At 64.2% G+C, this 57,671-nt stretch carries 40 protein-coding genes and 2 pseudogenes (1 of these 42 running past the window's edge); 27 read left to right on the top strand and 15 right to left on the bottom strand.

Annotation, left to right across the window (positions count from 1 at the left end):
• The 8 genes from treZ to QT386_RS18620 all read right to left on the bottom strand — a co-directional run.
• On the bottom strand, positions 1–111 hold the 5' end (the start) of the coding sequence (treZ, locus tag QT386_RS18655) for a malto-oligosyltrehalose trehalohydrolase (protein WP_289275257.1). Its footprint begins 1,668 nt before the window's first position; 111 of the gene's 1,779 nt are visible here — the first part of the coding sequence; the start codon lies at positions 109–111; the stop codon falls past the left edge of the window.
• The gene (gene glgX, locus QT386_RS18650; RefSeq protein WP_289275256.1) at positions 108–2,219 is read right to left on the bottom strand and encodes a glycogen debranching protein GlgX; all 2,112 of its coding nucleotides are present in this window, start codon (positions 2,217–2,219) and stop codon (positions 108–110) included. The genes treZ and glgX overlap by 4 nt, the downstream gene beginning before the upstream one ends.
• A complete protein-coding gene (gene glgB / locus QT386_RS18645; RefSeq protein WP_289275255.1) occupies positions 2,212–4,416 on the bottom strand; it encodes a 1,4-alpha-glucan branching protein GlgB in 2,205 nt (734 codons plus the stop codon). The genes glgX and glgB overlap by 8 nt, the downstream gene beginning before the upstream one ends.
• Positions 4,413–7,688, bottom strand: a complete 3,276-nt coding sequence (treS, locus tag QT386_RS18640; protein ID WP_289275254.1) for a maltose alpha-D-glucosyltransferase — start codon at positions 7,686–7,688, stop codon at positions 4,413–4,415. The genes glgB and treS overlap by 4 nt, the downstream gene beginning before the upstream one ends.
• Before the next feature lie 11 nt (positions 7,689–7,699).
• Positions 7,700–9,646 carry an alpha-1,4-glucan--maltose-1-phosphate maltosyltransferase gene (locus QT386_RS18635; RefSeq protein ID WP_289275253.1) on the bottom strand — a complete coding sequence of 649 codons (1,947 nt, stop codon included), beginning with the start codon at positions 9,644–9,646 and terminating at the stop codon, positions 7,700–7,702.
• Positions 9,647–9,859: 213 nt separating this feature from the next.
• Entirely contained in the window at positions 9,860–10,150 is a 291-nt protein-coding gene (locus tag QT386_RS18630) for a hypothetical protein (RefSeq protein WP_289275252.1), read from the bottom strand.
• Positions 10,147–10,320: a hypothetical protein gene (locus QT386_RS18625; RefSeq protein ID WP_289275251.1), complete on the bottom strand. Its 174-nt coding sequence runs from the start codon at positions 10,318–10,320 to the stop codon at positions 10,147–10,149. Before QT386_RS18625 ends, QT386_RS18630 begins: the two co-directional genes overlap by 4 nt.
• 50 nt (positions 10,321–10,370) lie before the next feature.
• Entirely contained in the window at positions 10,371–11,054 is a 684-nt protein-coding gene (locus QT386_RS18620) for a TetR/AcrR family transcriptional regulator (RefSeq protein WP_289275250.1), read from the bottom strand.
• Positions 11,055–11,219: 165 nt separating this feature from the next.
• Between QT386_RS18620 and QT386_RS18615 the strand changes: the two genes are divergently transcribed.
• The 13 genes from QT386_RS18615 (at position 11,220) to QT386_RS18555 (ending at position 29,856) form a co-directional block, all read left to right on the top strand.
• Entirely contained in the window at positions 11,220–12,362 is a 1,143-nt protein-coding gene (locus QT386_RS18615) for an acyl-CoA dehydrogenase family protein (protein ID WP_289275249.1), read from the top strand.
• Positions 12,363–12,450: 88 nt separating this feature from the next.
• Positions 12,451–15,459 (top strand): peroxisomal multifunctional enzyme type 2, encoded by a 3,009-nt coding sequence (locus tag QT386_RS18610; protein ID WP_289275248.1) that lies wholly within the window; start codon positions 12,451–12,453, stop codon positions 15,457–15,459.
• Positions 15,460–15,488: 29 nt separating this feature from the next.
• Entirely contained in the window at positions 15,489–16,670 is a 1,182-nt protein-coding gene (locus QT386_RS18605) for a lipid-transfer protein (RefSeq protein WP_289275247.1), read from the top strand.
• A gap of 69 nt (positions 16,671–16,739) precedes the next feature.
• Positions 16,740–17,057 carry an SCP2 sterol-binding domain-containing protein gene (locus QT386_RS18600; protein ID WP_289275246.1) on the top strand — a complete coding sequence of 106 codons (318 nt, stop codon included), beginning with the start codon at positions 16,740–16,742 and terminating at the stop codon, positions 17,055–17,057.
• Positions 17,057–18,235, top strand: coding sequence for a S9 family peptidase (locus tag QT386_RS18595; protein ID WP_289275245.1), 1,179 nt, complete (start codon positions 17,057–17,059; stop codon positions 18,233–18,235). The genes QT386_RS18600 and QT386_RS18595 overlap by 1 nt, the downstream gene beginning before the upstream one ends.
• 13 nt (positions 18,236–18,248) lie before the next feature.
• Positions 18,249–18,569, top strand: a complete 321-nt coding sequence (locus QT386_RS18590; RefSeq protein WP_289275244.1) for a DUF1330 domain-containing protein — start codon at positions 18,249–18,251, stop codon at positions 18,567–18,569.
• 66 nt (positions 18,570–18,635) lie between these two features.
• On the top strand, positions 18,636–19,730 hold the full coding sequence (locus tag QT386_RS18585; RefSeq protein ID WP_289275243.1) for a CaiB/BaiF CoA-transferase family protein: 1,095 nt from the start codon (positions 18,636–18,638) through the stop codon (positions 19,728–19,730).
• A 194-nt stretch (positions 19,731–19,924) separates the two neighbouring features.
• Positions 19,925–23,392, top strand: a complete 3,468-nt coding sequence (locus QT386_RS18580; protein WP_289275242.1) for a pyruvate carboxylase — start codon at positions 19,925–19,927, stop codon at positions 23,390–23,392.
• 21 nt (positions 23,393–23,413) lie between these two features.
• A complete protein-coding gene (locus QT386_RS18575) occupies positions 23,414–24,481 on the top strand; it encodes a DUF72 domain-containing protein (protein ID WP_289275241.1) in 1,068 nt (355 codons plus the stop codon).
• A gap of 71 nt (positions 24,482–24,552) precedes the next feature.
• Complete coding sequence (locus tag QT386_RS18570; RefSeq protein ID WP_289275240.1) at positions 24,553–26,736, top strand: hypothetical protein; 2,184 nt, start codon at positions 24,553–24,555, stop codon at positions 26,734–26,736.
• Positions 26,737–26,743: 7 nt separating this feature from the next.
• Positions 26,744–28,210: a hypothetical protein gene (locus QT386_RS18565; RefSeq protein WP_289275239.1), complete on the top strand. Its 1,467-nt coding sequence runs from the start codon at positions 26,744–26,746 to the stop codon at positions 28,208–28,210.
• A gap of 103 nt (positions 28,211–28,313) precedes the next feature.
• Positions 28,314–29,444: an aminotransferase class V-fold PLP-dependent enzyme gene (locus tag QT386_RS18560; protein WP_289275238.1), complete on the top strand. Its 1,131-nt coding sequence runs from the start codon at positions 28,314–28,316 to the stop codon at positions 29,442–29,444.
• 91 nt (positions 29,445–29,535) lie between these two features.
• Entirely contained in the window at positions 29,536–29,856 is a 321-nt protein-coding gene (locus QT386_RS18555; protein WP_289275237.1) for a putative quinol monooxygenase, read from the top strand.
• Here QT386_RS18555 and QT386_RS18550 read toward each other — a convergent pair.
• Positions 29,841–30,863 (bottom strand): AraC family transcriptional regulator, encoded by a 1,023-nt coding sequence (locus tag QT386_RS18550; protein ID WP_289275236.1) that lies wholly within the window; start codon positions 30,861–30,863, stop codon positions 29,841–29,843. The genes QT386_RS18555 and QT386_RS18550 overlap by 16 nt on opposite strands.
• A gap of 127 nt (positions 30,864–30,990) precedes the next feature.
• Between QT386_RS18550 and QT386_RS18545 the strand changes: the two genes are divergently transcribed.
• Positions 30,991–32,676, top strand: a complete 1,686-nt coding sequence (locus QT386_RS18545) for a GMC family oxidoreductase (RefSeq protein ID WP_289275235.1) — start codon at positions 30,991–30,993, stop codon at positions 32,674–32,676.
• Between the two features lie 10 nt (positions 32,677–32,686).
• Entirely contained in the window at positions 32,687–33,358 is a 672-nt protein-coding gene (locus QT386_RS18540; RefSeq protein ID WP_289275293.1) for a nitroreductase, read from the top strand.
• Positions 33,359–33,419: 61 nt separating this feature from the next.
• On the opposite strand, the gene QT386_RS18535 is transcribed toward QT386_RS18540, so the two are convergent.
• Positions 33,420–35,117, bottom strand: coding sequence for a bifunctional diguanylate cyclase/phosphodiesterase (locus QT386_RS18535; RefSeq protein WP_289275234.1), 1,698 nt, complete (start codon positions 35,115–35,117; stop codon positions 33,420–33,422).
• 432 nt (positions 35,118–35,549) lie between these two features.
• Between QT386_RS18535 and QT386_RS18530 the strand changes: the two genes are divergently transcribed.
• The 4 genes from QT386_RS18530 to QT386_RS18515 all read left to right on the top strand — a co-directional run bounded on the left by QT386_RS18530 (position 35,550) and on the right by QT386_RS18515 (position 41,057).
• Positions 35,550–36,275 carry a hypothetical protein gene (locus QT386_RS18530; protein ID WP_289275233.1) on the top strand — a complete coding sequence of 242 codons (726 nt, stop codon included), beginning with the start codon at positions 35,550–35,552 and terminating at the stop codon, positions 36,273–36,275.
• A gap of 117 nt (positions 36,276–36,392) precedes the next feature.
• Positions 36,393–38,948, top strand: coding sequence for an RND family transporter (locus QT386_RS18525; protein ID WP_289275232.1), 2,556 nt, complete (start codon positions 36,393–36,395; stop codon positions 38,946–38,948).
• Positions 38,949–39,066: 118 nt separating this feature from the next.
• Positions 39,067–39,774, top strand: coding sequence for a c-type cytochrome (locus QT386_RS18520; RefSeq protein WP_289275231.1), 708 nt, complete (start codon positions 39,067–39,069; stop codon positions 39,772–39,774).
• Complete coding sequence (locus tag QT386_RS18515; protein WP_289275230.1) at positions 39,771–41,057, top strand: cytochrome c; 1,287 nt, start codon at positions 39,771–39,773, stop codon at positions 41,055–41,057. Before QT386_RS18520 ends, QT386_RS18515 begins: the two co-directional genes overlap by 4 nt.
• Positions 41,058–41,069: 12 nt before the next feature.
• On the opposite strand, the gene QT386_RS18510 is transcribed toward QT386_RS18515, so the two are convergent.
• From QT386_RS18510 to QT386_RS18500, 3 genes are all read right to left on the bottom strand, one after another.
• Positions 41,070–41,315: a hypothetical protein gene (locus QT386_RS18510; RefSeq protein WP_289275229.1), complete on the bottom strand. Its 246-nt coding sequence runs from the start codon at positions 41,313–41,315 to the stop codon at positions 41,070–41,072.
• A gap of 153 nt (positions 41,316–41,468) precedes the next feature.
• Positions 41,469–42,017 (bottom strand): hypothetical protein, encoded by a 549-nt coding sequence (locus QT386_RS18505; protein ID WP_289275228.1) that lies wholly within the window; start codon positions 42,015–42,017, stop codon positions 41,469–41,471.
• A 32-nt stretch (positions 42,018–42,049) separates the two neighbouring features.
• On the bottom strand, positions 42,050–42,241 hold the full coding sequence (locus QT386_RS18500; protein ID WP_289275227.1) for a hypothetical protein: 192 nt from the start codon (positions 42,239–42,241) through the stop codon (positions 42,050–42,052).
• Between the two features lie 1,326 nt (positions 42,242–43,567).
• Between QT386_RS18500 and QT386_RS18495 the strand changes: the two genes are divergently transcribed.
• The 8 genes and pseudogenes from QT386_RS18495 (at position 43,568) to QT386_RS18455 (ending at position 55,928) form a co-directional block, all read left to right on the top strand.
• A complete protein-coding gene (locus QT386_RS18495; RefSeq protein ID WP_289275226.1) occupies positions 43,568–44,473 on the top strand; it encodes a YafY family protein in 906 nt (301 codons plus the stop codon).
• A 1-nt stretch (position 44,474) separates the two neighbouring features.
• Positions 44,475–46,553, top strand: a complete 2,079-nt coding sequence (locus tag QT386_RS18490) for a RecQ family ATP-dependent DNA helicase (RefSeq protein WP_289275225.1) — start codon at positions 44,475–44,477, stop codon at positions 46,551–46,553.
• Positions 46,550–47,959, top strand: coding sequence for a DNA-processing protein DprA (locus QT386_RS18485; protein ID WP_289275224.1), 1,410 nt, complete (start codon positions 46,550–46,552; stop codon positions 47,957–47,959). The genes QT386_RS18490 and QT386_RS18485 overlap by 4 nt, the downstream gene beginning before the upstream one ends.
• Before the next feature lie 71 nt (positions 47,960–48,030).
• Positions 48,031–48,210: pseudogene (locus QT386_RS18480) on the top strand (DUF262 domain-containing protein); the annotation flags it as partial.
• A gap of 51 nt (positions 48,211–48,261) precedes the next feature.
• Positions 48,262–50,656 (top strand): annotated as a pseudogene (locus QT386_RS18475) (N-6 DNA methylase).
• Positions 50,656–51,975, top strand: coding sequence for a restriction endonuclease subunit S (locus QT386_RS18465; RefSeq protein WP_289275220.1), 1,320 nt, complete (start codon positions 50,656–50,658; stop codon positions 51,973–51,975). The pseudogene QT386_RS18475 and the gene QT386_RS18465 overlap by 1 nt, the downstream one beginning before the upstream one ends.
• Positions 51,962–54,958, top strand: coding sequence for a type I restriction endonuclease subunit R (locus QT386_RS18460; RefSeq protein ID WP_289275219.1), 2,997 nt, complete (start codon positions 51,962–51,964; stop codon positions 54,956–54,958). Before QT386_RS18465 ends, QT386_RS18460 begins: the two co-directional genes overlap by 14 nt.
• A 28-nt stretch (positions 54,959–54,986) precedes the next feature.
• Positions 54,987–55,928: a COG2958 family protein gene (locus QT386_RS18455; protein WP_289275218.1), complete on the top strand. Its 942-nt coding sequence runs from the start codon at positions 54,987–54,989 to the stop codon at positions 55,926–55,928.
• A gap of 251 nt (positions 55,929–56,179) precedes the next feature.
• Here the strand turns inward: QT386_RS18455 and QT386_RS23515 are convergent, their stop codons facing one another.
• On the bottom strand, positions 56,180–57,088 hold the full coding sequence (locus QT386_RS23515) for a TniQ family protein (RefSeq protein ID WP_367401462.1): 909 nt from the start codon (positions 57,086–57,088) through the stop codon (positions 56,180–56,182).
• A 136-nt stretch (positions 57,089–57,224) separates the two neighbouring features.
• Positions 57,225–57,425, bottom strand: a complete 201-nt coding sequence (locus tag QT386_RS23510; RefSeq protein WP_367401461.1) for an antitoxin Xre/MbcA/ParS toxin-binding domain-containing protein — start codon at positions 57,423–57,425, stop codon at positions 57,225–57,227.
• Positions 57,426–57,671: the final 246 nt, after the last annotated feature.

Raw genomic sequence — 57,671 nt, 5'->3', positions numbered from 1 at the left:
GACCAGCAGGTCTACGGCATCCACGCCCGGTGCCCACAGGCGGAAGGAGGTGAGGCCGTCGGCCAACAGGCTGGCACCGAAGGGCAGGCGGTGCCCGTGGCGCGCCGTCATGGGCCGGCTTCCGGCTGGAATTGGGCGAGCAACAGGACCAGGCTGCGGCGGTAGACGTCGTAATGCTGATCGCTCAAGGGGTCTTCCGGCTTGGAGGGTTCGCGGGTATCGACTACCAAGCGCCAGGACAGGGCGGGCTGCGGCAGGTGGAACCGGTGCTCGGCGATATCGGCGTTGCTCAGCAGCAGCATCGCTTCGACGCTGCCGTCCTCGCAGCGTCGCGCCCGGCGTACCATCAGTAGCCTGGCCATGCCGTTCTGCCAGTCCTCGCCCTGCAGTTCATTGCCGCTTTCGTCGAACCAGCCCACGTCGCGCAGGCCCGGCACCACCTCGATCTGGGCGTGCTGGTAATAGTCCGCACGCAACAGCGGATACTGCCGCCGCAGGCGGATCAGGCGAGCGACGAAATCGTGCAGGGCACGGCCGTCGTCCTGCTGCAGCAGCGACCAGTCGAGCCAGGCTGTTTCGTTGTCCTGGCAGTAGGTGTTGTTGTTGCCGCCCTGGGTCTGGCCGAACTCGTCACCGGCCAGCAGCATCGGCGTGCCGTGGGCGAACAGCAGCGTGGCGAGCATGCTGCGCCGCAGGCGCTCGCGGCGCAGCAGGATGCGCGGCTCCTCGGTGGGACCCTCGGCGCCCCAGTTGTGGCTGTCGTTATGGTCGGCGCCGTCACGGTTGTCTTCGCCGTTGGCCTCGTTGTGCTTCTGCGCGTAGCTCACCAGGTCGTTCAGCGTGAAGCCGTCGTGGGCGGTGATGAAGTTGATGCTGGCCCAGGGGCGGCGGCGGTGATGGTCGAACAGGTCGGCCGAACCCTGCAGTCTTGCGGCCAGCGCCGCCCGCTGGTTGGGGTCGCCGCGCCAGTAGCGGCGCAGGTCATCGCGGAACATGCCGTTCCACTCGCTGAAGCCCGGGGGATGCTGGCCGATCTGGTAACCGCCGGGGCCGACGTCCCAGGGTTCGGAGATCAGCTTGACGCGCGACAGCACGGGATCCTGCATCAGGGCGTCGAAGAAGCCGGCGCCCGGATCGAAGCCTGAGGGCTCGCGTCCCAGGCTGACGCCCAGGTCGAAGCGGAAACCATCGACGTGGAATTCCTGCACCCAGTAGCGCAGCGAATCCATCACCATCTGGATAACGCGCCGCTGCGAGAAGTCCAGGGTGTTGCCGCAGCCGGTGTCGTTGATGTGGTAGCGCGGTTCGTCCGGCATCAGCCGGTAGTACACCGCATTGTCGAAGCCGCGCAGGGACAAGGTGGGTCCCAGCTCGCTGCCTTCGCAGCTGTGGTTGTAGACCACGTCGAGCAGCACCTCGATGCCGGCTGCGTGCAGTTGCTTCACCGCCCACTTGATCTGGCCGAGGGTGCCGTCGGAGAGATAGGCCTCTTCCGGTGCGAACCAGGACAGTGTGTTGTAGCCCCAGTAATTGGTCAGGCCGTTCTCCAGCAGGTGACGGTCCTTGGCGAAGGCGTGTATCGGCAGCAGCTCGACGGCGGTAATGCCGAGCTGCTTGAGATAGTCGATCGTGGCGGGATGCCCCAGAGCGCCGAAGCTGCCGCGGTCATGCTCGGGCAGGTCTTCGCGCCGCTTGCTGAAGCCGCGCAGGTGCATCTCGTAGATCACGGTTTCGGACCACGGAATGCGCGGCGGGTGATCGTTGCCCCAGTCGAAGTGCTCCTCCCAGACCACACCCTTGGGCATGTAGGCGGCGCTGTCACGGCGGTCGAAGGACAGGTCGGCCCTGGGCGAGCCGATGTGATAGCCGTAGAGCGCATCGTGCCACTGCAGTGAACCGTGCAGGCGGCGCGCGTAGGGATCCAGCAGCAGCTTGTTCGGATTGAAGCGATGGCCCTGTTTCGGCTCGTAGGGGCCGCTGGCGCGGTAGCCATAAAGCTGGCCGGGCCGTGCATGGGGCAGGTAGCCGTACCAGATGCCATCCGTGCAATCCGGCATCGCCAGCCGGGAGATCTCGTGGCGGCCATTGCCGTCGAACAGGCAGAGCTCGACCTTTTCGGCATGCTCGGAGAACACCGAGAAGCAGGTGCCGCGGCCGTCGAACTGGGCGCCTAGCGGGCTGGAGGAGCAGCGCAACAGGCGGTCGGGCAGATCAGACATGCGGCGATGCCTCCTGCGGCTCCCAGGCCAGCAGCAGCGTGGCTAGCGGTGGCAGCGTGAGGGTCAGCGAGTAAGGTTGGCCATGGCTCGGCTGCGGGTCGGCCTGGCACTCGCCGCCGCTGCCGACACCGGAGCCGCCATAGATCGCGGCATCGCTGTTGAGGATTTCGCGCCAGCGTCCCGCGCGCGGCGCGCCCAGGCGGTAGCCATGGCGCGGCACCGGCGTGAAGTTGCTGATGGCGATCACCGGCGGTGCGGCCAGGTGCCCGGCGCGGTACCAGGCGAAGACGCTGTTCTGGCGATCGTCGCTGACGATCCAGTGGAAGCCCGAGCCCTCGCAGTCGCATTCGTGCAATGCCGGCTGTTCGCGATAGATGCGGTTGAGATCGCGCAGCAGGTCGTGGACGCCGCGATGCAGCGGGTCTTCCAGCAAGGCCCAGTCCAGGCTGGCATCGTGGTTCCACTCCCGAGGCTGTGCCAGTTCGCCGCCCATGAACAGCAACTTCTTGCCGGGGTGCGACCACATGAAACCGTAGTAGGCGCGTAGGTTGGCGAACTGCTGCCAGCGGTCACCCGGCATCTTGCCGATCATGGAACCCTTGCCGTGCACCACTTCGTCGTGGGACAGCGGCAGCATGAAGCGCTCGGAGAAGGCATAGACCAGGCCGAAGCCAATGCCATCATGATGATGGGCGCGATGCAGTGGATCGCGCTGGATGTACTGCAGGGTGTCGTGCATCCAGCCCATGTTCCACTTGTAGGAGAAGCCGAGACCGCCGTCCTGGATCGCATGCGTCACGCCGGGCCAGGCGGTGGACTCCTCGGCGACGACGATGGCGCCGGGACAGCGCGCCGCGACCACCTCGTTGAGATGCCGCAGGAACTCGACGGCCTCCAGGTTCTCGCGCCCGCCATAGCGGTTGGGTACCCACTCGCCGGGCTTGCGCGAGTAGTCGCGGTAGAGCATCGACGCCACCGCGTCGACGCGCAGCCCGTCGAGGTGGAACTCCTGCAGCCAGTGCAGTGCGCTGGCGATCAGGAAGCCCTGTACCTCGCGCCGGCCGAAGTTGTAGATCAGCGTGTTCCAGTCCTGGTGATAGCCCTCGCGAGGATCCTCATGTTCGTACAGCGCGGTGCCGTCGAAGCGCGCCAGCCCATGCGGATCGCTGGGAAAGTGCGCCGGCACCCAGTCCGCCAGCACGCCGAGACCGGCAGAGTGGGCGCGGTCGATGAAACGCTTGAGGGCCTCCGGTTCGCCCATGTCCGCCTGCGGGGCGAACATGCCCAGGGGCTGGTATCCCCAGGAGCCGCCGAAGGGATGGGCGGTGATCGGCAACAGTTCGATATGCGTGAAGCCGAGGTCCTGCACATAGGGGATCAGGCGTTCGGCCAGGGCGTCCCAGTCCGGCGTCTCACCCTTGCGCCAGGAGCTAGCATGCAGCTCGTACACGGCGATCGGCGCCTGCGGCGACTGGCACGCTTCCCGTCCGGCCATCCAGGCATCGTCGGTCCAGTCGTAGGGGCGCTCCGCGGCCACGATGGAGGCGGTCTGCGGTGGGCGCTCGGTCTGCAGCGCAACGGGGTCGGCCTTCTGCACGACCTGTCCGAGCGCATCCAGCAATTCATACTTGTACAGGCTTCCGGTGGCGAGGCGCGGCAGGAACAGTTCCCAGATGCCGCTACCCCGGCGCAGGCGCATCGGGTGCCGCCGGCCGTCCCAGTGGTTGAAGTCGCCGATCACCGATACGCGCTGCGCGTTGGGCGCCCATACCGCGAAGCGGATGCCCGGCACGCCGCCGACGATGGCGTGCTGCGCGCCCAGGCAGCTTCCGAGGCGGTAATGACGGCCTTCGCCGATCAGGTGCAGGTCCAGTTCGCCCAGCAGAAGGCCGAAGGCATAGGGGTCCTCGGTCTCCTGCACGCCACCGCCTGGCCAGTGGATGCGCAGCCGGTAGCGGTGAGCCGGCGGGATGCGGCCGGCGAACAGCCCCGGCACCTGCAAGGGCTTGAGCACCGCGAGCACGCCGCTCTCGTCCACCGCGGCCACCTCCTCGGCGCCGGGCAGGAAGCAGCGCAGCACCACGTTATTCCCATCCTCATGGGGCCCCAGCGCGGCGAAAGGATCGCCGAGTCGGCCTTCGGCCAATGCCTGGGCCTGCTCCGCGGGGAGGAACAGGCTGGAGTCGCGCGCCCTCATCGAGGCACCCCCACGCGTTGGATCAGCGTGGCGAGACCGCGCAGGGGCACCGGCAGCCAGTCCGGACGATTAGCCGCTTCGTAGCAGAGCTCGTACGCAGCCTTTTCCAGCGTGAAGAGATCGATCAGCGCGCTCTCGGCGCCCTCGGACTGCCAGCGATGCGGGATCGCTGAGGAGGCGCTGCGGTAAGCCTGCAGGAATACCTCCGGTACTTCGCGGCGGAAGCGCTGCAGCACCGCGTCGCGTGCCTCTGGGTGTTCCACTCGGGCACCGGCCACGGCGGCGGCGTAGTCGAAGGAGCGCAGCATGCCGGCGACGTCGCGCAGTGGGCTGGTGCGGCGGCGACGCTCGGCCAGCGGCCGCGCGGGCTCGCCCTCGAAGTCGATGAAAAAGGCGTCCCCCTGGGCGACTAGCACCTGTCCCAGGTGCAGGTCGCCGTGGGTGCGCGTCAGCAGCGAGCCCAAGCCCTGCACGGCCAGGGCCGGTACGGCGGCCTGCAGGGCCGGGCGCGCCGACTGCAGTTGCTGTGCCAGCGCCCGGTCGGCCTCGGACAGGCCGGCGGCGGTGCGCAACTGGTCCAGCGCGGCCTCGGTGGAGGCCAGCACGGCGGCGGTCCATTCGCGGCGGTCCTGCTCGTCGGCGCTGCGCGGGGCAAAGGCCGGGTCGTCGCTGTCCTGCGCCAGCACGGCATGCAGCTCGCCGAGGCGGCGGCCGAGCAGCGCGGCGAAGGGCAGGTACTCACCCAGCGTGTCCACCGGTGGATCGCGGGGCGTGGCGGCATCGGCGAAGGCGCGCTCCAGCAGGTTCAGCGTCCAGCCCCAGGCATCGCCCTGGTTGTGCATGAAGCTCTGCAGCACGGCTAGCACCCGCGGCGTGCCCTCGCGGTCGATGTGCGTAACCTCGCCCAGCAAAGGAGCGATGTTGGGATAGCCGCGCTCCGTCAGCACGCGGCCCATCTCGGCTTCGGGGTGCAGGCCGGGCAGCAGGCGCCGGATCAGCTTCAGCATCACCGCCTCGCCCAGGATCAGCGAGCTGTTGGATTGCTCGGACGACAGGCGCCGCACTTCGGCGTCAGGGGCAAGGATGACGGCATCCAACCGGGAGGTAGGCCGGAAGTGCAGCTCGCCATCGTCGGTGGGCAGCGCTGCGCCGCTGCGCAGGTAGTCCAGCAGCCCGCGCGCCAGGGCATCCAGCGTAAAGGCATCGGTCAGATACCCCAGCTTGGCGCCGCGGCGCACACGGGCCAGGGCCAGCTGGTGCGGCAGGGCGGTGACCGCTTCCTCCTCCGGCAGGAAGCCCAGCGGCAGTTGCCAGCGCTCAGAGGATTCACCGGCGGTTTCCACCTGTGTCATCAGGATCGGGCGCGCCGTGCCGGGCAACATGGTGGCCGAGACGATGCGGCAGCCGTCGAAACGGCGGTCCTTGGCCGAGAACCAGCGACGCTTCGGCAGGTAGGCCGGCAGCACCTCCTGCTCCAGCAGCTGCCGCGACGGCGGCTGCAGCAGTTCACCGACCTCGCGTCGCAGCACGAAGGTGCGGAAGTCCGGCATCGGCTCCGGCGAGGGCTGGTGCCAGGCCGGCATCTGTGCCTCGCGGGCCAGCAGGAACCAGTAGAAGCCATGCGACGGCAGCGTCAGCAGGTAGGGCAACTGGCCGATCGGCGGGAAGGCCGAGCCGCCCACCATCTCCACTGGCACGCGGCCGGCGAAGACCGCCAGGTCCAGTTCCACCGCCTGGGCATTGCGGCCGACGTTGGCGACGCACAGGATCGTCTCGCTGCTGCCGTCCTCCGCGGTGTACTCGCGCAGGTAGGCCAGCACGCGGCGGTTGCGCGGGTATAGCAGCTTGAGACTGCCGCGGCCGAAGGCCTTGTGCTGACCGCGGATGCGCAGCATGCGGCGCGTCCAGTTGAGCAGGGAGTGCGGATCGCGATCCTGGGTCTCGACGTTGACAGCCTGGTAGCCGTAGACAGGGTCCATGACCGGCGGCAGCACCAGCGCTGCCGGATCCACGCGCGAGAAGCCGCCATTGCGGTCCACCGACCATTGCATCGGCGTGCGCACGCCGTCGCGGTCACCGAGGTAGATGTTGTCGCCCATGCCGATCTCGTCGCCGTAGTACAGCACCGGCGTCCCGGGCATCGAGAGCAGCAGGGAATTCAGCAGCTCGATGCGGCGGCGGTCACGCTCGACCAGCGGCGCCAGACGGCGGCGGATGCCTAGGTTGATGCGCGCACGGCGGTCGGCGGCGTAGGTGGTCCAGAGATAGTCGCGCTCCTTGTCCGTCACCATTTCCAGCGTCAGCTCGTCGTGGTTGCGCAGGAACACTGCCCACTGGCAACTGGCGGGGATGTCCGGCGTCTGACGCAGGATGTCGGTGATGGGAAAGCGGTCTTCCTGGGCGATGGCCATGTACATGCGGGGCATCAGCGGGAAGTGGAAGGCCATGTGGCATTCGTCGCCGTCGCCGAAGTAGAGGTTGGTGTCCTCCGGCCACTGGTTGGCCTCGGCCAGCAGCATGCGGTCCGGGTAGGAGGCGTCGATCTCCGCGCGGATGCGCTTGAGGATGCCGTGCGTCTCCGGCAGGTTTTCGTTGTTGGTGCCCTCGCGCTCGATCAGGTAGGGCACGGCGTCCAGGCGCAGTCCGTCCACGCCCAGGTCCAGCCACCAGCGCATCGTCGCCAGGACCTCCTCCATGACCTGCGGATTGTCGAAATTGAGGTCCGGCTGGTGCGAATAGAAGCGGTGCCAAAAGTAGGCGCCGGCCACCGGGTCCCAGGTCCAGTTGGACTTTTCGGTGTCCAGGAAGATGATGCGCGTGCCGTCGTACTTCTGGTCGCTATCGGACCAGACGTAGAAATCGCGCGCGGCGCTGCCGGGCTTGGCACGGCGCGCACGCTGGAACCAGGGATGCTGGTCGGAGGTGTGGTTGATCACCAGCTCGGTGATCACGCGCAGGCCGCGCTCATGGGCTTCGGCGATGAAGCGCCTGGCATCCGCGAGCCGGCCGTAATCGGGGTGCACGGCACAATACTCTGCGATGTCGTAGCCGTCGTCGCGGCGCGGGCTGGGGTAGAAGGGCAGCAGCCAGATCGCGGTGACGCCGAGGCCGGCGATGTAGTCCAGCTTGTCGATCAGGCCGGCGAAGTCGCCAATGCCGTCGTTGTTGGCGTCGAAGTAGGACTTCACGTGCAACTGGTAGACCACCGCGTCCTTGTACCAGAGCGGGTCCCGTGGAAATGCGCTGATGTTGTTTTTCGGCTTCCTTGCCATGAATGCCTTCCCTATGAGCGTGGCCGTATGCGCCAGATGGCGAACGGCAGTTCCTGCGGGATGAAACGCCAGTGCTGCATCTTCCCGAACCAGCTGAAGCGGCTGCCGCGCATCAGCTCCTCCACGTCCAGCACGCCATGGTCGGGCAGGCCGAACTCCCAGAGCGGCGCCTCGAACTGCGTCTCCTGGATACGATGCGGGTCGAGGCTTATGGCGCAGAGGATGAAGTTGCTGCGATCTGGCGTGGCCTTGCCGAAGTACAGCACCTGGTCGTTGAAGGCGTTGTAGAACTTCACGCCGAGGTGCGTCTGCAGCGCTGGATTCTCGCGGCGGATGCGGTTGAGCCGGGTGATCTCGGCAACGATATTGCCCGGCGCCTGCCAGTCGCGAGGACGGATCTCGTACTTCTCCGAGTCCAGGTATTCCTCCTTGCCATGGAGTGCCGCCGATTCACAGAGCTCGAAGCCGCTGTACATGCCCCAAAGGCCGGACAGCGTCGTGGCCAGCGCAGCGCGGATCATGAAGCCGGGTCGGCCCGAGGTCTGCAGGAAATAGGGATTGATGTCCGGCGTGTTGACGAAGAAATGCGGCCGGTAGAAGTCCTTGGGCGGCCCCTGCGTCAGCTCGGTAAGGTACTGGGTCAGCTCGCGCTTGTCGTTGCGCCAGGTGAAGTAGGTATAACTTTGCTGGAAGCCGATCTTGGCTAGGCGATACATCATCGCGGGGCGGGTGAAGGCCTCCGAAAGGAAGATGGCTTCTGGATGCCGCGAGCGGATGTCGGCGATCAGCCATTGCCAGAAGGGCAGTGGCTTGGTGTGGGGATTGTCGACACGGAAGATCTTCACGCCCTCGTCGATCCAACCCTGGATCACATCGCGCAAGGCCAGCCACAGCGAAGGCGTGGCGCCTTCGGCATAGAAGTCGACGTTGACGATGTCCTCGTACTTCTTGGGCGGATTCTCGGCGTAGCGGATGCTGCCGTCGGGGCGCCAGGAGAACCATTCGGGATGCTGCGTCAGCCAGGGATGATCCGGCGAGCATTGCACCGCGAAGTCCAGCGCCAGTTCCAGACCTTGCGCCTCAGCGGCCTCGCTCAGGCGGCGGAAGCCGGCGATTCCACCCAGTTGAGGGTGGACTGCTTCATGTCCGCCGTCGACGCTGCCGATGGCGTAGGGGCTGCCAGGTTCGCCGGGGCCCGCGTGCAGGGCATTGTTACGGCCCTTGCGATGCTTGAGTCCGATAGGATGGATCGGCGGGAAATACAGCACGTCGAAGCCCATCGCTTTGATCGCCGGCAAGCGCGCGATGACATCGTCGAAGCTCCCGTGGTGATGCGCATCCGATGCAAGCGAACGAGGAAACAGCTCGTACCAGCTGGCAAAGCCGGCGCGCTCGCGCTCCACGTCCATCACGAATTCTGCGTTGACCAGGAAGGGGCGGGAATCGACGGCCGCGACCTGCTGCGCCAACTCTTCGTCGAGCAGCAGCGCGACTGCATCCTGGGCGCCTTGCAGCTTGGCCAGCCAGGGCGCAAGTGCCTTGGCGGACGATTCCTTGGCGATCTGCTGCAGCAAGGCGATGCCTTCCTGGGTCTCGAGTTGCAAGCCCAGTCGGGCATCGCGCTTCTTCGACAGTTCGCTGCGAAAACCCTGCCAACGATCCAGCCAGGCTTCGATGCACCAACGCTGCGGGCCGAGGCCCAGCGGCACGATCACGGCACGCCAGCGGTCGTTACCCAGGATGCGCATAGGCACCCGTGCCTGCGGCGTCACCAGGCTGACGGCAAGTTGCGCATGTCCGTCGATGAAGATATCGGCCTCTACGGTCACCGCCTGGCGCAGGGTGGCCTTCGCCGGCCAGCGCCCTTCATCTACCTGGGGCGAGATGCGCTCGATGGCAATGCGCGGAGCGCATACCGCTTCCACGACCGATGCGCCGCCATTCCTGTTTTTTGTCATTCGTTCTCCTGCGGCAGTGGGCATGCAGACACCCCGCTTGCCGCGCCAGGTCTGGGACCTTGTCAGGCAAGGGGCGGGCCAAGGAAAAAGATCAACGCTTACATATGGATGCAATCATGGTCGGCCGATGAGCTTCGATTGGCCGGTGCAACTTGCATGGGCGTTCATGCAGCCTGCATGGCGCTGCGAGCACGATTTCAACGCAAGGACGACTCAGCGAATGGACGCGGAGGGCATCCAGTTCCAGATATCCGGTTGCGATTCCAGCCAGGCGTGCGCGGCGAGCTTGTCGGCATGGCTACTCTCATCTATCGAGAATATCGGGCCGAAATCCTGCTGGTCTGCGGTCACCGCATGGCCGGCACGTTGCGCCTGGTCCTTGAGGAACTGCATGTAGCCAACGATATTCTGGTCGTAGGCCGCGGCCGCATCAGGTTCTTGCGGCTGCAGTTTCAATGCCATGGCGCGATGTGCCGGCAGATGCACGACGATGGTGGTCGTCATCGTCTCGCCTCAGGTTCCTGTGCCACGGCATCGTCGGGCAGCGGTGGCGTGCTGTCGACTTCAATGGGCGGATTCAGTGGGGGCTCCTGTGGATGCACAGGAGGATCCTTCACCGGCGCAGGCTTGCGTGAATCCTTGATGCTCGGGTGACGTTCCTTGTCGCGTGCCATGAGGGCTCCATACCGAGATGCCCATTTGGACCGCCCGCAGCGGCCAGGGTTCAGCCTACGGTTTCCAGCACACGATCCCAGGATGCCGGTCGCGGCGGTGGGCTGGTGATGCCCTTTCGGGCGCGCAGGATCGGCGATGCCTGGCGCACCCAGCCGTCGAGTTGCGAGCGGATCACCGGCTTGCTCAATAGCGTGGCCTGCAGACCGAGCCCGCTGAGCAGGCAGCTGAGCTGCAGGAACATGTCGGCCGGCCGCAGTTTGGTGCCGCTGGTTTCGAAGTAGTAGTTGGCGGCCGGCTCGAACAGCGCCATCACGCGCCGCAGCATCGCGCCCAGCGCCTGCGCCAGTTCCTCGTCGCGCTGGCTGGCGGCCACCAGCTCGCAGTAGGCGCGGTAGAGCGGGGTGGCGAACATCTGCTCCCAGCAGGCATCCACCAGGGCCTGCAGGCGATTGTCTTCCTCCGAGATGGACAGCAGCAGTGTGCCCAGGCGGCGGTAGGTGCGCTTGAGCAGGTCTTCCGAGGCATCCAGCAGCAGGGCCTGCTTGCTGGGGTAGTGGTGCACCTGTGCGCCACGCGACACGCCGGCGCGGCGCACGATGGAGCTCAGCGTGCTGCCGGCATAGCCGTCTTCCGCCAAGCTTTCCAGCGTGGCGGCGAGCAGGCGCTTGCGCATGGCCTCGCTGCGCTCTTCCTGCGTGCGCCGGCGCGGCTTCTCGGTAATGGCGGTTTTCATGGCGGGCGCGATTCTGGACATCCCGGACCCTCTCGGCAAGAACTTTAATGCCATTAAAGGCTTGGCCCGCGGCCCTCGCGCCACGGTTGACAGCCCTTCCGGCTGGACCACTATGATACAGTCCAGACTGTATGTAAATGATCCATTTCCTTCCGGAGCCCCCTGATGATCCCGCGTAGCCTTTTCACGGCCGAGCACGAAGATTTCCGCAAGACTGTCCGCCGCTTCTTCGCCGAAGAAGTCGTCCCGCACCGCGAGGCCTGGGAGGCCCAGCAGCATGTGGACCGCCAGCTCTGGAACAAGGCCGGCGAAATGGGCCTGCTCTGCGTGACCATGCCGGAGGAGTTCGGCGGCCTGGGCGTGGACCGCACCTACAGCACGATCCTGATGGAAGAGCAGTCCTATGCCGGCGATTCCGGCGTCGGCTTCTCGCTGCATTCGGACATCGTGGCGCCGTACATCAACAACTTCGGCACCAAGGAGCAGAAGGCCCAGTACCTGCCGCGCATGGCCACCGGCGAGCTGGTCGGCGCCATCGCCATGACCGAACCCGGCACCGGCTCCGACCTGCAGGCGGTCAAGACCACCGCCGTGCTCGACGGCGACGAGTACGTGCTGAACGGCTCCAAGATCTTCATCACCAACGGCTATCTCTGCGACCTGGCCATCGTCGTCGCCAAGACCGGCAACTCGGGCGAGGGCGCCAAGGACATCTCGCTGCTGCTGGTGGAAGCCAACACCCCGGGCTTCAGCAAGGGCAAGCCGCTGCGCAAGATCGGCATGCATGCGCAGGACACCTGCGAGCTGTTCTTCAAGGACGTGCGCGTGCCCAAGGCAAACCTGCTGGGCGGCAAGGAAGGCATGGGCTTCATCATGCTGATGCAGGAGCTGGCCTGGGAGCGCCTGATGATCGCGATCACCTCGATCGCCGGCGCCGAAGCGGCCATGAAGCACACCCTGGAATACACCCGCAACCGCAAGGTCTTCGGCAAGCCGGTGGCTTCCTACCAGAACACCCGCTTCAAGCTGGCCGAGATGAAGGCCGAACTGGCCATTGGCCGCGTCTACGTGGACCGCTGCGTCGAGCTGGTGGTGAAGAAGAAGCTGGGCGTGGACGACGCCGCCACGGCCAAGATGTGGACGTCCGACCTGATGTGCAAGGTGATCGACCAGTGCCTGCAGCTGCACGGCGGCTACGGCTACATGCTGGAGTACCCGATCGCCCGCGCCTGGGTGGATTCGCGCGCGCAGCGCATCTACGGCGGCACCAACGAGATCATGAAGGAGTTGATCGCCAGAACGCTGTAAGCGTTCCGGCTCACACATCCCTGCGCAAGACCGGGCTATCCGTGGCCCGGGTTTTCAAAACAAGACAGAGAGTTCTGGAGACGCTTCAATGGCAGATCAGCTTCGCTATGACGGCAAGGTCGTCATCGTCACCGGTGCCGGCAATGGCTTGGGCCGGCAGCATGCGCTGATGTTCGGCGCGCGCGGCGCGCACGTGGTGGTCAATGACCTCGGCGGCAACATCCACGGCGGCGGCAAGTCCTCCGCGGCGGCCGACAAGGTGGTCGAGGAGATCAAGGCGCTCGGCGGCCAGGCTGTGGCGAACTACGACTCCGTCGAGGACGGCGCCAGCATCGTGAAGACCGCCGTCGATGCCTTCGGCACGGTGGATATCGTCATCAACAACGCCGGCATCCTGCGCGATACCAGCTTCCACAAGATGACCGTGGACGACTGGAACCTGATCGTGCGCGTACACCTGAACGGTTCCTTCGCGGTGTCGCATGCGGCCTGGCCGATCATGCGCGACAAGGGCTACGGCCGCATCGTGATGACCACCTCGGCGGCGGGCATCTACGGCAACTTCGGCCAGGCCAACTACTCGGCGGCCAAGCTGGCGCTGGTGGGCCTGTCCAATACCCTGGCGCAGGAAGGCCGCAGCAAGAACGTCCACGTCAACACCATTGCCCCGATCGCAGGCAGCCGCCTGACCGAGACGGTGCTACCGCCGGAACTGATCGACGCGCTAAAGCCGGAGTACGTCAGCCCGCTGGTCGGGTGGCTCTGCCACGAGGACTGCAAGGAGACCGGCGGCCTGTTCGAAGTGGGCGCCGGCTACCACGCCAAGCTGCGCTGGGAGCGCACTCGCGGGCACTCCTTCAAGATCGGCCGTGGCTTCGGCCCGGAAGAGGTGGCCAAGAACTGGGCCAAGGTCACCGACTTCAAGGACGGCGAGTACCCGACCAACATCAACGAGTCGATGGCGCCGCTGCTGTCCAACATGAGCGCGAAGTCGCTCGGCGGCAACGAGTTCATCGACCTGGACGAGGCCTCCAAGTCGGAGGTGACGCTGGATTCCACCTACGACCAGCGCGACCTGGCCCTGTATGCCCTCGGCGTCGGCGCGGCCAATAATCCGCTCGACGATAAGGAACTGGCCTACGTCAACGAGCTGAAGGGCGACAAGTTCTACGCGCTGCCGACCTACGCCGTGATGCCTCCGATGAACGCCATGCTGGCGCTGGCCAAGGAAGGCAAGCAGCCGGTCAAGGGCTTCAACTTCGGCTTCGAGCGCGTGCTGCACGGCGAGCAGTACACCGAACTCAAGTATCCGCTGGCGCCTAAGGGCAAGCTCAAGAGTACCTTCCGCATGAAGGCCGCCTACGACAAGGCGCCGCATGCCGTGGTGATCATGGCGGTGTCCACCACCGACGAGACCGGCGAGGAAGTGGCCTACAACGAGATCACTACCTTCGTCCGCGGTGCGGGCGGCTGGGGCGGTGACCGCGGCCCCTCGCAGGACGTCAACGTGCCGCCGGCGCGTGAGCCCGACGCGGTGGTCGAGGAAAAGACCGACCCCAACCAGGCCCTGCTGTACCGCCTGTCCGGTGACTGGAACCCGCTACACGTGGATCCGGCGTTTGCCAAGGCCTTCGGCTTCGACAAGCCGATCCTGCATGGCCTGTGCACCTATGGCCATGTCGGCCGCCACGTGATCAAGAGCTTTCTCAACAACGATCCGCGCCGCTTCAAGAGCATCAAGGTGCGCTTCGCCGACAGCGTGTTCCCCGGCGAGACCCTGGTGACGCGCATGTGGAAGGAGTCCGAAACCCGCATTGTCTTCGAGACCAAGGTCAAGGAGCGCGACAAGGTCGTCATCAAGGGCGCGGCGGTGGAGCTCTACGAGCAGATCCCTCAGCGCAAGGTGGCCGCCAAGGCCGTTGCCGCCACGGCGGCACCGGCCGCCGCCAGCGGCCCGGTATCGGCCGACGTGTTCGCCGCGATCGGCAAGCACCTGGTCGCGACCAAGGGCCTGGGTGACCAGATCAAGACGGTGTTCCAGTTCCAGCTGAAGTCACCGGATTCCAGCTGGTACCTGGACCTCAAGTCCGGCAATGGCGAGGTCAAGCAGGGCAACGCAGCCACGGCCGACGTCACGCTGGAACTGAGCGAGGATGACTTCATCGCCATGTCCACCGGCAAGGCGGATCCGAACAAGCTGTACTTCGGCGGCAAGATGAAGGTCAGCGGTAACGTCATGGCCTCGCAGAAGCTCGGCTTCCTGCAGAAGCTCGATCCGAAACTGCTGGCGGAGGCCATCGCAGCCCGCGCCGGTGCCGCACCTGCCGCCGCTCCGGCGGCAGCGTCCAGCGGCCCCAACTCGTCCGACATCTTCGCGGCCATCGGTAAGCACCTGGCGGCCAACAAGGGCCTGGGTGACCAGATCAAGACCCTGTTCCAGTTCAAGCTGACCGGCCCGGACAGCGCCTGGCACCTGGACCTGAAGTCCGGCGACGGCAGCGTGAAGCAGGGCGATGCCGCCAGCCCTGACGTGACGCTGGAGCTGAGCGAGGATGACTTCATCGCCATGTCCACCGGCAAGGCCGACCCGAACAAGCTGTACTTCGGCGGCAAGATGAAGGTCAGCGGCAACGTCATGGCCTCGCAGAAGCTCGGCTTCCTGCAGAAGCTCGATCCCAAGCTGCTGGAGGAAGTGGTGAAGGCACGGGGCGCCGGCGGCGCAGCGGCGCCCAAGGCGGCGGCAGCCGCGGCACCGGCGGCGGCAAAACCCGGCCGTGGCGGCGAGATCTTCGCCGCCTTGCAGCAGCGCCTGGGCAGCGACCCGAAGGCAGTCAACGGCCTTAAGGGCCAAGTGATCCGCTTCAACCTGAAGAGCCCCGAGGCCAGCTGGCTGGTGGACCTCTCCGGCCCGGCTCCGAAAGTGGAGCAGGGCGCGGCAGGCGAGGCGAGTGCCGTGTTCGGTATCGCCGACGAGGACCTGGTGGCCCTGGTCAAGGGCGAGGTCCAGGTACGTGACCTGTACCAGCGCGGCAAGCTGCGCGTGGACGGCGACGTCCGCCTGGCGCAGGAGCTGTCGGTGCTGAACAAGCTGATCTGAACCCACCCGAACGAGAACCGGAGAAACAAATGAAACGTCGCGTCAATGTCATCGGCGTGGGCATGACCAAGTTCGCCAAGCCCGGCGCCAGCCCCGAGTACTACGAGATGGCGAAGGAGGCCGGCACCAAGGCGCTGGCGGATGCCGGCATCGCCTACAAGGACGTGCAGCAGGCCTACGTCGGCTACGTCTACGGCGACTCCACCTGCGGCCAGCGCGCGGTCTACGAGCTGGGCCTCACGGGCATCCCCGTGGTCAACGTCAACAACAACTGCTCCACCGGCTCCACCGCGTTGTGGCTGGCGCGCCAAGCCATCGAAAGCGGCGCCGCCGAGTGCGTGCTGGCGCTGGGCTTCGAGAAGATGGAGAAGGGCGCGCTGGGCAACAAGTTCGACGACCGTGAACCGCCGATGGGTCGCCATGCCCAGGTGATGATCGACGTGCAGGGCATGAGCGCCGCACCACCGGCCGCCCAGATGTTCGGTGGCGCCGGCCGCGAGTACCGCTTCACGCACGGCACCCGGAAGGAGACCTTCGGCAAGATTTCCGAGAAGGCCCGCGATCACGCCAGCCGCAATCCCTATGCGCTGTTCGGCCAGAAGCTGACCCTGGCGGAGATCATGGCCTCGGAAGAGGTCTTCGATCCACTGACCCGCTTCCAGTGCTGCCCGCCAACCTGCGGCGCCGGTGCCGCGATCCTGTGCTCCGACGAGTTCGCCAAGAAGCATGGCATCTCCAAGCCGGTGTACATCGCCGCGCAGGCCATGACCACCGACTATGCCAGCAGCTTCGACGAGCGCAGCCTGATCAAGATGGTGGGCTACGACATGACCAAGGAAGCTGCCCGCCAGGTCTACGAGGCCAGCGGCATCGGCCCCGAAGACGTGCAGGTGGTGGAACTGCACGACTGCTTCACGGCAAACGAGTTGCTGACCTATGAAGGCCTGGGTCTCTGCCCGGAGGGTGGCGCCGAGAAGTTCATCTGGGACGGCGACAACACCTACGGCGGCAAGGTGGTGACCAATCCTTCGGGCGGCCTGCTGTCCAAGGGACATCCGCTGGGCGCCACGGGCCTGGCCCAATGCACCGAACTGGTCTGGCAGCTGCGCGGCACCGCCGATGCACGTCAGGTGCAGGGCGCCAACATTGCCCTGCAGCACAACCTCGGCCTGGGCGGCGCCTGCGTCGTCACGTTATACCGCAGGGACTAGCTCACTTTCATGGGAGCGACGCGAGCCGCTCCCACATCAACACTTTGCTTACCAACCTGGAGTATCCCCATGAGCGCCTCCGCGTTCCTCAAGAAGCTGCCCGCCGCCTTCAATGCCGATGCCGCTTCCGGCACCGACTGCACCATCCAGTTCAACATCTCTACGCCAGCCCATGTCGTCATCAAGGGCGGCAGCTGCAGCGTGGTCGAAGGCACCGCCACGGCCTCGGACCTCGCCGTAACGATGGAAGACGACGACCTGGTCGCGCTGCTGAAGGGCGAGTTGAACGGCATGACCGCCTTCATGACCGGCAAGCTGCAGGTCGACGGCGACCTGATGCTGGCCCAGCGCATGGGTAACTTCTTCGACGCCTCGAAGCTGGCCTGATGCCGGCTTCTGCCACCGCGGCAGAGGTCTGGTGGCAACGCCTGCCGGAGGACTTCTTCCGGCAGGCGGACGGCACCGAACTCGACGCCGACCATCGCTTCAAGGTCGGCGCGAGCGCTGCGCTGGACCGGGCCCTGCGCTCGGTGCTCGGGGTGGCTGTCACCGCGGCCCTGGGGCGCAGCTTCCTGACGCCCGAACGCATCCACGAGCAGATGCGGCTGATGCAGCCGCACCAGCTGCTGGCGGATACGCATGACAGCGAGGCGGTCTTCGGCCGCTCACGACAGGGCGTCCACGTGGAGCAATTGAAGCCCCGTGTGATGTCCTACCGACCCTTCGGGGTGAATTACCGACTGCTGCGCTTCGACAGCGGCCATCAGCCACTGAATCCGGAGCTGGCCCAGCGCTACGCGCGCAGCTTCCGCAACCGCAGCGGCTATGCCCAGTACTGGTTCCACCGCGGCAAGCCGCGGCCGACGCTGGTCATGGTCCATGGCTTCGGCGTGGACGCCTACTGGTTCAACGCGCAGATGTTCTCGCTGCGCTGGTTCTACAAGCAGGGCTACGACGTCCTGCTCTACACCATGCCCTTCCATGGCTACCGGGTGGAGCGGGGCGACTGGTTCAGCGGCTACGGCCTGTTCGCCAATGGCTTGCCCTGCTTCAACGAGGCCATCGTCCACGCCGTTCGCGACCTGCGCGTGCTGCTGGACTTCCTGGAGCGCCGCGGTGCGTCGAAGATGGGCGTGTCCGGGCTGTCGCTGGGCGGCTACACCTCGGCGCTGCTGGCGACGGTGGATCCGCGCTTGGCGTTCTGCATCCCCAACTCCCCGGTGGCGAGCATCGTGGACATCGCGCGCGAGTGGCAGCCGACCGGCTCGCTGATGGGCGCCACGCTGGAACGGGCCGGCGTCAGCCTGGTCGAACTGCGCCATGCTCTGGCGGTGCACAATCCGCTGACCTATGCGCCGAAGATCGATGGCGACAAGGTGCTGGTGATCGGCGGGGCGGGCGACCGGTTCACGCCGCCGCGTCACGTGCGCCTGCTGCACGAGCATTTCCCCGACAGCCACCTGCACTGGTTCCCGGGCAATCACCTGTTGCACCTGCATCAGGGCAAGTACCTGCGTCGCATGAAGGTGTTCATGGACCGGCATTGCGGTCTCGATGGTTTCTGAGAAGGAGCGCCTCATGAAGTGCTATGCCGTGGCCGAGATCGTCGTTACCGACCGTGCCTGGGTGAAGGACTACATCCAGAAGGTCACGCCCATGGTGGAAGCCCATGGCGGGCGCTACTTGGCACGCACGTCCATGCTCGAGAAGCTCGAGGGCGAGCGCCCGCTGCCGCATACCTTCCTCATCGTCGAATTCCCCTCGCGCGAGGCGGCCCACCGCTTCTACCAGAGCCCCGAGTACAAGCCGTTCCGCGAGCGGCGCCTGGCCGGCTCCACCGGTGACTTCGTGCTGGTGGAAGGTGAGGACGCCAGCCGGGTAGCACGCATCGCCGACTAACGATGCGATCATGCCGCCTGCTTTCCTAAAATCCACTGTTCTGAGCCCCATCCCATTGGAGTCCCCATGTCGCTGAACCCCCTCCTGGCCGGCATCCGCGTGCTGGACCTGTCGCGCCTGCTGCCCGGCCCCTTCGCCACGCTCTATCTGGCCCAGCTCGGCGCCGAGGTGATCAAGATCGAGGAGCCCAATGGCGGCGACTACGCGCGCCTGACGCCGGAGATGTTCGAGGTGGTCAACGGCGGCAAGAAGTCCGTGACCCTGGACCTGCGCAAGGTCGAGGACGTGGCGGCGTTCAAGGAGTTGGTGAAGAGCGCCGACGTGGTGATCGAGTCCTTCCGCCCCGACGTGATGGGCAAGCTGGGCTGCGACTACGAGACCCTGCGCGCCATCAACCCGAAGCTGGTGTTCGCCTCGCTGACCGGCTACGGCCATACCGGCCCGTACCGCAACCGCCCGGGCCATGACATGAACTACCGCGGCTACGCCGGCGAGCTGAGCCAGACCGGCGCGGCGGGCGATGCCCCTTCCGCCGGTAACTTCCAGGTGGCCGACCTGGCCGGCGGCGCGCTGACCTGCGTGGTCGGCATCCTGGCGGCCGTGATCGGCGCCCGGGCCTCGGGGCAGGGCAGCTTCGTGGACGTAGCCATGATGGATGGCACCCTGGCCCTACAGGTCCTGACCCTGGCCGGCATGCGCAGCACCGGCAAGCCGGCGCCGCGCGGTGGCGACATCCTGTCCGGCGCCACGCCCAACTACCGCATCTACGAAACCGCCGACGGCAAGCACATCGCCTGCGGCGCGCTGGAGTACAAGTTCTTCGCCAACGTTTGCCAGATGGTCGGACGTCCGGACCTGCTGAAGATGCCCTTCGCCGTGGGCCCCAAGGGTGAGCCGCTGCGCCAGGGCCTGGCCGAGCTGTTCAAGTCCAAGACCCGCGACGAGTGGGAAGCCCTGCTGGCCGACGGTGATTCCTGCGTCTCCGCGATCCTGGACATGGACGAGGTGCTGGCCAACCCGCAGGTGCAGGCCCGCGGCATCGTGCAGCAACAGAACGGCAAACCGGTATTCGCCAACCCGATCCAGTTCAGCCACGCCAAGACCCTCAACGGTCCCAGCCCCAAGCTGGGCGAGCACAACCGGGAAATCCTGGGGCGTTAGGTGTGAAAGGCCGGGGTGACGCCGTCCATGGCGGAGCCCCGTCAGCCTGAGGAAGTCATGCCCGGGCCGCTCGTAGTCCGGCGCTCATGGAACGGATGTACACCGGGTATCCGTTCCACCTCTCCCAATGGGTGGTGCGACTGGCACGGAAGCTGTTTATCCTTCCAAGGCTCATCAGAAGGAAAAGCCTCACCATGCCGAACTCCCGCCCGTTCAAGCGCCTGCTCGTCGCCAATCGCGGCGAGATTGCCATCCGCGTGATGCGGGCGTCCGCTGAGCTCGGCATCGAGACCGTGGCGATTTACTCGGAAGAGGATCGCTTCGCACTGCACCGTTTCAAGGCGGACCAGAGCTATAAGGTGGGGCAGGCGGGCAAGCCGCTGGCGGCCTACCTGGATATCGAGGGCATCCTCGCCGTGGCGCGCGAAGCTGGCGTGGACGCGATCCACCCGGGCTACGGCTTCCTCTCCGAGAACCCCGACTTCGCCGAGGCCTGCGCCCGCGACGGCATCGTCTTCGTCGGCCCTTCGCCGGAGGCCATGCGCCGCCTCGGTAACAAGGTGGCGGCCAAGCAGCTGGCCGACAGCGCCAACGTACCCACGATCCCAGCCACCGGCCCCCTGCCCAAGGACGACGCGGCCATCATCAAGCTGGCGGCCGGTGTCGGCTATCCGCTGATGTGCAAAGCCAGTTGGGGCGGCGGCGGCCGCGGCATGCGCGCGATCGAGTCCGAGGCCGATCTGATCACCTCGGTGACGGCCGCACGGCGCGAAGCCGGCGCCGCCTTCGGCAACGACGAGGTCTATCTCGAGAAGCTGATCCGCCGCGCCAGCCACGTGGAAGTGCAGATACTGGGTGACCGGCACGGCGGCCTGGTGCACCTCTACGAACGTGACTGCTCGGTGCAGCGCCGCCACCAGAAAGTGGTCGAGCGCGCCCCGGCGCCCTATCTCGAGAACGACCCGGCCAACCGCCAGGCCCTGTGCGAGGCGGCGCTGCGCATCGGCCACGCGGCGCAGTACAGCAACGCCGGCACGGTGGAGTTCCTGTTCGACCGTGACAGCGACAAGTTCTACTTCATCGAGGTCAATCCGCGCATCCAGGTGGAGCACACCGTTACCGAACAGGTGACCGGCGTGGACCTGGTGAAGGCGCAGATCCTGGTGGCGGGCGGCGCCAGGCTGGGCACCCCGGCCTCCGGCGTGCCGCCGCAGGACCAGATCCGCCTCAGCGGCCATGCCCTGCAGTGCCGCGTCACCACCGAGAACCCTCAGAACGGGTTCCTACCGGACTATGGCCGCCTGCTGGCTTACCGCAGCCCGGCTGGCTTCGGCATCCGCCTGGATGGCGGCACGGCCTACTCGGGTGCGGTAATCGGCACCGCCTACGATTCGCTGCTGGTGAAGGTCACTGCCTGGGGCGCGGAGTCCGACGAGGCGATCTGCCGCATGGACCGCGCGCTGCGCGAGTTCCGTATCCGCGGCCTGTCCACCAACCTGCAGTTCCTCGAGAACGTCATCGCGCACCCGCTGTTCAGGTCCGGCGAGTGCACCACGCGCTTCATCGACGAAACGCCGGACCTGTTCAAGTTCCCGGAGCGCCAGGACCGCGCTACCAAGCTGCTGAGCTACCTGGGCGACGTGATCGTCAACGGCCAGCCTGAGGTACGCAGCCGCGTGCGCCCGGCCAGCATGCCGGTGGCGCCGCTGCCGCGGACGCTGCCGGGCACGGTGCCGGGCGGCAACAAGCAGCGCCTGCAGCAGCTCGGCGCCGAGGGTTTCGCCAAGTGGCTGCGCGAACAGCCGCAGGTGCTGTTCACCGACACCACGATGCGCGACGCACACCAGTCGCTGATAGCCACGCGCATGCGCACGCACGACATGGTCCGCATCGCGCCGTACTACTCGCAGCTGCTGCCGCAGCTGCTGTCGCTGGAATGCTGGGGCGGCGCGACCTTCGACGTGGCCATGCGCTTCCTGCATGAGGACCCCTGGGCGCGCCTGCGCGAGCTGCGCAGCCGCATGCCGAACATGTTGTTGCAGATGCTGCTGCGTGCCTCCAACGCGGTGGGCTACAAGAACTACCCGGACAACGTGGTACGCCACTTCGTCGCGCAGGCGGCAAAGGAAGGCATCGACGTCTTCCGCATCTTCGACTCGCTGAACTGGGTCGAGAACATGCGCGTGGCGATCGACGCGGTGCGCGAGACCGGCGCGCTGGCCGAGGCGGCGATCTGCTACACCGGCGACGTAATGGCCAAGGGCCGCAACAAGTACGACCTCAAGTACTACGTCAGCATGGCCAAGGAGCTGGAAGCCGCCGGCGCCCATATCCTCGGCATCAAGGACATGGCCGGTGTCTGCCGTCCCGAGGCGATCCGCCTGCTGGTGAAGACGCTGCGCGAAGAGACCGCGCTGCCGATCCACTTCCACACGCACGACACCAGCGGCATCAGCGCCGCCAGCGTGCTCGCGGCGGCCGAGGCGGGCTGCGACGCGGTGGACGGTGCCATCGGCTCCTGGAGCGGCCTGACCTCGCAGCCCAACCTGGAATCCATTGCCGCCGCGCTGAAGGACGGCCCGCGCGACACCGGCCTGGATACCCAGGCACTGCGTGAGATCTCCCGCTACTGGGAAGTGGTGCGCCAGACCTATGGCGCCTTCGAAAGCGAGATCCGCAGCGGCACCGCCGACGTCTACCGTCACGCCATGCCCGGCGGCCAGTACACCAACCTGCGCGAGCAGGCGCGGTCGATGGGCGTGGAGCATCGCTGGCCGGAAGTGGCCGAGGCCTATGCCCAGGTCAACGAGCTGTTCGGCGACATCGTCAAGGTCACGCCCACCTCCAAGGTCGTGGGCGACATGGCGCTGTACATGATCAGCTCGGGCATCACGGCCGCCGATGTTGCCGACCCCGCAAAGGACATCAACTTTCCCGAGTCCGTCGTGGAGTTGTTCCGCGGCGAGCTGGGCCAGCCGCCGGGTGGTTGGCCGGCTGCGCTGCAGAAGAAGATACTCAAGGGCGCCGCGCCCAGCACCGCGCGTCCGGGTGAGCACCTGCCGCCGCAGGACCTGGATGCCGCCCGCCGGGAAACCGCGGCCGTGCTCGGCACCACCGCCGCCAGCGAGACCGACGTGGCCTCCTGGCTGATGTACCCCAAGGTCTTCACCGAGTACGCCCAGCATCGGAAGAACTACGGCGACCTCAGCCAGCTGCCGAGCCAGCAATTCTTCTACGGCCTGGGTGAGCACGAAGAGCTCAGCGTGGACCTGCAGAAGGGCAAGACCTTGGTGATCCGCTTCGTGACCACCAGCGCTGCCAACGACAACGGCGAACGCAAGGTGTTCTTCGAGCTCAACGGCCAGCAGCGCGTGGTCAGCGTCACCGAGAAGTCCCACGCTGGCGCCTCCAAGCAGCGCCGCCGGGCCGAACCGGGCCAGACCAGCCATATCGCCGCGCCGATGCCGGGCGTGGTGGTCAACGTGGCTGTAAAGGACGGCCAGAAGGTGGAGCTGGGCGATCCGCTGCTGGCGATCGAGGCCATGAAGATGGAGACCCTGCTGACCGCGCCCTTCGCCGGCACGGTGAAGGAAGTGGTCACGCCCAAGGGCACGCGCATCGAGGCCAAGGACCTGCTGCTGGTGATCGAGCCCGCCGAGTAGGGCTCGGGGTAGTATCGGCGGATGCAGGACTCCCTGTTCCCCGAAGACGATCCGCCAGCGGAACCACCACCGCCGCCCGCCCGCAAGCGCGGGGCCAAGGTGCAGCCGGCCGCGCACGATCCGGCCTTGCGCAGCCTGGCGGCCACGCTGCCGCCGACACTGCGGCTGGGCACCTCCTCCTGGACCTATGCCGGCTGGATCGGCACGGTCTGGGAGCAGGAATACTCCGACTCCATGCTGTCGCGCCACGGCCTGGGGGCCTACGTGCAGCATCCGCTGTTCCGCACGGTGAGCCTCGACCGGGCCTTCTACCGCCCGCTGGACATCGGCCAGTACGGCGCCTACGCGGCGCAGGCTCCGGAAGACTTCCGCTTCGTGGTGAAGGCACCGAGCCTGGTGGCCGACGCGCAGGTGCGCGATGAGTCGGGCAGGGGATTGCAGATGAACCCCCAGTTCCTCGATCCGGCCCTGGCGCTGCGCAGCTTCGTGGAGCCGGCCACCGAGGGCCTGGGGCGCAAGCTCGGGGCACTGGTGTTCCAGCTCAGCCCCTTGCCCGGCCACCTGCTGCTGCGCATGCCGGAGCTGGTGGACGGCTTGCATGCCCTGTTGCGGGCCCTGCCGCGGGCCCCGGGCGTGGCCGTGGCGGTGGAGGTGCGCGACCGGGAGTGGCTGACCCCTGCCTTCGTCGCCGCACTCAAGGACACCGGCGTGACCTACTGCATGGGCCTGCACGCCAAGATGCCGCGCATCGACGAGCAGTTGCCGATCCTGCGGGCGCTGTGGCCGGGGCCGCTGGTCTGCCGCTGGAACCTGAACCCCCTGCACGGCGCCTTCGGCTATGAGAACGCGGCACGGCTCTACGAACCCTACGACCGCCTGCAGGACCCGGACCTGGCCACCCGCCAGGCGCTGGCGAAGCTGATTGCCGGGGTGACGGGGAAAGGGCAGCCGGCCTACGTTACGGTCAGCAACAAGGCGGAAGGCTCGGCGCCGCTGTCGGTGCAGGCGCTGGCGGAGGCCGTGAGGCTTGTCGGGGAAACCGGAGGAGGTACCGTCGGAACCAGCAGGCCGATGGGAAATACAACCTAGGTATTTTCCTACACTGGCTGCTAAAGCCGCCTGGACTTAGGATTCTCCCTATAGCATGGGGAGATGGCATCTTGTTTTCACATAAGTCGGCAGCACTCGTAGTACTGGTACTGGCAACCCTCAGCGGCTGCAGCCGCTCGGACTCTGTCGGCGACACCAGCAGCAACCCCAATCCGGCACCCAAGACGCGTTATGACCTGGCCAACCATTGCTACGTGCTGAAGGCCGAGGGCGTTGGTTACGTCAAGCGCGAGGGCAGTGGTTACGTCGCTTCCGCCGCCGATGCGTCCACCGCCGAGCCGTTCTACATGAAGCCGACGGCCCTGGGCCGTTACCTGTTCCATGACCGCAACGCCTCCATCCTGACCGCCAAGGGCGGCCAGGTGAGCCAGGTCGGCTGGGCGGAAGAAGGCTCCGACTGGTCCATCGATACCTCGTCCCCAGGCCGCTACACCGTCGCCCAGCGCGTCGGCGACCAGTCGCTCGGCACCGACACGGCCGGCAAGCTGGTGCTGGCAATGGCGCCTTCGTCCTTCAGCTTCGAGCCCGCCACTGGCTGCACCGCCTACCCGGAGCTCGGCACCGGCGTCGTCGGCGACACCTACAAGGGCCGCGGTGTCGGCAAGCCGGTCGTCGGCTTCGCCGAGGTGCATACCCACATGGCCATGGGCCATGAGATGTCCGATGGCAGCACCAAGGTCGGCCCCTCGGCCGGCGGCGTGCTCTACGGCCAGATGTACCACCGCTTCGGCGTCCCGCATGCGCTGGAGAACTGCGAGGAATACCACGGCCCCAACGGCACCCGCGATCCGGAGGCGCTGATCCTGGACCTAACGCCGCTGGTCACGCACGACACCAAGGGCTGGCCGGACTTCGTGGACTGGCCGGGCAACGTGTCGCAGTTGCACCAGGCCATGTACTACAAGTGGGTGGAGCGCGCCTGGAAGGCGGGCCTGCGTATCATGGTCTCGGAAGGCACCAACATCGCCGCACTCTGCGAGGTCGCGCAGATCTACATGCTCACGGTCAAGCCGGGCGAAGCCCTGACCTATGACTGCAACGACATGAACCTGGGCATCAACCAGGTGAAGTACCTCAAGACCCTGCAGGATTACGTGGACGCGCAGGAAGGCGGCCCGGGCAAGGGCTGGTTCCGCATTGTCGGCGACCCCATGCAGGCGCGCGAGGTGATCAACGAGGGCAAGCTGGCCGTGGTGCCAGGGCTGGAGTTCTCCAATTTGTTCAACTGCACCAGCAAGTCGGTGCTGGGCCTGGGCGAACAGGCCGGCTGCACCAAGGAGGACATCGATCAGCAGATCGATGAGGTCTGGGACCTGGGCGTGCGCGAACTGTTCCCGTATCACGACGTCGATAGCGCCCTGGGCGGCACGGGCATCTTCAACGGCCTGGTGCTGAACCTCGTCGGCTTCTGGGGCACCGGCCACTTCTGGGATACCTACGATTGCCCGGACGGCGGCGAAGGCGAGACCTACTTCTACGACGCCGGTGCGGTGATGACCACGGCGATTCCGGGTACCGGTGCCGATCCGCTGACGCAGTTCGTACTGAACACCGTGGGCGGCACGCTGCCGCTGTATACCCCCGGCAAGCGTCAGTGCAATGCGCGCGGCATGACCGAACTGGGCCGCTACGCCGTCCAGAAGCTGATGGACAAGAAGTTCATCATCGACATCGACCATGCCGAACTGTCGATCAAAAGCGACATGATCGAGATGGCCAAGCAGCAGACCCCGCCGTACCCGCTGATTTCGGCCCACGGCGGCCATGGCGGCATCTCGATCCAGCAGGCCAAGGATATCCTCGACCTCGGCGGCCTGATCTACCCGTTCAAGCCCAACGGCAAGGGGCACGTGGAATTCGTGCAGAAGCTCAAGCCAATCTGGCCGGCTGGCAAGCCGATGGCGGTGGGTTATGGCATGGACGCCAACGGCATTGCCGACCGCGCCGGCCCGCGCGGTGCCGGCAGCAAGCCGGTGCAGTACCCGTTCACGCTGTTCCAGGGCTCGGACTGGGGTCCGCAGTTCGCCGGCATCAAGCCGCTGAAGTTCGACCTGCTCACCGTGCCGGAGAGCGGCAAGACCTGGAACGTGGATGAGGTCGGCACCGTGCACTACGGCATGGTGGCGGACTATGTCGAGGAGATCCGCCTGGAGGGTGGCCAGGAGGCCCTGGACGCGCTCTACAATTCGGCCGAAGCCTATCTGCAAATGTGGGAAAAGACCGTCAACCGCTGATCCCACCGTGATCCACAGCAAGACCAAGAGCGCCGCCCTCGTGGCGGCGCTCTTCTTTCCCGCCCTCGCGCAGGCGCATTCCTTCGGCCGGATCTACAACCTGCCCGTGCCGCTGTGGCTGTACCTCTACGGGGCCGCGGGCGCGCTGCTGCTGTCCTTCCTGGTGGTGGGCTACTTCGTCACCGTGTCGGAGGCCAAGACGCCACAGCCGCAGCGTGACCTGAGCGACAGCACACTGGCGCGCTGGCTGCGGCGCAGCCTGCCGCTGCTGAAGACGCTGAGCCTGCTGTGCCTGCTGCTGTGCATGGTCACCGGCTTGTTCGGGAGCCGCGACCCCTACCGCAATTTCAGCATGACGTTCTTCTGGATCGTCTTCATGCTGGGCTTCGCCTATTTCTGCGCACTGGTGGGTGATCTCTATGCGCTGCTGAACCCCTGGCGCCTGATCTCGCGCGGTGTCGGCCGCGTGTGGAAGAGCTATGAGCGTGGCCGCTTCGCGTATCCGGCGGCGCTGGCCTATTGGCCGGCACTGGCCTTCTACATGGCCTTCATCTGGCTGGAGCTGTTCACGCACATGCGGCCGCTGTTCCTCGCCAAGATGCTGCTGGCCTACAGCGTCATCAGCCTGGCAGGCGTGTGGCTGGTGGGCGCCACAGCCTGGTTCCGCTACTGCGACTTCCTGGCCGTGTTCCTGCGCCTGATCGCGCTGATGGCGCCCCTGGACTACCGCCCGGCGACCGACCCGGGTCAGCGCGGACGCCTGCTGCTGCGCGCACCCTTTGCCGGCCTGCTGCAGCAGCGCGCGGAGCATGTGAGCCTGCTGCTGTTCGTGCTGTTCATGCTGTCGTCCACCGCCTATGACGGCCTGCACACCACGGTGCCCTGGTACAAGCTGTTCTGGGGCGATGCCACCGGGCTGCTGCGCTACTGGCTGGGGCAATCGCCGATCTATGCCTTCGTGCAGCTGCGGCCCTGGTACGTGGCCTACGAGACCGCTTGGTTGTTGCTGTCGCCCTTCATCTACCTGGGCGTGTACCTGCTGTTCGTGTGTCTGGCGAAGCTGCTGACCCGCAGCGAGCATTCGCTACGCGAGCTGGCGCTGGCCTTCGCCTTTTCGCTGCTGCCGATCGCGCTGGTCTACCACATCACCCACTATTACACGCTGATCCTGACCCAGGGCGTGAAGATCACCAGCCTGCTGTCCGACCCTTTCGGCTGGGGCTGGAACCTGTTCGGCACCTCGGGCCTGTTCCGCGCGCCCATCCTGCCGGAGATGGGCACGGTCTGGCATACGCAGGTGGCGCTGATCGTGTTCGGCCATATCGTCAGCGTGTACCTGGCCCACGTGGAGGCGCTGCGCCTGTTCCCCACGCGCGCCAGGGCCGTGCTGAGCCAGATGCCGATGCTGGTGCTGATGATGCTGTTCACCGTCGCCGGCCTGTGGATCCTGGTGCAGCCCATTTCGCCCCGCTGAAGGCTCGCCAGCCGCCGGGCCAGGATTGTCTAGCCCGGCGTGCCCCCTCACAATGCCGGTCCGCGCCCGGCGCGGACCCATTCCATTGCGGGGAGCGTGCCTGATGTCGCGTCACTTCCGTTCCGTCGATCCCGACGGACTGCTTGAATACTCGGTCGTCTTCACCGACCGCGCCGTCAACCACATGTCGCAGCTGTTCCAGCAGGCCATGCGGGATATCTCGGCAACCCTGAAATCAACCTACAAGGCCGAGGCCGTCGTCGTGCTGCCCGGCGGCGGTTCCTTCGGTATGGAGGCGATCGCACGCCAGTTCGCCGGGGGCAAGCGCTGCCTGGTGCTCCGCAATGGCTGGTTCAGCTACCGCTGGTCGCAGATCTTCGAGATGGGCGCTATTCCGGCCGGCGAGACCGTGCTGCAGGCACGCCAGGCCAGTCCGGGGGCGCAGCAGCCCTGGGCGCCGGCGCCGATCGAGGAAGTGGAAGAAACCATCCGCCGCGAGAAGCCGGACCTGGTGTTCGCACCGCACGTGGAAACCGCCTCCGGCATGATCCTGCCGGACGACTACCTGAAGCGCGTGGCGGCCGCGGTGCACGTCCACGGCGGCCTGTTCGTGCTGGACTGCGTGGCCTCCGGCGCGGTCTGGGTAGACATGCAGGCCTGCGGCATCGACATCCTGCTGACCGCGCCGCAGAAGGTCTGGAGCTCCACGCCCTGCGCGGCGCTGATCATGCTGGGTGCCGAGGCCAAGGCACGCCTGGCGCAGACGCAGAGCAGTAGCTTCGCTGCCGACCTGAAGAAGTGGCAGCAGATCATGCAGGCCTACGAGGACGGTGGTCATGCCTACCACGCCACCATGCCGACCGAAGGCCTGCTGCGCCTGCGTGACGCCATGAAGGACACCGTTGCGCAGGGCCTGGAACCGCTGCGCGAAGCACAGTGGGCGCTGGGACGCGGCGTGCGCGAGATGCTGGCGGCCAATGGATATCCCAGCGTGGCGGCACCGGGCTTCGAGGCACCGGGCGTGGTGGTGTCGTACACCGCCGATCCCGATATCAGCAACGCGAAGAAGTTCGTGGCGCAGGGCCTGCAGAGTGCGGGCGGCGTGCCGCTGATGTGCGGTGAGGGGCCGGACTTCCGCACGTTTCGTGTCGGCCTGTTTGGCCTGGACAAGCTGGCCGATGTGCCGGGCGCCATCGCACGCCTGCAGGCCGTGGTGGAGAAGCTTCGCGGCTGAAGCCAGATCGGTAGCGCTTGACCTCAAGTGCGCTTGAGGTCCCAGACTCCTGTCGGAGCGGGCATTCCGCTCTCATCGACGGGGTCTTTTCATGTCCGGATCGGCCAGCATTCACCGTATCGACAAGTTCGTGGTGCCGCCTGAGACAGTGCCGGCCTTCGTAGCACAGATGCAGCGCATCCAGCAGACGCTGCGCGACTTGCCCGGCTGCCTGCGGCAGATGGTGCTGACACAAAGTGGCGGCTCCGGCGAGTTCAACGTGATCACTCTCGTGGAATGGGAGAGCATGGAGGCCGTGACCCGGGCACAGGAGGTCGTGCAGCGGCAGTTCGCCGCGGAGGGCTTCAACCCGGCGGAATTCGTCCGGGAGCGCGGAATCCGCGCGGACCTGGGCTTCTACGAGCGCGCCTGAACCGACACCACGCGAGGCCGACCGCCGGGCGTGCGGCCGGTCCAGCGCTTGAAGGCGCGGATGAAGGCGGAGGGCTCCGAGAAGCCCAGGCGCAAGGACACCTCGTCCACCGGCAGGCCCGCAGCCAGCCAGCCCTCCGCGAGCATGCCGCGCACCTCGTCGGCCAGATCGCGATAGGACGTGCCCTCGGCGTCCAGGCGGCGACGCAAGGTGCGTCCGGTGATGTGCAGTGCGGCCGCCAGTTCCTCGATCTCCGGCATGTGATCGTAGGCCTGCAACAGGCGGTCGCGCACCTGTCCGGCAACACCGCCACGCTGGCGGCGGCGGTTGAGCAGCATGCGGCACTGCTCTTCGCAGAGCCGCTGCGTGAGGGCATTGGCCTGCGGCAGTGGCTGATCGAGCAGGCTCACGTCCACCGCGATCAGGTTGGCGCTCGCACCGAACTCGGGCTCCACGCCCACGAGCTGGCGATATCGCTCGGCATGCGGCGGGCGAGGAAAGCGGAAGCTCAGGCGCCGCAGCTCCGGTGCCCGGCCCAGGACCTCGTGGGCCAGGGCAAAGGCAGCGCCGGCGACGCGCTCCATGATGAAGCTGCGCAGGTCCGCGGGCACCTGGCGATCATCGACCAGGATGCGCATTTCCACCGGATCGGACTCGGTGCTGACTTCGCAGTAGGCGTAGGCCAGGTCCAGGTAGCGCAGCATCAGCGACAGCGCCTCCCGCAACGTGGCACTGCTGAGCATCGCGTAGCCCAGGATGCCGTGCGTGCTCAGGCGCAGGCGCAGACCGGCCAGCAGGCCCAGGCCGGCAACCCCCGGCAGGTGCTGTTGGAGATTGCGCATGACCTGCAGCTCCTGCGCAGCACTGACCTCGGCATCCGCGTCGAACAGGTGGGCTGCGTCCAGACAGGTCTGTTCCAGGCACTGCAGGGGGCTCAGCCCATGCTCCCCCCCGATCTGCACCAGCAGCTGCAGGCTGGCGGCGGCCCGGCGAATTCCTGACTCCATGCCCTGTCCGTTTCGGTCTATCGACTGTCCGGCGCGATCATAACAGCCGGGTGGCTGCAAACTATAGTCTTGGGTAGGACCTGCCGGCGAGACACGGTGGGCGTGGATCGAACGAGGAGAAGAACGCATGCCGATGACAGGGCAGGGTGATGCCTACGACTACCTGATCGTCGGCGGTGGCTCCGCCGGCTGCGTGCTGGCCAACCGCCTGAGCGAAAGCGGGCAGTACCGCGTCTGTCTGCTGGAAGCGGGGCCGCGTGATCGCAATCCCTTCATCGCCATGCCCGGTGGCCTGCTGCCACTGGTGAACGGCCAGTTCTGCAACTGGTCATTCTGGAGCGAGCCACAGCATCACCTGAAGGGGCGCCGCCTCTACCAGCCGCGCGGCAAGACGCTGGGCGGTTCCAGCAGCATCAACGGCATGGTCTACACCCGTGGCCATCGGCGTGACTACGACCATTGGGCAGCATTGGGCTGCGAGGGCTGGAGCTACGAGGAGGTGCTGCCTCACTTCATCCGCTCCGAGAACTACGAGCCCGACTGCGATCCGCGCGACCGTCCATTCCATGGCAAGGGCGGCCTGCTGAACATCGCCGCGCGGCGCTCCACCAATCCGCTGAGCCGAGCCTTCGTCGAGGCGGCTCAGCAGGCGGGGCATCGCCACAACCCTGATTTCAATGGCGCGGAGCAGGAAGGCGTGGGCCTCTACCATGTCTTCCAGAAGGACGGACAGCGCTGCAGCAATGCACGCGCCTACCTGCGGCCGGCGGAGCCGCGGCCCAACCTCACCGTGCTGACCGGCGTGCATGCCACTCAGGTGCTGCTGGAGGATGGCCGCGCCGTCGGCATCCGTTACCGGCAGGGCAAGCAGGATCTGCAGTTGCGCGCCACGCGCGAGGTGATCCTATCGGCCGGCGCCTTCCAGTCGCCGCAGTTGCTGCTGCTGTCGGGCATTGGGCCGCGCCAGGAGCTGGAGCGCCATGGCATCGCCCAACAGCACGAGCTGCCCGGCGTGGGCGAGAACCTGCAGGATCACCTGGACGTGTTCGTGGAGGTGCAGGCCAAGAGCCGCGTCAGCTACTCCTTCCATCCCACGCGCTGGTGGAGCCTGTTCGTCGCCATGCTGCAGTATCTGTTCGCGCGCCGCGGCGAGTACACCTCCAACATGGCCGAGGCCGGCGGCTTCTACAAGTCGCGGCCCGAGGAGAACATCCCGGACCTGCAGTGGCATCTGCTGCCCACGCCGAACGCCAAGCACGGGCTGGACCTGAGTGGCCCTTTCCGCCGCTACGGCTATGCGGTGATGAACTACGACCTGAGGCCACTTTCGCGCGGCCGTGTCAGGCTGCGCAGCGCTGATCCGTTGGCCCCGCCGGTGATCGATCCAAACTTCGGCGCGCACCCGCGAGACATCGACCGCCTGGTAGCCGGCGTGCGCGAGACGCGACGCGTATTGGCGCAGGCGGCCTTCAATCCGCACCGGGACGTGGAGGTCTCGCCCGGCCCGGAGTTGCAGAGCGACGAGGAACTGCGCGAGTTCGTACGCCGCACCGCCGAGGTGGCCTACCACCCGGTGGGCACCTGCCGCATGGGCCCTGCTGGCGACCCCATGGCCGTGGTCGATCCGCGCCTGCGGGTGTACGGCATCGCCGGCTTGCGGGTGGTGGACTGCTCGATCATGCCCACCGTGCCTGGCTGCAACACCAACGCACCCGCCACCATGGTCGGCGAGAAGGCCGCCGTCATGATCCTGGAGGACGCGGCGGAAAAGGTGCAGGCTCATGCGGAGCCCGTAGAATTGGCTGCAGCCTAGGAGAACTACCATCAAGGTCTCAGAAGCCCTGGCGACACGGATCAGCTGTCGCGCCTTCCTCGACACGCCGGTGCCCGAGGAGAAAGTCCGCGGGTTGCTCGACGCGGCGAAGCAGTCCGCGTCCGGCGGCAACCTGCAGCCCTGGCACGTCTACGTGCTCACCGGGGAGCCGCTGCGCGAGTTCGTGGCGCTGATGGAGAAGCGCTGGCAGTCCAACCCCGCAGGCGAGGGCAGCGAGTACGACATCTATCCGAAGAATCTAGGCGAGCCGTATCGCACGCGACGTTTCGAATGCGGCGAGGATCTCTACGCCACGCTGGGCATCCCGCGTGAGGACAAGCGTGCCCGCGTGATGCAGGTGATGCGCAACTTCCGCTTCTTCGATGCGCCGGTGGGCCTGTTCTTCGCCATCGATCGCCAGATGGGCATCGACCAGTGGATGGATATCGGCATGTTCCAGCAGAGCATCATGCTGGCGGCACGCGAGCAGGGCCTGCATACCTGCCCGCAGGAGGCCTGGGCGATCTGGCACAAGACGGTGGCGGAGTTCGTCGGCATGCCGCCGGAGTTGATGCTCTGCTGCGGCATGGCACTGGGCTACATGGATGAGTCGGCCCCGGTGAACGGCCTGCGCACGCGCCGCGCCAGCTTGGATGAGTTCGCGACGCTGCGCGGCTTCTGAAGCGCTGACCAGAAATGAAAAGGGGCGCCGAGGCGCCCCTTCTCATTCCCGCCCCCAAAAACTAATTGACCGTGGCCATCGCCTTCTCGGCGATCTCCGGCGTCTGGCACCAGTTCATGAAATCCGGCAGCGGCAGCGCCGGGCTGAACAGGAAGCCCTGCATCATGTTGCAGCCCAGGCCACGCAGCGTCTGCAGTTGCTCGCGGGTCTCGACGCCCTCTGCCACCACTTCCAGGCCCAGATTCGCGGCCAGGCCCGTGGTGGCCTGGATGATCATCTCGTCCTTGCGGCTGCGGTTGACGCGCGAGACAAAGCTACGGTCGATCTTGATCTTGTCCAGCGGGAACCGGTGCAGGTAGGCCAGCGATGAGTAACCGGTGCCGAAGTCGTCTACCGACAGGGTGATGCCCATGGACTTGAGGCTGCGCAGCACACGGGCGCTGTGGGCGGGGTTGCCCATCATGGTGCTCTCGGTGAGCTCCAGTTCCAGGTCGGTGGGGTCCGCGTCGATCTGCTCGATGATGTGCTGGATGGAATCCACCAGCCCCGGGTCGTTGAGCTGGCGCGCCGACAGGTTCACCGCCAGCTTTACCGGTGCACCGCCGGCCTGACGCCAGCTCTTGGCGTCGGACAGTGCCTTGGCCAGGCACCAGCCGCCCATGGCGCCGATGGCGCCGGTTTCTTCAGCTACCTGAATGAACTCGCCCGGCATCACCAGGCCACGCGTGGGATGCTGCCAGCGCATCAATGCCTCCGCGCAAACCACACGGCCACTGCTCACATCCAGCACCGGCTGGTAGTGAACCCGCAGTTCTTCGCCCTGCACGGCACGGCGCAACTGGCTGATCAGCGCGGTGCGGGAACGCACCTTCTCGGCGATCTGGCGGGTGTAGAAATGGAACCCGCTGCCCGGATTCTGGCGCGCGTGGCTCAGCGCGGCCTGGGCGTTGGCGATGATCTCTTCGTAGTTGTCGCCGTCCTGCGGGCAGGTGACGACACCGACGTTGACCGTCATGTCGAGCTCCTGATCCGCCAGCGTGAACGGCCGCGACAGTTCGCCGATCAGGGCACGGGTACGCTGATCCGCCAGTTCCACCAGACGCGCGTTGTTCGGCAGTTGCGGCGACACCACGGCAAACAGCGAGCCGCCGACATAGAACAGGCGACCGCTGTCTTCGGTGCAGGCGCGCACGCGGCGGGCGGCAATGCGAAGGAACTCGTCTCCGGCGGCGGCGCCCAGCATGTCGCTGATGGCCGTGAGCTGGTCCAGGCCGATGTAGGTCACGATCAGGGCCTGGCCCTGCGCACGCAGCGCGGGGCCCTCGGCGTTGAGCAGGGCTTCCAGGCGCGCGCGATTGGCGAGGCCGGTGAGGGAGTCATGGTGGGCCAGGTAATCCCAGCGCTGCGCACGATCGCGGAACTCGCCAAGCGCGGAGGCTACCGCACCGATCTCGTCGCCGCGGTTCTCCGGCAGCGGGGTGTCCCAGGAGCCCCGGATCAGTCCCTCGGCGCCCTGCACCAACTCGTCCAGCGGGCGCACAATCGATTGCACGAAGCCAAGCACCATCAGGGCGACCAGCGTCAGCAGGATGCCGGCGACGACCAGCGCCGCGACACCGGCAGGGCTGTCGCCCACCCGGGCCTGCAGTGCATGGACGGCGAGGGGAGCGAAGGCCGTCAGGGCGACGGTCACCACCAGCAGCGTCAGCTTCCAGCGGACGGGGAGGTTACGGCTGGCTTTGGGCAGCAGGTCGGTCATCGACGGCTCGGATGGGAGGCCGGAGCCTGTGGTGCAAGCAAATCCGGGACCGTTTCCTGGGCGACTGCCACCGCTGCTGACACGAAATTCTCCCCCATGGCGCTCCGCGGATACGAAGGCGCGAGATACAAGTGTTCTGCTGCAGATTCAGGCCACCCGTAGTCCATGGCTGACGCCATGTCGGCAAACGGCCAGGGTTCTAGCTGAACGGGCGCAACTATACAGGCCTGAACTCTTTCCTGACGAATGAGTCAGGTAGTAACTTTCACTCTCCATGACTTTTGTCCCATTTAAAGCCGCAAAGGGACAAAGTCTCATCTTGTCATGATATCGTTATGAAAATATTAATCTTTCCAGATCTCTTGTCCGGAGATTCCTGACCTGTACCGGCAAGATGCTCGACCTCTGCAATCCAAGGAAATCCGTATCGCCATGAGCCTGCGCTCCCTTTTCATCCTGCTCTCCCTGGGTTTGGCCGGCATGGTCCATGCGGGTGAGCGGCCGGCCGCCATCGGCGCTTACGTACAGACGCTTGCATCGGTGGAAAGCGCCAAGACGGCCGTATCCCTTGAGCCCTTGATGGCATCGGCCATCGCGGCCCAGGACGCGCTGATGGAGATCCAGGGCTTCGGCGACCAGGCCTGGATCGAAACCCTGGACGATGCCCAGTACCAGAAGCTGCAGGCCGAGCTGAGGGGTTTCCAGCTCTCGCGGGGCTATGACGTCTACGCCCAGCCGGATCCCGAATTCCTGGATGCGCTGGCGCAGAAGCTGGGCCTGCCCGCCGACCGCGACTTCTTCCGGCTCTACCGTGGCTACTGGAACGAGGACCTGCTGCCGGTCTATCTGAGCATGGGTAAGCGCCCCACGCCCTGCGTGCGCTTCGGCGAGGGCGTGCTGCAGGAGCAGTATGCCGGCTGGAGTGAGTACGCCCGCCGCTATCCGGACGCCTACCGGGATTTCACGCGCCAGACCCTGGCCGATCTCGAGGAGGCCGTAGGCCTCGGCGTCTGCACCTGCACCGATACCGCCAGCGTGCAGCGCGAACTGGGCAGCTTCCTCAAGCGCTTTCCCCAGTCACCGGCAGCCAGCAATGTCCGCAGCCGCCTGGTGGAACTCAAGGAGACGCCGGACCTGCGTCCGGTGCTATGCCGCTGAGCTTTACTCCCCGGCAATGGCGGGGAGGGCAGGGCTCGTAGAACGAGCCGCGTCGTGCCAACATCGGTCACCCGGTCAGTGCCCGGGACCAAACAACTATAAAGATGGGGAGAACACATGCACGACGCGCGTGGGCGCTTTTCGCAGCTCTTTATCCGCGTGACCGAACCGATCGTGTTCGGTCGCCGGGCACGCACCCTGCTGGTGCTGGGCCTGCTGACCCTGTTCATGGCCTGGCAGGCACTGCACCTGCGGCCCGAGACCGGATTCGAGAAACAGCTGCCGCTGGGGCACCCCTACATCCAGGTGTTCAAGCAATACCAGCGTGAGTTCGGCGGGGCCAACCTGGTGCTGTTCGCCGCGGTGCAGAAGAACGGCGACATCTACAACGCCGAGTTCCTGCGCACCCTGCGCGGCCTGACCGATTCGGTGTTCTTCACCCGCGGCATGGACACGGCGCGTGTCAGCTCCATCTTCACGCCCGACGTGCGTTACATCGAGGTGGTGGAGGACGGCTTCGCTGGCGGCAACGTGGTGCCTGCGGAGTACGCGCCAACACCGGAGATGTTCGCCAAGATCCGCGCGAACGTATCCAAGGCCAATGTCATCGGCCGCCTCGTCGCCAACGACCAGAATGGCGCCATGGTGTTCTCCGAGCTGCTGGAACTAGACCCGATCAGTAAGCAGCCCCTGGATTACGTGCGCATGGCGCACAAGATCGAGGACATCCGCGGCCGTTTCATGCAGCCCAGGATGACGGAGTACCGACTCAAGCATGACTTGGCACCATTCAAGGCCGGTGACCTGATCCGCCGCGGCTACAGCGATCTGCGCTGGCCGCTGTGGATGGAAAGCTTCGACATCGACCACACCGATGCCAACGGCCAGACGCTCACGCACGAAATCCCCGGCCGGGCATTGTCGGCCACCGTGGTGACCAATCCGGACTACAACCCCAACGTCGACATCCACATCATCGGCTTCGCCAAGGTGGTCGGCGATATCTCCGACGCCACGCTGGAAGTGGTGGGCTTCTTTGGCCTGACGCTGCTGCTCACATTGCTGCTGCTGTGGTGGTACTGCGGCTCGCTGCGCATCGCGCTGATCCCGCTGTCTTGCTCCGTGCTCGCGGTGGTCTGGGAGCTGGGCTTCCTGCACCTGTTCGGCTATGGGCTAGACCCCTTCGCGATCCTGGTGCCGTTCCTGGTGCTGGCCATTGGCGTGTCGCACGGTATCCAGATCACCAGCTTCTGGCTCTATGAAGTGGCCGACCACGGCCAGGACAGCTTTGAAGCCTCGCGCGCCACCTATCGTCGCCTGGTGATCCCGGGCATCTCCGCGGTGCTGACCAACGTGGTGGGCTTCGGCACCATCCTGCTGGTGCCGATCGGCATCGTGCAGGAAATGGCCATCAACGCCATGTTCGGCCTGATCGCGATCATCGTCTGCAAGAAGGTGCTGCTGCCTTGCCTGCTGTCCTACGCCACGCTTCCGGACCCGGTGCGCTTCCGCGAGCACCAGCGCCGCCGCGATGCCGCCTTTGCGCCGGCCTGGCACGTGCTCAGCGCCATCACGCTCAAGCCGGTCGCGGCCACGGTGCTGGGCATCGCAGTGCTGGTCTATGCCTGGGCCGAGTGGGTGGGGCAGGGGCTGGAGATCGGCGAACTGCATGACGGTGTGCCCGAACTGCGCCCCGATTCGCGCTACAACAAGGACACCGCCGCCATCGTGCGGGAGTTCTCCATCGGCGTGGACGTGCTCAAGGTGATTGCCGAGTCGCCGAAGGACGGCTGCATCGACAAGCGTGTCATGACCACCATCGACGACTTCGCCTGGCGCATGCAAAACACGCCGGGTGTTCAGTCCACGCTGTCGCTGCCCCAGATGTCGCGCCTGGTGTTCGAGGCCTTCAACGAAAGCAATCCGAAATGGCGCGCACTGCCGCGCAATGCCGACGGCTTCGTCATCACCCTGCAGCCGATCCCGCCGTCCACTGGCCTGCTCAACAATGACTGCTCCGCAATACCGGTGCTGGTCTTCACGGCCGACCACAAGGCCAACACCATCGACGGAATTATCGCGGCGGTGAAGCAGTTCGAGGAAGAGCAGGGCGCCGACGCGCCGGTGAAGCTCAAGCTGGCCACCGGCAACGTCGGCGTGATGGCCGCAGCCAATGATGTCATCAAGGAGACCGAGCGGCCGATCCTGCTGTGGGTGTACCTGGGTATCGGCATCTGCGTATTCCTGTCGTTCCGCAGCCTGGCCGGCCTGATCTGCGTGCTGGTACCGCTGGCACTGGTATCGGTGCTGTCCTATGCGGTCATGGTGTTCCTGCAGATCGGCGTCAAGGTATCGACGCTGCCGGTAGCCGCGTTCGCCGCCGGCATCGGCGTGGACTACGGCATCTACATCTTCAGCGTGCTCGAGGAGTGCGTGAACAAGGGCATGACGCTGCGCAAGGCCTACGAGCAGACCCTGCACCAGACCGGTAAGGCGGTGCTGTTCACCGCACTGGCACTGGCGGCCAGCGTCTGCACCTGGCTGCTGTCGGGCCTGCAGTTCCAGGTGGACATGGGCATCCTGCTGACGATCATGTTCCTGGCCAATGCCGTGGCGGCGGTGCTGCTGCTGCCGGCTTTTGCCGCCTTCCTGCTAAAGCCACGGACGACCTGACGAACGCTGCTTCGCTGCAAATCCGCCGCCCGGAGTGCCTGGAGGCGGATTTGTAAAGTCTGTCCGTGATCGGCCTGCGGCGTTAGGATGCCGCCGTTCGATGAGCGGAGCCATTCCGATGTTGCGGAAATGCCGGTTCGCAGCCCTGTTGGGCCTGCTGATGCTGGGATCGGCGGCGACTGCCGCCGCACCCGACACCATGGCGCAGCGCATGCTGGCCTGTGCGGCCTGCCACGGCGCCGAAGGCCGTGCCACCGGCGACGGCTTCTATCCGCGCATCGCCGGCAAGCCCGCAGGCTATCTCTATCACCAGCTCATCAACTTCCGGGAAGGTCGCCGCCTCAACGCGCAGATGACCTATCTGCTCGAGCGCCAGAGCAACGACTACCTGCGCGAGATGGCCGAATACTTCGCCGGGCTGTCGCTGCCGCATCCACCCACTCAGCCGACCCAGGCGGATCCCGCACGACTGCAGCATGGCCTGCAACTGGTGAGGCAGGGCGACGCCACGCGAGGCATTCCGGCCTGCAATGACTGCCACGGCGAAAAGATGACCGGTGTGATGCCGGACATTCCCGGCCTGCTGGGCCTGCCTTACGACTACCTCGTGGCGCAGTTCGGAGCCTGGCGCCAGGGAACGCGCCACGGCACGGCTCCGGATTGCATGGCGGCCATCGTGGCCAAGCTCACGCCTGAGGACATCGACGCGGCGGCGAGTTGGCTGGCGGCCCAGCCGATGCCGGCGGATCCGCACCCGGCGCCGAGCCTGCCGAAGCCCTTGCCGACCTCCTGCGGCAGCGTCACCGGCGCGGGAGCGGCCCAATGAAGCGCGCACTGATCATCCTGGCGCTGGTCGGCGCCTGCGCCGCCACCGCGATCTTCTGGCTGGGCCTGCGCAGCGATCCCGGCGACGTCTCCATGACCAGCCCCTTGCAGGCGCCGGTGGGGATTTCCACCGAGGAGCGCGGGCATTACCTGGTGCGGGTCGGAGACTGCATGGCCTGTCACACGCGGCAAGGCGGAGCCGACTACGCCGGCGGCCGCGTCATCCCGACACCGTTCGGAGACTTCTATTCGCCCAACCTGACACCGGATCCCGAAACCGGCCTGGGCCTGTGGTCCGCGGACGACTTCTGGAAGGCGATGCACGAGGGCCGCTCGCGGGATGGCTCGCTGCTGTATCCGGCGTTTCCCTACACCAATTACACCAAGCTGAGCCGCGACGACAGCGACGCGATGTTTGCTTACCTGAAGACCCTGCCGGCTGTGAAGCAACCGCGGCGGGAGCATCAGCTGCAGTTTCCGTACAACTACCGCTTCCTGTTGGTCGGCTGGCGCGCCTTGTTCTTCAGGCCCGGCGTCTACCAGCCGGTCGGCGCGCAGGATGCGCAATGGAACCGCGGCGCCTACCTGGTGCAGGGGCTGGGGCACTGCAGCGCCTGCCACGAGGCCCGCAACGCCCTGGGTGCCGTGCAGTCGCGCGACAACCCAGCCGGCGGCCTGGTACTGAACTGGTATGCACCGGCACTATCGGCACCCGCTGAAGCCGGCGTGCAGCACTGGCCCAAGGAAGACATCGTGCGCCTGCTGCGCGATGGCATCGCCCCGGGAGCCTCCACGCTGGGCCCCATGGCGGAGGTCGTCTACGAGAGCCTGCAACACGCGTCGGCCGAGGACCTGGATGCCATGGCGACCTACCTGAAATCGCTGGAGCCGAGCCAGCCGCCGCCCGCCAGCGGCGCCGTGCGGGTACCGGCGCATGCCGTGGACGACATGTCCAAACGCGGAGCGACGATCTATGCCGATCACTGCGCAAGCTGCCATGGCGAAGCCGGCGAGGGCGCTCCGCCCGCAGCCCCCGCACTGCGCGGGAACCGTGCGGTAACGATGGACTCTGCAGTCAATCCCATACGTATCGTACTGTTCGGCGGCTACGCACCGGGCACTGCCGGCAATCCCAGGCCATTCGGCATGCCGCCGTTTGGCAACACGCTCAGCAACCAGGATGTTGCCGATGTGATGACCTATACCCGTAGCGCCTGGGGCAACCAGGGGCGTCCCGTATCGAGCGCGGAGGTTGCCCGAAACCGCCAGGGACCGCTTTGGTGAAGTGTCCGAAGCTCAGCGCGAGCCGGCGCTGCGCTTGTCGATGAAGAAGTCCTGCTGCCGTTCGTAGACGAAGCCCTCGGTGCAGCGCAGGTAGCCTTCGGTGCGGCGCTGCTCAGCCGGGTAACGGTCCAGGCATTCCTTCTGCTTTGTCGTGTCCACCGTGACGACACGCACGCGATCGTGCTTTGCCGGGTCGTAGCGCTCGACCTGGGTGGAGCGCTGCATCCACCAGACCAGTAGCAGCGCCACGCCGCCCACGGCCAGCGCTCCCAGAATAGGCAGAAATTGCGAGGCGAGGCGTGTGCGTAGGTTCTGAGGCACTGCAGAAGGCTTTGAAACAAGGAGACACAAGGTAAGCTGCGGGGCCTGTGCAAGCCAATCCGACACGCAGCGTCGGGGGTGGGCCAGGCCTTAATCAATATCGCCGCATATCGCAGCGTAGCGAGACCATTCGCTGCCAGTGCGCTCTGAGCGAAGTGAGCCACAGACTCCAGGCTCTCGGCCTCGTGAGTCGCCGACGACAATCGGGTCCGGGGCTGAATCGGAATACTGGCTCTGATCCCATTCCCGTTGTAGGCGCCTCGTACCATGCATGATTTCAATGGCCTCCAGGGCGTTCCGTTCCGCCACGGACTGGCCACTGCGAATTGACGGGCTTGGGTCAGGCGCGTAGCTCTTGGAGGACCTGGAGCGTTCTCGATCAATCCGTAGCTGTGTGTCAGCTAGTTGTTCTGCGCGTAGTCGTGCCTGTTCCTGCTGCAGGGCCAAGAATGCATTCTGCCTTTCCTGAAGCTCCCATGCTTCTTGGCGTACACGGGCTTCCTTGTCAGCCTGAATGGCTTGGTAGTGCTCAACCCCGAGCAACGCCATCAGCACCAAACCCACGCCGAAAATCCAGGCGAATGTCATGTCGGCATGCGCGGCTTTTCGATAGCGCAGCGGTGCGCGTAAATCCGTCATAACTGTGTTATTGGCCGTAGGGGGGCAGCCAGCTAACGCCAGCCGTGCAGGACGAATCGTGCGACAACGATTACCGCGAAGATCGCAAACAGAATTTTCTGCCATGGAACCCTCGCTGGATGGACTCCCCGAAAGCGCTTCAAGCGCAATTCCTGGCGCCGCAGTTCTTTGAGCCGCAGCTTCGGATCCTCGTCCGTGCCGCCGCCCCAGGGATCGATGCTCATTGATCAAACAGGAAGTGAGGTGTATCTCACGGTAAACGTGAGCTTCGACCTGACGCAACTGTCATTTCGCAGGAAATACGTCCTAATCCAAATCCAGAGCCAAGCCGCGGCTGGAAAAACACAGCCCCCTTGAACGCTGAGCCGCAATCATTTTGCGACGAAAATCCCGCAAATGACTGTGATTCCGGGGAAATATGCAAATGGATTATGGCCTTATTGCGAACCTATTGCGACAACACCGCAAACCTCGTGAGATTCGCGACACACCTCCAGATACAGCAGACATCGTGCGACTCGATCGTATACTTCATGCGATGGATTCTTTCGCGACCCAAGCAGTGACCCGTTAAGTTACGGTAAAAATAATTATAATTAACTGATGGTTACGCTAATGGCGCCACCCATCCATCATGCCCAGAGTGACACTGTGGAGTCCTTTGGCTCCTATTTGCACGCTTTCGCGTCTTGGAATTTATCTCCACCGGCTGCGGTTCTGGCCAGGTGTTTACCTCCAGAACAATTGGAGTTCGAGTGGAGCGACCCACTCGTCCGCTTACTTTTAGCAGAGCGCCTTGAAGCATTTGGGGCGTCGCAGGAGGTTTACCTGCTGGCGGCCACGGGCGCGAACGGCCACGTCGTACGTTGGTGCGATGCGTGCGTGCGGACGCATCGTGGTCGGCATCTGCTCAGGTGGGAAAGTGGACAAGCTCATTGCCGCGAGCACTGCCGCGAACTGAGATCCCGCTGCCGAGGGTGCGGATGGCAAACCACAGATGTGCTGGTCTGGCTAGAGGGACCCACTTGCCCCCGCTGTCATGAGCCCTTCGTCTGTAGGAAAACTAAACCTGGGGCACCTGCTTGCTCCGCTTAGAGCGAGTCGTCCACCTTCGCATTGAGGGCCTCGAAACCGCGCGCCGCCGTAAGTTGGTTGTGTGGACCCAGGGCGCCGCGCAGGATCAAATGCCGCGATAACGTCTGGCGACCACGATAGGGTTAGGGGCAGCCCGATCAATTTCTGCATGGTTCGCTCCCGGCAAGTGTCGCTTAACCAAGTTCGATTCATCCGATTTTGCTGCCGAGCACTGCCGACTCTAGATCAGCTGCCGAAACGTGATGCGGGATGTCCGGCAACTGTACCGAGCCAGCGTTAGCGCGCTGTGAAATTCTGCATGGCCCGTACCGATTCTTTATCGCTGCACCGCCTGTGGTTATCATTATGCGATGCAAGAGTAAATTAAAAGATATTAATATACATATTTCGTATAGACCATATACTTTCCGCAACAATTCGTACTAGCATTCGTTTACCCGAATGAGTCAGGCAGAATGTCGAACGAACAGCTAACAGATTTAACCCAGCCACAACGCGACCGGCTTGCGTTCGTGGAGTTGCGCGTGCGCTTCATCGGGGAGATACGCCGTCAGGACTTGGTCACGCGGTTTGGCATCCAGTCCGCCGCCGCATCCAGGGATCTGGCGCTGTACAAGGATTTGGCTCCGGGCAACATCGACTACGACCCCAAGGGCAAGTCCTACGTCCTTGGACCGGACTTCCGGCCTGTATTCGACTTCCCACCGGAGCGGGTGCTGTCGTGGCTGACCCAGGGGTTCGGCGATGGTCAGCCGATGCGGCTCAAGGCGTGGGTGGCCAGCGAGAGCCCGTCACGGCTCACGCATCCGGATTTGGACGTGCTGGCGAGCGTGACCCGTGCAATCCACCAGGAGTGTCCGGTCGGCATCGAGTACCACTCCATCTCCAGTGGCCGCACTGAGAGGGAGATCGTCCCGTTCGCGCTGATCGACAACGGCCTGCGCTGGCACGTCCGCGCCTTCGACCGGAAGTCCCAAGAGTTCCGGGATTTCGTAATCACCCGGATCAAGCGCCCGGTCCTTTTGAGGGATGCAGATGTGCAGCCCCTTGAGCGCAGTGATCAGGACATCCAATGGACCCGGATCGTGGAGCTGGAGATGGTGCCGCACCCGGACCACCCCCGCCCCGAAATCACCGAGATGGACTACGGCATGGTTCGCGGGTCACTGCGGATGAAGCTGCGTGCTGCCACCGCCGGATACATCTTGCGGCAGTGGAGTGTGGACTGCTCTCCGGACCACAGTCTGCGCGGTTACGAATTCAGGCTCTGGCTGAAAGATCACCTGGCGCTGTACGGCGTCAAGAACGCTGTGTTGGCGCCGGGGTACCGCTCGCCGGACCAGAACAAGGGAGAGCAATAACGTGGCCTACAACCCAAAACGCGCATTGGAGCTGCTCCGAATCGGCTCCGGCCGCGCTGATGCCACTTTTCGCGATGGCCAAGAAGATGCCATTCGTCACATCGTCGAGGGCAAAGGCCGCTTGCTGGTCGTGCAGAAGACCGGGTGGGGCAAGAGCTTTGTCTACTTCATCGCGACCAAGTTGCTGCGGGAAGTTGGAACTGGCCCTGCGTTATTGATCTCACCGCTTCTGGCGCTGATGCGAAACCAGATCGCAGCGGCAGAGCGGATGGGGGTTCGCGCCGCCACCATCAACTCCGACAACATGGACGACTGGACGGCAGTCGAGGGCAAGCTGGCCAAGGGGGAGATCGACATTCTGTTGATCTCGCCGGAGCGCCTGGCGAACGAGCGGTTCCGGACGCAGGTTCTGGCCGGCATCGCTGCACAGATTTCGATGCTGGTCATCGACGAGGCACATTGCATTTCCGACTGGGGCCACGATTTCCGCCCTCACTATCGCCTGCTGGAGCGGATCGTCAAAACGCTGCCGCCAAACCTGCGATTGCTCGCCACCACGGCAACAGCGAATAACCGCGTGATGGAGGACCTTGCTGCCGTGCTCGGTCCGAAGCTGGACGTCTCTCGTGGCGACTTGAATCGGACCTCGCTTTCCCTGCAAACGATCCGCTTGCCCAGCCAAGCCGAGCGCCTTGCTTGGCTGGCAGAGCAACTGGCCACGCTGCAGGGCCACGGCATCATCTACACGCTGACGGTTCGTGATGCCAATCAAGTGGCACAATGGCTGAAGACCCAAGGTTTCAACGTGGAAGCCTACACCGGTGAAACCGGCGATCGCCGAGAACAGCTTGAACAGGCGCTGCTCAGCAACCAAGTCAAAGCGCTGGTTGCCACAACAGCTCTAGGTATGGGCTACGACAAGCCGGACCTGGCCTTTGTCATCCACTACCAAATGCCGGGATCGGTCGTCGCCTACTACCAGCAGGTTGGGCGCGCGGGACGCGCACTGGACTCCGCCTATGGAGTACTCCTCAGCGGTCAGGAAGAGTCTGACATCACTGACTGGTTTATCCGGAGCGCCTTCCCGACCCGACAGGAAGTTGCCGACGTCCTGGGAGCGCTTGAAGACGAACCCAATGGCTTGTCCGTTCCCGAGCTGCTGAGCCGAGTCAATCTGAGCAAAGGACGTGTCGACAAGACGATTGCACTGCTTTCCCTCGAGGCGCCGGCTCCCATCGCCAAGCAAGGCAGCAAGTGGCAGCTCACGGCGGCAACGCTGAGTGAAGCGTTCTGGGATCGAGCGGAACGTCTTACCGCGCTACGGCGAGACGAGCACCAGCAGATGCAGGACTACGTCAGCCTCCCGTTTGGTGAGCACATGGGCTTTTTGATTGGCGCGCTCGACGGCGATCCAAGTGTTGTCACAGGACCTGCCTTACCACCATTGCCCGCAACCGTGGATACCGAGCTGGTCAAAGCCGCCGTCGAATTTCTTCGTCGAACCAGCTTGTCCATCGAGCCGCGCAAAAAATGGCCCGATGGTGGAATGCCCCAGTACGGTGTCAAGGGATTCATCGCTCCTGCCCATCAAGCCGAGTCCGGCAAGGCGCTATGCGTCTGGGGCGATGCCGGTTGGGGTGGCTTAGTTCGACAGGGCAAATACCACGACGGTCACTTTTCCGATGACCTCGTTGCTGCGTGCGTGAAGATGATTCATGAGTGGAATCCGCAGCCGAGCCTGACCTGGGTGACCTGCGTTCCTTCGCTTCGGCATCCCGAATTGGTACCGAATTTCGCGCAACGCTTGGCTGCTGCGCTGGGTCTGCCGTTTCATATGGTCATCGCAAAAACAGACGCAAGGCCTGAACAGAAAACGATGGCAAACAGTACACAACAGGCGCGCAACATTGATGGTTCGCTCGAACTCAACGGCCAGCCCATTCCTCCCGGCCCAGTCCTCCTGGTGGACGACATGGTCGACTCGCGCTGGACGCTGACGGTGTCTGCATGGCTACTACGCAAAAGCGGTAGTGGCGCGGTTTGGCCTATGGCTCTTTCACAGACGGGGCATGACGAATGACGCCCGTCCTATCACCCAACACCCAGGCGATCCTGCTGCTGACTGCGCCGCTCATTGCCGGACGAGGCACTGCATCATCGGATCTGCTCTCGCCTGGTGAATACAAACGTCTCGCGCGTCATTTGCGCGAGATCCAGCGTCAGCCTGCGGATCTCCTCTCGCCGGACGCGGCTGAGATCCTGCGTGCTTGCCAACCGGTGATTGACGAGAGCCGCCTGCAGAAATTGCTAGGGCGCGGATTCCTGTTGAGTCAAGTGATCGAGCGCTGGCAGGCACGCGCCATTTGGGTGGTCAGTCGGGCCGATGCCGAGTATCCGCGTCGTCTGAAGACGCGCCTTCGTGAAGACGCGCCGGCAGTACTCTATGGCTGTGGCAACATGATTTTGCTCGAAACCGGTGGGCTTGCCGTCGTCGGATCGCGCCATGTGGACGACGCCCTCATCGACTACACCATGGCCGTTGGCCGGCTCGCTGCTCGGGCAGGCAGAACGCTTGTCTCAGGTGGCGCCAAGGGCATCGATCAGGCCGCCATGCGTGGCGCGCTAGAGGGGGGTGGAAAAGTTTGTGGCGTGCTGGCGGACAGTCTGGAAAAGACCACCATGAACCGCGAGCACCGCAACCTGCTGCTCGATGGGCAACTGGTCCTGATTTCGCCCTACGACCCGAGTGTCGGGTTCAATGTGGGCAACGCCATGCAGCGGAACAAGCTGATTTACGCATTGGCAGACACCTCACTGGTGGTCAGCTCCGATCTCGACAAGGGCGGCACCTGGGCGGGTGCTGTCGAGCAGCTCGACAAACTCAAATTCGTCCCGGTCTTTATTCGCTCGAGGGGCGAGTCTTCAGCCGGATTGGATGGTTTGCGAAAGAAGGGCGCACTTCCCTGGCCAAACCCACAAGACGTGGACTCCTTCGAGGACGTGTTCAACGTGGCGATGCCAACGCCAACGGCATCCCCACAGGTTGGTTTTGCGCTGTTCTCGAACGGAGCCCCATCGTCGGCTGATACCAAGCCGACGGAGCCCGTGCCACGCGACGACGCGCCAGCGCTCCAGGCCGAGCGTGAGCCGTCTGTACCTGTCGACGTTGTTTCCGATGCGCAGCCACCCGCTGAGGCAGCGGAAGAGTTGCCGCCACTCACACCAGAGGCCGTAGCGCCGATAGACGAGGCCAAGAAATCTACGCAGCCGGAATCGCCCCCTGCAAAAGTGCTCTTTTCTGCTGTGTGCGCTGTGATTCAGCAACTCTTGAGTACGCCGATGAAGGATGCCGAAGTGGCGGCCGCGCTAAACGTTTCCAACGCGCAGGCCAAGTTATGGCTGCAGCGTCTGGTTGACGAAGGTCTATTGGAAAAGCAGAAGAAGCCAGCTGGCTACGTCGTCAAAAAAAAGCGGCTGTTCGAGTGACCGATGAAGATCAACCAAGAAATCAAGACGCAGTGCGACGGCATCGATGAAGAAGGAGCGGAAGCGTAACAATGGCCAAGACACTTGAAGCCTACGACAAGCTGACCCGGGAGATATTCGAAGGCAGCTACCAGTTAGAGATTCCGGACTACCAGCGCTCCTGCGCTTGGACGACGGAACAGGCGGGCGAGTTGTTCGAGGATCTGATCTCGGCGATGCAGGACGCCCGTGTCTCCGGCGCGGCCAACCGAATCTGTCAGCAAAGCGCCTGACACCACAATAGCTATGCAAGGGCAGGCTTGATGAAACCCGTAAAACAACAAGACCAAAGCAACCTGAAATGGGTTGCCGACTTCATCTGGAACATTGCCGACGACCGCCTGCGCGACGTCTACGTGCGCGGCAAGTATCGTGACGTCATCCTGCCGTTCCCCGTGCTGCGTCGGCTCGACGCCGTGCTGGAGCCGACCAAGCAGGCGGTGCTGGAGCGGAAGAAGTTCCTCGACACGCATAAGGTGGCCGAGCAGGACGGCGCACTGCGGATGGCATCCGGGCAGGCGTTCTACAACACATCAGAGTTCACCCTCGCCACGCTTTCCTCCAGCGGACAAGGGCAGCGCCTACGCGACAATTTCGTTGATTACCTGGACGGCTTCTCGCCGAATGTTCAGGACATACTGGCGAAATTCAAGTTTCGCGACCAGATTCAGACGATGGTCGAGGCTGACATCCTCGGTCACCTGATCAATGACTTCCTCGACCCCGAGGTCAATCTTTCCCCGCTGCCGGTTAAGGATGCGGATGGCCGGATCAAGCTGCCCGCGCTCGACAACCACGGCATGGGCACGGTGTTCGAGGAACTGATCCGCCGCTTCAACGAAGAGAACAACGAAGAGGCTGGCGAACACTTCACGCCGCGCGATGTGGTCAAGCTGATGGCCAAGTTGCTGTTCCTGCCGGTGGCCGACAAAATTCAGTCGGGCACCTACTTGCTGTACGACGGTAGTTGCGGCACGGGTGGCATGCTGACAGTGGCCGAAGATGCGCTGCACGAGCTGGCCGCGAGCCACGACAAGGAAGTGTCGCTCCACCTGTTCGGCCAGGAGATCAACCCTGAAACCTACGCCATCTGCAAGGCCGATCTATTGCTCAAAGGTGAAGGCGACGAGGCAGAGAACATCATAGGTGGAGCGGACAAATCCACGCTGTCGGCAGATCAGTTCCGGTCGCGCGAGTTCGACTTCATGATCTCCAACCCGCCTTACGGCAAGAGTTGGAAGACCGACCTCGACCGGATGGGCGGAAAAAAGGAATTCAGCGATCCGCGCTTCATCGTCAATCACGGCGGCGATGTCGAGTTCAAGCTCATCACTCGTTCCAGCGACGGGCAGCTGATGTTTTTGGTGAACAAGCTGCAGAAGATGAAGCACAACACGCCGCTGGGCAGTCGCATCGCGCTGGTTCATAACGGCTCGGCGCTATTCACTGGCGATGCGGGCCAGGGTGAGAGCAACATTCGCCGCTGGGTGCTAGAAAACGACTGGCTCGAAGCCATCATCGCCCTGCCGCTCAATATCTTCTATAACACCGGTATCGCCACGTACATCTGGGTGCTGGCCAATAAAAAGCCCGCGCACCGGCGCGGCAAGGTACAGCTGATCGACGCCTCGCAGTGGTTCCTGCCAATGCGGCGCAACCTCGGCAAGAAGAACTGCGAACTGGCCGACGCGGACATTGAACGCATCTTGAAGCATTACCTGGACCAGCCGCCCGCCGATGCGGAAGCCGCCAAGGCCGTGCCCGAATGCAAATGGTTCGATAACGCCGACTTCGGCTACTGGAAGATCACGGTCGAGCGTCCGCTGCGCCTCAAGAGCCAGCTCAAACGCAGCGCCATCGAAAGCCTGCGCTTTGCCACCGGTGACGAGACGCTGCGCAGCGAGGTCTACACCAAGCACGGCGACAAGCTGTACACGGAATTCGCCAAGCTCAAACCCGAGATCGAAGCGTGGTTGACGGGTGACGATGGCGACGAGGATGCCGACGACGAGTCCGACGACGAAGACGCCAAGACCGCCAAGAAGGCCGTCCCGGAAAAGCGGCGCAAGAAGCTGCTTGACCCCGCGACGTGGCTGCGCGACAAGACCCTGATGGATCTGGCCAAGCTGGCGCAGCAGGAACTTGGCGAAGGGGTTTTCGACGACCACAACGAGTTCCGTGCGCGCTTCGAAGCCGTGATGAAGGCGCACAACAAAAAGCTGGGTGCGCCGGAGAAAAAAAACCATCTACAAGGCAGTCAGCCGGCGAGACGAAACGGCACCGCCTGTTATCGCCAGGCGCAGCAAGCTCAAGGCGGCAGACCATTTCGAGCCCGGCTACGATGGCGCGTACTTGGAAACCGTCGGCAAGGATCGCTTCACGGTCGAGTACGAGGCGGATACGGACCTGCGCGACACCGAGCAGGTTCCGCTCAAGGAGCCCGGCGGCATCGAAGCCTTCTTCGTCCGCGAGGTGCTGCCCCAGGCGCCAGATGCCTGGATCGCGATGGACGCCACCAAGATCGGCTACGAGATCTCGTTCGCACGCTACTTCTATAAGCCGACCCCGCTGCGCACGCTGGAAGAGATTCGTGCTGACATCCTCAAGCTTGAGAAGCAGACAGATGGTCTGCTGCACAAGATCGTGGGGGCTGCGTGATGGCTTTGCTGGCGACGTATTCTGCCTATCAGGAGTCTGGTCTCCCTTGGGCTCCAAAAGTGCCGCAGGGCTGGAATGTGCTGCGCAACGGTCGCTTATTCGCTCATCGGGTTCAGACTGGCTTCCCAGATCTGCCTATTCTGGAGGTGTCCCTGCGCACTGGTGTGCGTGTGCGTGACATGGAAAACCTCAAGCGCAAACAGGTGATGAGCCAGAAGGAAAAATACAAGCGCGCAGCCAAGGGCGACATCGCCTACAACATGATGCGGATGTGGCAAGGCGCACTCGGCCCCGCACCGGTCGACGGATTGGTCAGTCCCGCCTATGTGGTCGTCAAACCGTTTGAGGAGGCCAACAGCGCCTACTGCAGCTATTTGTTTCGCACCGACGCCTACATGCGAGAAGTGAACAAGTTTTCACGCGGCATAGTGGCCGACCGCAACCGGCTCTATTGGGACGGGTTTAAGCAGATGCCGTCTTTGGTGCCGCCGCGCCCCGAGCAAGACCAGATCGTCGCCTACCTGCGGGCGCAGGACTCCCACATCGCCCGCTTCATCAAGGCCAAGCGCGATCTTATTGCGCTGATGGCAGAGCAGCGGGGGGTTCTCGCAGAACACGCGATTGCATCGGCAGAAACTCAATACCTTCGATTCGACCGAGTTGTCACGCTTCAGGCGAAGCCAATCACCAGAGAACCGGAGAAGGCATACACCCCGATTGGCATGTTTAACCGTGGTCGCGGCATCTTCCACAAGCCGCGGACTGAAGGAAAGCACCTTGGGGATTCGACATTCTTCCGGATCGAAAAAGGCGACCTAGTTTTTAGTGGACAGTTCGCTTGGGAGGGTGCAGTCGCCGTTGCCAATGCCGAGGATGATGGGTGTATCGCGTCCCATCGCTACCCAATTGCCAAGTGCATGCTTGATGCTGTCACGCCCGAGTATCTCTACACATTCTTCTCGAGCAAGGCAGGCGACCTTCTTTTGAATCACCACTCACGAGGCGCAGCGGGTCGCAATCGTCCGCTGAACCCGCGCTCGTTGTTGAAAGATAAGATTCCAGTTCCGCCGCTGCATCTGCAACGCGAAGTTACCGATTTCTTCAACGAAGAACAATCGGTGCGCCGTGAAATCGAGAAGGAGATCGCCCTCATCCTAGAATACCGCGACCGGCAAATTGCTGATGTCGTCACCGGCCAAGTGGACGTGCGCGGCTGGGTGCCCGGCCCAGATGACGTGTTGCCCGAGGAAGACCTGGCCGTCTTGGGTGCCGACGAAGAAATTGATACTGATGGGGAGGAAGACGATGGCGATGACTGACACCAGCGAGAAGGGGTTGGAAGCCCTTATCGTCCGCGACCTCTGCACCAGTGGCGGCTACGCTCAGAGCCTGCCCACCGATTACAACCGCGACGTGGCGGTGGACGTGATGCAATTGCTGGCGTTTCTGCAGGCCACGCAGCCCACGGTCGTCACCGCGCTGGAGCTGGCGAACGAAGGCATTAAGCGCACGCAGTTTCTGCACCGCATCCAGGGCGAGATCGCCAAGCGCGGCGTGGTGGACGTGCTTCGCAAGGGCGTCAGCCACGGCCCTGCGCACGTCGATCTGTACAAGTTGCTGCCGACGCCGGGCAATGTTAGCGCTGCTGAGAACTTCGGCAAGAACATCTTCAGCGTCACCCGGCAGCTGCGCTACAGCAATGACGAATCGCAGCGCTCGCTGGACATCGCCATCTTCATCAACGGTCTGCCGGTGCTGACTTTCGAGTTGAAGAACTCTTTGACCAAGCAGACCGTAGCCGATGCCATCACGCAGTACCAGACCGACCGCAACCCAAACGAATTGCTGTTCCAGATTGGGCGCTGTGTGGCGCACATGGCGGTCGACGATGCCGAGGTGCGGTTCTGTCCGCACCTCACCGGCAAGACTTCGTGGTTCCTGCCGTTCAACCAGGGGTGGAACAGCGGCGCGGGCAACCCACCCAATCCGAACGGCCTGAAAACCGACTACCTGTGGAAGCAGGTGCTGCAGAAGGATTCGCTGGCCAACATCATCGAAAACTTCACGCAAGTGGTGGAGGAAGAAGACGAAAAAGGCAAGAAGCGGCGCAAGCAGGTGTTCCCACGTTTTCACCAGCTGCGGACTGTCCGCGCCTTGCTCCGCCGCTCCCGCGAGGATGGGGTCGGCAAGCGTTACCTGATTCAGCACTCGGCGGGCAGCGGCAAGAGCAACACCATCGCGTGGCTGGCCCACCAGTTAGTCGAGCTCAAGACCGCAGCCGACGCGATGCTGGCCCAGTTCGATTCTGTCATCGTCATCACCGATCGGCGCGCGCTGGACACCCAGATCGCCCGCACGATCAAGAGCTACGACCACGTGGCGTCGATCTTCGGCCACTCGGAGGACGCCGCCGAGCTGCGCACCTTCCTACGCAAAGGCAAGAAGATCATCGTGACGACGGTGCAGAAGTTCCCGTTCATCCTAGATGAGTTGGGCGACCTCGGCGGCAAGAAGTTCGCGCTGCTGATCGACGAGGCGCATTCCAGCCAGGGCGGCAAAACAACGGCCAAGATGCACATGGCCCTATCGGCCGCGGCTGGCGACGACGAGGATGACGACGAATCCGTCGAGGACGCCGTCAACAAGTTGATCGCGTCGCGCAAGATGCTGCCGAACGCCAGCTACTTTGCGTTCACGGCCACGCCAAAAAACCGGACGCTAGAGTTGTTCGGCGAGAGCTACGTGGAAGGTGGCGAAGTGCGCTACCGCTCGCCGGAGGAGCTGACCTACACCACCAAGCAGGCGATCCAGGAGGGTTTCATCCTCGACGTCATCGCGAACTACACGTCGGTGGACAGCTTCTACCACGTCGCCAAAACGGTAGAAGACGACCCGGACTTCGACAAGGTCAAGGCGCTGAAGAAGATTCGCCACTACGTGGAATCCCATGACAAGGCCATCCGCAAGAAGGCCGAGATCATGGTCGATCACTTCGTGACGCAGGTGGCGGGTAAGCAGAAAATCGGCGGCAAGGCACGGGCTATGATCGTTTGCAACGGCATCGCACGGGCCATCGACTACCACCGCGAGGTATCGGATTACCTAACCACGATCAAGAGCCCGATCAAGGCCATCGTGGCGTACTCGGGCGATTTTGAGATTGGCGGCGTAAAGAAGACCGAGGCCGACCTTAACAACTTCCCGAGCAAGGACATCCCATCCAAGCTCAAGCAAGACCCGTATCGCTTCTTGATCGTCGCCAACAAGTTCGTCACCGGCTTTGACGAGCCGCTGCTGCACACGATGTATGTGGACAAACCGCTGGCGGGCGTGCTGGCGGTGCAAACGCTGTCTCGGCTGAACCGGGCCCACCCGCAAAAGCGCGATACCTTCGTGCTCGACTTTGCCGACAACGCCGAGGCGGTGAAGGAGGCCTTTCAGGACTACTACCGCGCCACGATCCAGACCGGCGAAACCGATCCCAATAAGCTGCACGACCTGAAGAACGATCTCGACGCCAAGCAGGTGTACAGCTGGCAGCAGGTTGACGACTTGGTGGCGCTCTATGTCACCGGTGCAGACCGGGACAAGCTTGACCCCATCCTGGATGCCTGTGTTGCCGAGTACATCGACAACCTTAACGAAGACGACCAGGTCGAGTTCAAGGGTAAGGCCAAGGCCTTCGTGCGCAGCTACGGCTTCCTGGCGGCGATCCTGACCTACGGCCACCCCGCCTGGGAAAAGCTCTCGATCTTTCTGAACTTCTTGATCCCCAAGCTCCCCGCTCCGAAGGAGGAAGACCTCTCCAAGGGCGTGCTGGAAGCCATCGACATGGACAGCTATCGGGTAGAGGCACAGGCGTCACTGAAGATGTCGATGGACGACGCGGATGCCCTTATCGAACCACCCCCTCCCGGTGGCGGCGGTGGTGGCGGGACGCCGGAAATCGACAAGCTGTCAAACATCATCAGAACCTTCAACGATATGTTCGGCAATATCGAGTGGAAGGACGGCGACAAGATTCGTAAGGTCATCACCGAGGAAATTCCGACTCGCGTGGCGCAGGACAAGGCCTACCAGAACGCGCAGGCCAACTCCGACAAGCAGAACGCCAAGCTGGAGCACGACAAGGCGCTGAATCGCGTGGTGCTGGAACTGATCTCCGATCACACCGAGCTTTTCAAGCAGTTCAGCGACAACCCCAGCTTCAAGCGCTGGCTAACCGACATGGTCTTCGATTCGACCTACCACCCGGGTGCTGTGCCGCCAAAGACCCCGCCACAGACGGGCGCATTGGCGTGACCAAGATGAATATTCTGAGGGGACTTGTATGGCATTGAATCTAGCGAAGCTCGTGCTGGGTTACTTAAAGGAGCGGCCAGATGAAAAGCTGACCGCCCGGCAGCTTGCCGAATGGATCTTCTCCACGTTCCCAGATGAATGTCAGGCGAAGAAACAGAGCAGCCAGTACGTCAGCACGGATGCTGAACTGTTGCAGCAGTTGGTCGCGGAAATTAGCTCTCAGCGCCCGCGTTTGCAAAAACGGCATCCGGAGCTGAAGACCACCGAGGGTCGGCCGCGTAAGTACTACTATTCAGAGAAATCTGACGTTGCCGAAGTTGCTGCCGCGGAGGGGGTGGTCGCCGCTCCTATTGCAGACAGTAGCGATGCCAAACTCGGAGAGCACGCGATGTACCCGCTGCTCTCACTGTATTTGTGGGAGGAGCTTGGCGTCTACTCGAAGAGGATCGACGAGAAGCGCTCATCGAACAAACGTGGGCCAAACGGTAACCGCTGGCTGTACCCGGACGTGGTCGGGATGGAGGACTTGGGCGCTGAGTGGCATCAGGAGGTTCGGGACTGCGTGAATCAGTATTCCGACAAGCGCACCAAGCTATGGTCGTTCGAAGCCAAGTTGCTGATCAACCGGTCAAACGTGCGTGAATGCTTCTTCCAGGCGGTTTCCAACTCGTCATGGGCCAATTTTTGCTATTTGGTCGCAGCGGAAATCGAGGGACAGGACACGCTGAAGGAATTGCGGATGCTGTTCGCGGCGCACGGCATCGGCGTGATCAAACTGGATGCCGACAATCCGGCAGAAAGTCAGGTCTTGATTCCTGCTCGTGAGCGTGACGAGATCGACTGGGATATGGCCAACCGACTGGCAACCGAGAACCGGGACTTTCTGGATTACGTGAAGCTGGTGAAGCAATTCTACCAGACTGGGGAAGCCAGGCTGGCCGATTGGGATGTGCCCGAGATGACAGACTGAATTGCGTTACTCGGGGTGGCCAATGACATCGAGGCGCTGCTCGCCGCGTTGAAACTCCCCGAACCACTGATTGCGAGAGTGGGTGCGAGCCCGGCTTATAAGTAACGTAAAGCCCTCGCAACCCCACTCCCTTGCGGTGTAGGGAAGCTTGTGAATCCCAGCGATCTCGCGGCGCGAATCTACTCGGGTAAGGGCCGGCTGCCCATTCCTAGCTTCACCTAGAAACAATTAATCAAAGGGGAGCGGTTCAACTATTCAAGGCCCAATCGCTTCCTCCGCCATTCTGCTTTGCGCGCGCGGAGCGCTGCCTCCTTTGAGTGATCATGATCTTGAAGGACTGCCTTGACCTCCGGTAAGAGGTTATCCAAATGCGGAGCCCCAGCGGCTATTAAGCTGGCGACTTGATCTATCGGAATCCCGGCCGGCAGGGTTCCCAGCCCTCGGTGCTTGCCCTCATCTCCGGTTATCGGATCCCTCCCAATCAGCCATGCCCATAGCAGGATTAGCCCCCAAGCTGAGTAGCTCTTAGAACGATGCTTAGCCGGCCATGGGGGAGGCAGTTGATCTTGCCTCTGATAAGCAAGCACCAGTGAAGCAGTCGACTGAGCGCAGAACTGCTCCCACTGCGAAATCTGGTGGGACTCCAATATTCGCCGCCCGAGGAACATGCCGCATTGATCGCAATGGCCCGGCTTGTGGACGTGACTGGACGGAAACCTCGCCTGCCAACCACACTCCGGACAGGCGACCTCCAATCGAACCTGATGGCGGGAGCAGACGGAGTACTCACGAAAGCTCCACGCCGTTCGCTCGAAGCGAGGCTCGTCGAGCAGGCATTCCGGGCACCAAGCCCGACCAGGGCGGAACGACCGAGCAGTAAGCCAGGTAGCCCGATGAAACCCCAGGTTCAAAACCTCAGCCGGGCATCCTTCACGATGCAGCCACTGAACCATAGCCCCGTCGTAGGTATTGATGTTCCCGAGCAGCCGGATATTCCGCGCACCTCGCGAGCGGGGGGACTCTGGTTGGCTCACTCGCGCCAGCCAGGCTCCCGTTGCTCCAAGGTTTTGTAATCGCACCCGATGGAAGTAGCTCGCAAGAGATTCGATAGCTTCCGTATTGCCGCCCGCGACCGCGCGCGGGAGTAGCCCGATTGACATGCCGATTGACCATTGTTGACCGAGGTCAGGTTAATCGGATGGGCGACCCTTTTGAAGGGCCGACGGGAGACACCCCTGGCACGAGCCTGCCAGGCCAACAATGCCACGCGGCCACCTCAGGCGCATTGCTCGCGAATCAGAGGGGTAAGCCGTGCTCAATCGAGGCCAGGACGCGAAGTACTTGAGTAAGTCCGGCGGCGGAATCCAGTAATGACCGCGGCGTTAGCTCTCCTAGCGCTGCATTCGGGGTTTCGAGCCAGCTTCGCGCGTACAACTCATCCTCAAAAACCCTTTCGGCTTCCGCAAGACCGATCTGCCAATGGGATGAGTTGTTCACGGGATACTAGCCTGGTGTCGATCCTCAATTATTAGACATCGACGTACCCCGCGCGACAGCGGCGAAGAAAATCCCGTCAATTGGCAAAAAGGTCAGCGCAAATTCGAGGGTTAGTTGGCAGAAATGTTGGCGCGCAGTAAGAATTGACCCACCCAAGAGGCAAGTGCGCACTGAAATTTGACCCACGTTAATCGGTACTCTGGCGATTTTCTCGCCAGGGATGACCAGGAGTGATTAGCGTGGAAT

Source organism: Solimonas sp. SE-A11 (assembly GCF_030345715.1).
Lineage (GTDB): Bacteria > Pseudomonadota > Gammaproteobacteria > Nevskiales > Nevskiaceae > Solimonas_A.
Note: the sequence above shows the minus strand (reverse complement) of the source record. Positions and strands in the feature narration are given on the sequence as shown.

What these genes read in the sequence shown, in the direction of transcription:
- QT386_RS18560 (WP_289275238.1), top strand. Translation starts at nt 28,314, where the DNA reads ATGTCGCGTCACTTCCGTTCCGTCGATCCCGACGGACTGCTTGAATAC.
- QT386_RS18595 (WP_289275245.1), top strand. Translation starts at nt 17,057, where the DNA reads ATGCCGGCTTCTGCCACCGCGGCAGAGGTCTGGTGGCAACGCCTGCCG.
- QT386_RS18545 (WP_289275235.1), top strand. Translation starts at nt 30,991, where the DNA reads ATGCCGATGACAGGGCAGGGTGATGCCTACGACTACCTGATCGTCGGC.
- QT386_RS18625 (WP_289275251.1), bottom strand. Translation starts at nt 10,320, where the DNA reads ATGGCACGCGACAAGGAACGTCACCCGAGCATCAAGGATTCACGCAAG.
- glgX (WP_289275256.1), bottom strand. Translation starts at nt 2,219, where the DNA reads ATGTCTGATCTGCCCGACCGCCTGTTGCGCTGCTCCTCCAGCCCGCTA.
- QT386_RS18610 (WP_289275248.1), top strand. Translation starts at nt 12,451, where the DNA reads ATGGCAGATCAGCTTCGCTATGACGGCAAGGTCGTCATCGTCACCGGT.
- QT386_RS18455 (WP_289275218.1), top strand. Translation starts at nt 54,987, where the DNA reads ATGGCATTGAATCTAGCGAAGCTCGTGCTGGGTTACTTAAAGGAGCGG.
- QT386_RS18555 (WP_289275237.1), top strand. Translation starts at nt 29,536, where the DNA reads ATGTCCGGATCGGCCAGCATTCACCGTATCGACAAGTTCGTGGTGCCG.
- QT386_RS18530 (WP_289275233.1), top strand. Translation starts at nt 35,550, where the DNA reads ATGAGCCTGCGCTCCCTTTTCATCCTGCTCTCCCTGGGTTTGGCCGGC.
- QT386_RS18525 (WP_289275232.1), top strand. Translation starts at nt 36,393, where the DNA reads ATGCACGACGCGCGTGGGCGCTTTTCGCAGCTCTTTATCCGCGTGACC.
- QT386_RS18590 (WP_289275244.1), top strand. Translation starts at nt 18,249, where the DNA reads ATGAAGTGCTATGCCGTGGCCGAGATCGTCGTTACCGACCGTGCCTGG.
- QT386_RS18600 (WP_289275246.1), top strand. Translation starts at nt 16,740, where the DNA reads ATGAGCGCCTCCGCGTTCCTCAAGAAGCTGCCCGCCGCCTTCAATGCC.
- QT386_RS18485 (WP_289275224.1), top strand. Translation starts at nt 46,550, where the DNA reads ATGACGCCCGTCCTATCACCCAACACCCAGGCGATCCTGCTGCTGACT.
- QT386_RS18585 (WP_289275243.1), top strand. Translation starts at nt 18,636, where the DNA reads ATGTCGCTGAACCCCCTCCTGGCCGGCATCCGCGTGCTGGACCTGTCG.
- QT386_RS18635 (WP_289275253.1), bottom strand. Translation starts at nt 9,646, where the DNA reads ATGACAAAAAACAGGAATGGCGGCGCATCGGTCGTGGAAGCGGTATGC.
- QT386_RS18520 (WP_289275231.1), top strand. Translation starts at nt 39,067, where the DNA reads ATGTTGCGGAAATGCCGGTTCGCAGCCCTGTTGGGCCTGCTGATGCTG.
- QT386_RS18495 (WP_289275226.1), top strand. Translation starts at nt 43,568, where the DNA reads ATGTCGAACGAACAGCTAACAGATTTAACCCAGCCACAACGCGACCGG.
- QT386_RS18615 (WP_289275249.1), top strand. Translation starts at nt 11,220, where the DNA reads ATGATCCCGCGTAGCCTTTTCACGGCCGAGCACGAAGATTTCCGCAAG.
- QT386_RS18630 (WP_289275252.1), bottom strand. Translation starts at nt 10,150, where the DNA reads ATGACGACCACCATCGTCGTGCATCTGCCGGCACATCGCGCCATGGCA.
- QT386_RS23515 (WP_367401462.1), bottom strand. Translation starts at nt 57,088, where the DNA reads ATGTCAATCGGGCTACTCCCGCGCGCGGTCGCGGGCGGCAATACGGAA.
- QT386_RS18550 (WP_289275236.1), bottom strand. Translation starts at nt 30,863, where the DNA reads ATGGAGTCAGGAATTCGCCGGGCCGCCGCCAGCCTGCAGCTGCTGGTG.
- QT386_RS18465 (WP_289275220.1), top strand. Translation starts at nt 50,656, where the DNA reads ATGGCTTTGCTGGCGACGTATTCTGCCTATCAGGAGTCTGGTCTCCCT.
- QT386_RS18620 (WP_289275250.1), bottom strand. Translation starts at nt 11,054, where the DNA reads ATGAAAACCGCCATTACCGAGAAGCCGCGCCGGCGCACGCAGGAAGAG.
- QT386_RS18505 (WP_289275228.1), bottom strand. Translation starts at nt 42,017, where the DNA reads ATGACGGATTTACGCGCACCGCTGCGCTATCGAAAAGCCGCGCATGCC.
- treS (WP_289275254.1), bottom strand. Translation starts at nt 7,688, where the DNA reads ATGGCAAGGAAGCCGAAAAACAACATCAGCGCATTTCCACGGGACCCG.
- QT386_RS18575 (WP_289275241.1), top strand. Translation starts at nt 23,414, where the DNA reads ATGCAGGACTCCCTGTTCCCCGAAGACGATCCGCCAGCGGAACCACCA.
- QT386_RS18500 (WP_289275227.1), bottom strand. Translation starts at nt 42,241, where the DNA reads ATGAGCATCGATCCCTGGGGCGGCGGCACGGACGAGGATCCGAAGCTG.
- QT386_RS18580 (WP_289275242.1), top strand. Translation starts at nt 19,925, where the DNA reads ATGCCGAACTCCCGCCCGTTCAAGCGCCTGCTCGTCGCCAATCGCGGC.
- QT386_RS18535 (WP_289275234.1), bottom strand. Translation starts at nt 35,117, where the DNA reads ATGACCGACCTGCTGCCCAAAGCCAGCCGTAACCTCCCCGTCCGCTGG.
- QT386_RS18605 (WP_289275247.1), top strand. Translation starts at nt 15,489, where the DNA reads ATGAAACGTCGCGTCAATGTCATCGGCGTGGGCATGACCAAGTTCGCC.
- QT386_RS18460 (WP_289275219.1), top strand. Translation starts at nt 51,962, where the DNA reads ATGGCGATGACTGACACCAGCGAGAAGGGGTTGGAAGCCCTTATCGTC.
- glgB (WP_289275255.1), bottom strand. Translation starts at nt 4,416, where the DNA reads ATGAGGGCGCGCGACTCCAGCCTGTTCCTCCCCGCGGAGCAGGCCCAG.
- QT386_RS18515 (WP_289275230.1), top strand. Translation starts at nt 39,771, where the DNA reads ATGAAGCGCGCACTGATCATCCTGGCGCTGGTCGGCGCCTGCGCCGCC.